Here is a 46,484-nt window from a genome sequence, read left to right as displayed (position 1 = left end):
CATGATAGAGCGCATCATCGAATTGTGTTCCGAGTACCTTCCATTGCAGCGCCATGGCTTATTTCTCCTCCGAAGATTGGTAGTGAAGCGAGCAAAAATCATGTGGTCCGGAACCTTCATCCCGACCTAACGTAACGACGGTTGGTCCCGCCCCAGCTCGAAAAACTATTTTTCCATCCAGCAACAACGGCTCACTCCCAACCAAAGTATCCGCTGTATAACCCAAGCGGGAATCGAGCCCACCCAAATCGTCGGTGACGAAAAAGAGATAACTGGGAGCATAAGGTGCCCGCGATAGTTCAGGGCACACTTTACGATTGGCCGTCTCTCTTATTTCATCGGGATAACGCAACTGAACGATGGTCTGCGGTCCCGGAGCAGCATAGATTTCATTGGTGATACCAAAATCTTCCACCAAACGGGTACGCCAAACCCTCAGGCGCCCGCCGCGCTCGATAAAGCGGTGAGTTTTTTCAAGTTGCATCCGATTGAAATTTTCCTGCTGTTCCTTGGTCATTTCTGTCCATAAATCGAGCGCTCCCAGCCGAGCGCGACCAAAATAAGCCACAGTATCCAGATTTAAAAAGCGGAACAGCTCATAGATCAGCGTCTCATGTTGCTTGGCATCCAACTCCTCCCAAGGCGGAATTTCAAACTCCGGATAACTCCGCACCGCAGTCGTTGCGCAGGAATTGGTAGGCGCTTCTTTCAAATCCCTAACCGTCAACTTATTCAAGTGTTCCCGCATGGCGATGCACAGTTCATCCTCTTCACCCGTATGGAACTCCCAACTTCCCGCAACGGCTTGAGTAGTGCATGCCAGACAGAACAAGGCGCCCAACTTCCATCCCGATAACTTCACAAGCATCTTCCCTTTTAGCGCCATGCTTACTTCTCCCCCAAGAAATTGAATACAGCCGGATCGACTTGGACCAGGAGCCCGTTCAGCCGATCGTTTTGCCGAGGCGCCTCCAACTTCAAAATCGCATGATAGAGTGCATCATCGAATTGTGTTCCGAGTACCTTCCATTGCAGCGCCATGCTTATTTCTCCTCTGATGATAAATAGTGAAGCTCACAAAAATCCGACGGCCCGGAACCTTCGTCCCGACCTAACGTAACAACGGTAGGCCCCGCCCCTGCCCGGAAAATTACCTTGCCATCCAGTAATAGCGGCTCACTACCGCGCAAAGTGTCCGCTGTATAACCCAATCGAGAATCGAGCCCACTCAAATCGTCGGTGACAAAAAAGAGATGACTGGGCGCATCCACTATCTTTGAAAGCTCCGGGCAGACCTTACGATTGGCCACCTCCCTTCTTTCATCGGGATAACGCAACTGAACAATGGTCTGCGGCCCCGGCGCAGCATAGATTCGGTAGGAAAACATGCGAAAATCCTCCACCAAACGGGTACGCCAGACACGCAAGCGCCCGCCGCGCTCGATAAAACGGTGCGCCTCCTCCCGCCGCCTTTGGTTAAAACTTTCCTGCTGTTCCTTGGTCATCTCCGTCCACTTATCGAGCGCGCCTGGCCGGGCGCGACCAAAATAAGCCACGGTACCCAGGTCCAAGAAACGGAACAGCTCATAAATCAACTTCTCATGTTGCTTGGCATCCAACTCCTGCCAGGGCGGCATTTCAAATTCCGGATAAGTTACCACCGCGAGAGGAGCGCAGGAGTTGGCGGGTGCCTCTTTCAAGTCTCTAATCGTCAACTTGTTCAAACGGTCCCGCATGGCGATGCACAGCTCATCCTCCTCACCCGTATGGAACTCCCAACTTCCCGCAACGGCTTGAGTGCTACATGCCAGGCAAAACAAGGCGCCCAACTTCCACTCCGACAATCGCCCAAACTCCCTCCCTTTTAGCGCCATGGCTTATTTCTCCTCTACAGAAATCAAATAAACGACTCTTTCCGTATAATCTTTTTTTGACAAGCCACGAAATTTAATTTCTTCTCACCTATAGCTCATCACAAACAAGACCAGCACCATCCAAGCCAAGAATATACAGCTTCCGCCTCCCAAACTTCTTATACTCAGGATCAACACTTTCACCCAAAATCAGATAATACTCATCACCTTTCCTAAACAAAAAGAATGTTTCGTCCGTAAATTCATACCCTCCCCCACTTGACTTATCCACAAACAAACTACACAGACCAAAACCACTCCCACTACAACTCTGCATCACCAAATCAGACTTCCCATCCTTATCTATATCCACTCCAAGATAATTTTTATCTCGTCCACTTCCAGGCTCCCAATCGACATTGCAAAACACGTCTTCTTCCGTGCAGTACAGTTGAGCGGTCCGGCCCTCGAGCAACCTTTTCACATCGGCGCAAACGTCATGCTCGCCGGAATTTCCGTTCGCTCGCTCATTGACATAGGGCACTTCGGAATCGGCCCAGCCGGTCGCAATTGATAGCAAAAGACCAGCACACAGAAATACGGAAATCGAATTTCGCATCAACGCTTTTACCCAAACATTAGGCCCTATCTACGCGCGGCGATGCTTCAGAAAAAACATGGGAAAAAATACGGGGCGCTTCACATAAAACGCTGGAATATCGAATCACTTACAGGCATGAGGAAATTCTTACTTTCTCGGGAAATGCCTATTAATTCACAGGTACTTATTCGACCCTGCTACAGATCGGAATCGAAAGGTCTATTGCTTGGCATAGTGGGGCGTCTGCCAGGAACCAGGCGTGGCTGTAGCCGACATCTATTGAATGGGCACTTGAGAGTTTCGAGAGGGATAGGAACGGGCGAAGGGCCAAAAAGGCTTCGCCAGCAGAGCTGGCTCCTACGAAAGCGATGCGGGTGGTACGGACGGTGGGAGCGGATTCATCCGCGAATCCGTCTTCCAGCCCATCGCGAATGAATTCGTTCCCACGCGAGGTCCGGTGCGCCCCGACCCAACCTAAGTTGGCGGCGCCGGGCTGTCCGGCCGCCCAATAATGACATCAACCAATGACACAGTTATCAGTGTCTTGGCGAGCCAAGAACAACATGGCCCCCGCCAGGGAGCGGCCGCACAAGAGGATTCGCCCAATGACAGCCAGCAGCACTGCCGCCCAGCCGCGCGCCAACTTTCCCGTCCGCCGCATGGATTTCAGCTTTACCAGCACGCCCAAGTACTGGTGGAGTGGCGACCCCTTCATGAGCCATTTCATGAACAACCTGTCGTCGCTGTTCCCCTACGGCGAGAAATTCTTCGTCGATAGTGTGCGCGCCGTCCGCCAGCAGGTGCAGGATCCGCAACTGCAGAAGGACATCAGCGCCTTCATCGGCCAGGAGGCGATGCACTCCAAGGAACACGCCACCTACAACGAATACGCTGCCGCCCACGGCATCGATCTGGAGCGCCTGGAGCTACGGATCAAGGTCCTGCTGGAATGGGTCACTCGCCTGAGCACCAAGAAGCATCGTCTGGCCGCCACCTGCGCCCTCGAGCACTTCACCGCGACCATGGCCGAGCAGTTGCTGCGGCGCGAGGACATCACCACGCAGATGGACGACCCGAAGATGTACAAGCTGTGGATGTGGCACGCCATCGAAGAGAACGAGCACAAGGCCGTGTGCTATGACGTCTACCAGGCGGTCGGCGGCGGCTATTTCACCCGGGTCATCGTGATGCTGCTGACTACGGTGATGTTCCTCGGCGTGATCGGCTGGTTCCAGCTCCACCTGTTGCGCAAGGATGGCCAGTTGTTCAACTGGCGCTCGTGGAAATATGGGCTGAAGACCTTGCTGAGCCCCCGCGACGGCTTCTTCACCCGCCTGATCGGCCCCTACCTGGACTATTACCGCCCGGGTTTCCATCCCAAGGACCACGACACCCAGACCCTGGAACGGCGCTGGAAGGATCGCCTCGCTTTCGAAGGTTGATTGCCCTGCGGCCGAAGGTCGCATCCGTTGCCCGATTCGGGCCCGGTCTGCCCTCCGCGGTCCGGGCCCGCTTTTTACAAGAAGGGTTGGGAGCCGCGTAAATCAAGGCGTCCAGCGGCGCAGCCGCGAACAGGCCAGCGCTGGACCTAGCAGAGAACCCTTTCGACCTGAGCTCTTCTGCGACAACCCGCCACAGCACATCACCGCTGCGTTTGTTGCTTCATATCAAGGACGGCGCTGCCGCTTTCAGGCAGCCCGGCCGTTGTCGTGGAGTGACTGCATGACCGACAAGCCCGCTTCGCCCTGGCGCATCCCCCTGGTTCGCGAACTCGCCGTGATCCTGGCGATCAAGCTGGCCCTGCTGCTGGCGATCAAAGCCCTCTGGTTCGATGCCCCCAGCGTCCCTGTCGATGGCAGCCAGCGCGTCGGCACGCACCTGTTCGGCGCTCCGCAAGCCCCATCCCCGCCCCGTACCGAGGAGATGCCGAGATGATCTCGGAAGAAGTCGTCGACCTTTCCCGCCTGCAGTTCGCCATGACGGCGATGTACCACTTCCTGTTCGTTCCGCTCACCTTGGGCCTGTCCTTCATCCTGGCGATCATGGAGTCGGTCTACGTGATGACCGGCAAGCAGGTCTACCAGGACATGGTGAAGTTCTGGGGCAAGCTGTTCGGCATCAACTTCGCCCTGGGCGTCACCACCGGGCTGACCATGGAATTCCAGTTCGGCACCAACTGGGCCTACTACAGCCACTACGTCGGCGACATCTTCGGCGCACCGCTGGCCATCGAAGGGCTGATGGCGTTCTTCCTCGAATCCACCTTCATCGGCCTGTTCTTCTTCGGCTGGGATCGCCTGAGCAGGGTGCAGCACCTGGCGGTGACCTGGCTGGTGGCGATCGGCTCGAATATGTCGGCGCTGTGGATTCTCATCGCCAACGGCTGGATGCAGAACCCGGTGGGTGCAGAGTTCAACTTCGAGACCATGCGCATGGAGCTGGTGGACTTCGGCGCCCTGCTGTTCAACCCGGTTGCCCAGGTGAAGTTCGTCCACACCGTGGCGGCCGGCTACGTCACCGGTGCCATCTTCGTCCTGGCCATCTCCAGCTGGTACCTGCTGAAGAAACGCGACCTCGGCTTCGCCCGACGCTCCTTCGCCATCGCCTCGGCCTTCGGCCTGGCTTCGATCCTCTCGGTGATCGTCCTCGGCGACGAATCCGGCTACGAGATAGGCGACGTGCAGAAAACCAAGCTGGCAGCCATCGAGGCCGAGTGGGAAACCCACCCGGCACCGGCCGGCTTCACCCTGTTCGGCCTGCCCAACCAGGAGGAGCAGCGCACCGATTACGCGGTGAAGGTTCCTTATGTCCTGGGCCTGATCGCCACCCGTTCGCTGGACAAGCAGGTCAAGGGCATCAAGGACCTAGTGATCGAGCACGAGGCGCGCATCCGCAACGGCATGCTCGCCTACGAACGCCTGGAAAAACTCCGTGCCGGCGACAAGAGCCCCGAAGCCATCGCCGCGTTCAAGGCCGTGCAGAACGACCTGGGCTACGGCCTGCTGCTGAAGAAATACACCGCCAACGTCACCGACGCCACGGAAGCGCAGATCAAGCAGGCCGCCCTGGACACCATTCCCAGCGTGTTCAGCCTGTTCTGGAGCTTCCGCGCCATGGTCGCTTCCGGCTTCCTGATGCTCGCCCTCTTCGCCTGCGCCTTCTGGGCCTCGGCGAAGAAGAACGAAGAGCGCAAGCCCTGGCTGCTGCGGTGGGCGCTGTGGAGCCTGCCACTGCCCTGGATCGCCGCCCAGACCGGCTGGTTCGTCGCCGAACACGGCCGCCAGCCCTGGTCCATCGGCGAGGTCCTGCCGACCCACCTCTCCGCTTCCAGTGTGTCCAGCGGCGATGTCTGGGGCTCGCTGGTGGCGTTGATCGCCTTCTACAGCCTGCTGCTGGTGATCGAGATGTACCTGATGATCCGGTTCGCCCGCCTGGGGCCGTCGAGCCTGCATACCGGCCGTTATCACTTCGAACGGACGGAGACGGGCAACGGAAACCACCAGCCCGCAGGTGCGGTATAGGGGCGAATTAATTCGCCCCTACGCCAAGGCTTCGCCAGCAGAGCTGGCTCCTACAACAGCCGGTCGGCCCTATTGGCCCCGACAGAGGAACGCAACATGTTCGATTACGAAACGCTGAAACTGGTCTGGTGGGTGCTGATCGGCGTCCTGCTGATCGGCTTCGCCCTCACCGATGGCTTCGACCTCGGCGCCGCGGCGCTGATGCCCTTCGTCGGGCGGAGCGACAATGAGCGGCGCGTGGTGATCAACACCATCGCGCCGCACTGGGACGGCAATCAGGTCTGGCTGATCACCGCCGGCGGTGCGCTCTTCGCCGCCTGGCCGATGGTCTACGCGGCGGCCTTCTCCGGCTTCTACTGGGCCATGCTGGTGGTGCTGTTCGCCTTGTTCGTGCGCCCGGTCGGCTTCGACTACCGCAGCAAGCTGAGCGACCCACGCTGGCGCCAGACCTGGGACTGGGGCCTGTTCGTCGGCGGCCTGGTGCCGGCGCTGGTGTTCGGCGTGGCTTTCGGCAACCTGCTGCTGGGCGTGCCCTTCCAGCTCGACGACACCCTGCGCAGCAGCTACCACGGCAGCTTCTGGCAACTGCTCAACCCCTTCGGCCTGCTCGCCGGGGTGGTCAGCCTGAGCATGCTGCTGATGCACGGCGGCACCTGGCTGATGATGCGCACCGAGGGCCCTGTGGCGCATCGGGCGCAACGCGCGGCGCAGGTGTTGTCGCTGGTCTACCTCGCCACCTTCATCGTTGCCGGACTCTGGCTGTGGTCGGGTATCCAGGGCTTCGCCATCACCTCGGCGTTCGAGCCGGGCGCCACGCTCAACCCGCTGGCGAAGAGCGTGACCCAGAGCAATGCCGGCTGGATGGCCAACTACGCGCAGTATCCGCTGACCAAGCTGGCACCGCTTGCCGGCATCCTCGGTGCCGTACTGACGTTCGCCGCGGCCAGCGCGGGACGAGGCGGCTTCGCCTTCCTCGGTTCCAGCCTGACGATCGCCGGCACCCTGTGCACCGCCGGCTTCGCGATGTTCCCCTTCGTCATGCCGTCCAGCCTCGATCCGGCTTCCAGCCTGACGCTATGGGATGCGGCTTCCAGCCGGAAGACCCTCGGCATCATGCTGGTGGCGGCCTGCATCTTCGTGCCGCTGATCCTCTGCTACACGCTGTGGGGCTACGTGAAGATGTGGGGCAAGGTCACCACCGGCCATATCGAAAGCAACAGCCATGGCCTGTACTGAGCCCTGAAGAATATAGGGGCGAATTCATTCGCCCGACTTAGCCTGGCCCAGCACATGAATACATCCGGACAGGCACTACGAATCGCGAGGTTTAACGCATGTGGTACTTCACCTGGATTCTCGGCGTCCTGCTCGCCTGCAGCTTCGGCATCATCAATGCCCTGTGGCTGGAAACCACCCAGAACCTCGACGAGGACCCGACGGGTGAGTGACGCCCTGCCCCGGCAGCGGAGCGGCGCCTGGCGAGTTCTGTCACTGCTGATGGCCACACCGCTGGCCTTGCTGCTGTTGATCCACCCCGCCGCCATGCTCGACGCCGAGGGTCGCTACAGCCACAGCCTGCTGATGCTGGTGATGTGGGGCGTGGCCGGTGGGTTCGTGCATGGCGTGGGTTTCACCCCTTACAGCCGGGTCTGGCGTGTCGCCTTCGGGCCGCTGCTGGCCTGGCCGCTGCTCGTCCTCGGCTACCTGATCCTGTACCGCGCCCGCATGGGCTGATCGCTGGCGATCACTCGCCCTCGTCGTCGAAATATTCCTGGAAGAACAGGTCCAGCTCGCCCTCGTACTGGTCCAGCGCATACAGCGTGTCGGCGGCCAGCAGATCGAGCAGGATCAAACCGTTCAGACTGGAATCCTCCTCCGCTGCGGCGCGCAGGCGCCGGCTCATACCCAGGTTGACCTGGCGCAGGTTGCGGTAGATCGCCCGCAACCCCTCCAGCGACCAGTCGCCGGACTGGCCGCGCTTCATCCGCAGGAACTGCCCCAACAGATAGGTACCCAGGGCCCGGTAGAGGGTCTCGTCGGAGGTGCTGAACGGCAGATGGAACCACGCCATGGCTTTCATCATGCGGGTATGCGGGCAACCCGAAGTGGCGCCCAGGGCGCCGAGCAAGGAGCCCAGCCCCCGCTGCAGGGTGGTGTGCTGGCGAATCTCCCGGCCGCGCCAGCGCACGATGACCTCCACCTCCTCGAAAGAGGTGTGCTTCGCCAGCATCTCCACCGGCCGCACCAGCGCCACCGCGAAGGGGCAGCGCGGCGCTTCCTCGGCCTTGAGCGGGCAATGACCGCACTGATGGAAGGACAAGCCGGTCCAATCCGGTAATGCGGTTGTCCGTTCGCCCTCGGCAGCGGCCGTCAGACTGACTTCATGCTGCCAGTTCCGGCCGTCTGCGAAGCGGAATTCGTAGCGGATGAGCGTGTCGCTCTTCGAGTCTGCAACCATGGTCTACCCTGACGAGCACCGGGTTATGAAATACAAAGATACTGGCAATAGGCTACTATTTGTCATAGAACCAGCGTCAGCGTTTTGTCGGACCGCCAACCGAGCGCGCAGCGGGCCCCGGCGTCATGGGAGGAGTCACTAATGGACAACCGCCAGCAGCTCTTGGCCTCCGCGCTCGTCGAACACATCAGCGTCGGCACCATCATCCTCGATACGCAGTTGCGTATCCAATATTGGAACGCCTTTCTCGAACGGTGCAGCGGCAAGCGCCTGGAGGACGTCCGCGACCGGCCCTTCACCCAAGTGTTCCCGGAAGCCGATACGCCGTACCTCCACCAGATCATCGAACAGGCCCGCAACGAAGGCCGGCACGTCTACACCCAATGGCGCGACACCCCCTCGCTGATCCGCCTGACGTTCGAGCGCGCCCAGCAGAACCCCTTGATGCTGCAGAGCACCCTGCTCTTTCCGTTCCGCGCCGCTCCGGACAACGCCTTGCATTTCGGCCTGGTGCTCTACGACACCACCGACCTGGCCAAGTCCAGCAACAAGCTGGAAGCGGCCCTGCAGGCCCTGAGCGTCAAGCAGACCGAACAGGAACAATTGATCAAGAAGCTGGAAAAAGCCAACGACCAATTGCTGCAATCGGAAAAACTCGCGGCCATCGGGCAACTGGCCGCCGGCGTCGCGCACGAGATCAACAACCCGATCGGCTACGTCTTCTCCAACCTGCAGACCCTCGCCGGCTATGTGCGCGACCTGCTGCGGATCATCGACGCGGTGGAATCCGCCGGCGGCCTGGAGGACCTCCGCCAGCTCAAGCGCAGCCTGGAGTACGACTACATCCGCAGCGACATCGAAGCGCTGATCGGTGAATCCGAAGACGGTATCGACCGGGTCAAGAAGATCATTACCTCCCTCAAGGATTTCTCCCACATCGAGGAAGAGGAGTTCCACCCGGCCGACCTGCATCGTGGCCTGAATACCACCCTCAACGTGGTCAACAACGAACTCAAGTACAAGGCCGAGGTGATCAAGGAATACGGCGACCTGCCCGAGGTGGAATGCATTCCCTCGCAAATCAACCAGGTGATCATGAACCTGCTGGTCAACGCCGCCCACGCCATCGAGCAATTCGGCCGCATCACCCTGCGTACCGCCCATGAGGGTGACTGGGTCTGGCTGGAGGTGGAGGACACCGGCAAGGGCATCGAGCCGCGCCTGCTCAACCGCATCTACGAGCCCTTCTTCACCACCAAGCCGGTCGGCAAGGGGACGGGCCTCGGGCTGTCGCTGTCCTACAACATCGTGCAGAAACACCATGGGCGTATCGAGGTCGACAGCGAGCTGGGCCGCGGTACGCGTTTCCGCGTCTGGCTGCCGGTAAGGCAACCGACACCCACGGAGGAGAATCCAACGTCTCATGAATGAGCCGAGCCCAGCCCCCCTCGCCACGCTGTTGCTGGTAGACGATGAGGAAAACATCCTTAGCAGCCTGCGCCGCCTGCTACGCAACCAAGGCTACGAGATCCTCACCGCCACCGGCGGCGAACAGGCGCTCGCCGTGCTCGAGGAACGCCCGGTCGACCTGGTGATTTCCGACGCGCGCATGCCGGGCATGGACGGCGCCACCCTGCTGGCCGAAGTGCAGCGGCGCTGGCCGGACTGCATGCGCATCCTGCTCACCGGCTATGCCGACATCAGCACCACCATCAAGGCGATCAACCAGGGGCAGATCTACCGCTACATCAGCAAGCCCTGGGACGACGACGAGCTGCGCATGGTGATCCGCCAGGCCCTGGCGTTCCATACCTCCGAACGCGAACGGCTGCGTCTGGAAAAGCTCACCCAGGACCAGAACCAGCATCTGCAAGAGCTCAATGCCACCCTGGAGCAACGGGTCAAGGCACGCACTGCCGAGCTGCAGCAGACCGCCGACATGCTCGACCTGGCCTACGAAGAGCTGCGGCGCAGCTACGTGACCGCCACCGAAGTGTTCGCCAGCCTGCTCAACCAGCGCCTGCCGCGGGAGAAACAGACCAACACCCAGGTCATCGCCCTGGTCCGTGCCTACGCCGAACACCACAAGCTCGGCGAAGGCCTGGCCCGTGACCTGACCATGGCCGCCGCGCTCTACAACATCGGCAAGCTGACCTGGGACGACCAGTTGCTGAGCAAACCGTCGGACACCCTCTACAAGCAGGATCGCGAGCGCTACCGGCAATACCCGGCGCAAGGCGAGAACCTGCTGATGACCCTGGAGCCCTTGCAGGATGCGGCGCGCATCATCCGCCATCACCAGGAGCGCTGGGACGGAGGCGGTTTTCCCGACCGCCTGAAGGAAGACGCCATCCCCTTCGGTTCGCGGCTGCTCAAGCTGGCGGTGGACTTCATCGAACTGCAACGCGGCATCATCCTCGAGCGCCGGCCGACCCGTCACGAAGCCCTGCAACTGATCAGGAAATACGCCGGCCGCCTCTACGACCCGGAACTCTGCGAGCAATTCGTCACGCTCTGTATCGAACTGGCGCCGGACATCACCCTCGACGACCCCAGCATCATCAGCCTGGACACCCGCCGCCTCGAACCGGGCATGGTGCTCGCGCGCAACCTGCACGCCGAGAACGGCATGCTGCTGCTCAACGAGGGCAAGCAACTGACGCGCATCCTGATCGACAAGTTGATCGCCTTCGAAAGCACCGAAGGCGCGCGCTACACCCTGTTCGTCCGCAAGCCGGAAAACTTCGACGCCACCGCCCCGCAGGAGACCGCCCCATGATCAAGATCCAACTGGTGGACGACGAGCCCCACGTGCTCAGCGCCCTGCAACGGGTGCTGCGGCCGCACCGCTGGGAGGTCCATGCCTTCGACGATGTGCAGGAAGCCCTGGAAGCCCTGACCCTCCACGACTACGCGGTGATCATCTCCGACTACAAGATGCCGCACCTGGACGGCGTCACCTACCTGCAATTCGCCAAGCAGCGCCAGCCCCATGCCATGCGCATGGTGCTCAGCGCCCATGGCGACCGCCAGTCGATGATGCAGGCCATCAACCAGGCGGAAATCTACCGTTTCCTGTCCAAACCCTGGGAAGACTACGAAATCGAAACGGCGATAAAGGCCGCCATCGATCTTTACCAGCTGCGCCACGAGAACCAGCGGCTGCTGGAACAGGTACGCCGGCAGAAGGACACCTTGCAGCGTCAGGAGGACGAACTGTTGCGCCTGGAACGCGAGAACCCCGGGTTGACCCGGGTCCTGCGCGATACCGACGGCGCCGTGCTGATCGACGAACTGGACGACCCGAGCGACCATGGCTGAATACCTCGACAGCGAGCGCAAGCTGAACCTCAAGGTGGTCTATTACGGGCCGGCGCTGAGCGGCAAGACCACTAACCTGATGCAGCTGCACACGCTGCTCAATCCCCAGCGCAAGGGCGAGCTGATGGTGCTCGAGACCCGCGACGACCGCACCCTGTTCTTCGACATGCTGCCAATCGGCCTGCGCAGCCAGGAAGGCCTCGACCTGCGCCTGAAGCTCTACACCGTGCCCGGCCAGGTGCAGCACGACAGCACGCGCAAGGCCGTGCTGTCACGGGCCGACGGGGTGATCTTCGTCGCCGACTCGCAGCTCTCGCAGCAAGACAACAACGCCACCGCCTTCGACAACCTCGCCGACAACCTGCAGAAGCTCGGCATGGACATCGAGAGCCTGCCGCTGGTGGTGCAGTTCAACAAACGCGACCTGCCGGACGCCATCGACGAGGCCACCCTCCAGGCACGCTGGGCGCAGACCCCCTGGAGCCCGCTGTCGCTGGCCAGCGCCCTCAATGGCGAGGGCGTGGTGGAGAGCTTCCGCCAGTTGCTGCGGCGGCTTTACCCGGTGCTCGACCGCGAGTACCAACTGGCCGGCCGGCATGGCATCGACGCCGATGCGTTCGTTCGCCAACTGAGCGCGGCCCACGAGGCGCCCCATGCGTAGTTTCGACGATGATCCACGCCTGACCGATCTCCTCTCGACCGACCAGGAGGCCCGGCTGTGCCAGCTGATCGGCGCACTGACCGGCGGCGATGTGAGCCTCGTCGAACAATCCCGCGGCGATGGCGAACCGCTGGAATTCAACCTGGAAACCATCGGCTGGCTGCGGGGCGATCTACCAGCCGAACGCCTGCATGCCGCCGCCCGGCTGGTCGAATTCGTCCTGATGTTCGTCGCCAAATACCGGCTGGCGGCCAACCTGCACAACGACACCACCGAGGCCAGCTTCGCCGAGCTGCAACGCCAGCATGCCGCCCTGCAAGCCTCGGAAGCGCGCTACAAGGCGCTGTCCGAACAGTTGCAGGAGCGTGTCGAGGACCAAGTCAAGGTCATCGAACAGGCCCAACAGCAGCTCTACGAAACCGCCCGCCTGCGCGCCGTCGGCCAGCTCGCCGCCGGGGTCGCCCACGAGATCAACAACCCCATCGGCTTCATCACCAGCAACCTGCGGGTGGCCGGGGACTACCTCGACGAGCTGGCGGAAAAAATCCCCGGCGGGCACTCGGCCAGCCTGCTGCTCGACGACTTCCGCGCCCTGCTGCGCGAATCGCTCAGCGGTACCCAGCGCATCGCGCGGATCGTCGCCGACCTGAAGACCTTCTCCAACATCGACCAGGCGGACTTTATCCCCTGCGATCTCAACGCCCTGCTCACCACCAGTTGCCACCTGCTGCAAGCGGAAAGCCAGCAGGCGATCGACGTCCAGCTCGACCTCGCCCCGCTGCCCAAGCTGGCCGGCTATCCGGCGAAGCTGTCCCAGGCCTTCTTCAACGTGCTGGACAACGCGGCCAAGGCGATCGACGCCGAGGGCGTCATCCGGGTCAGCAGCCGGCAGGTCGACGGTGTGATCGAAGTGACCATCGAAGACAACGGCCCGGGCATTCCCCCGGACGTTCAGGAACGCATCTTCGATCCCTTTTTCACCACCCGCGCGGTCGGTTCCGGCACCGGCCTGGGCCTGAGCGTGGCGCGGGACATCATGCGCGCCCACCGGGGCGAGATCCTGCTCGACAGCCAAGTTGGAGCCGGCACCCGGGTCACCCTGCGCTTCAACTGCCCGAACACGCCCTGAGGAACGTAAATGGCCAAGCGTTACGCTTCCCTGTTCGTCAGCGACACGCCCGATGAGAAGCCGGCCGAAACGCCGGCAGTGCCCTACAAACTGCTGCTCGTGGACGACGAGCCCGGCATCCTCGCCGCCTTGCGCCGGGTATTCCAGCGCGAGAACTACGAGCTGCATTTCGCCCGCAATGCCAACGAGGCCCTGAAAATCCTCGAAGCCAAGCCGGTGGAATTGATCATCAGCGACTTCATGATGCCGGGCATGAACGGCTCCGAGCTGCTCAGCCAGGTGCGCGAACGCTGGCCGGATACCATCCGCATCATGCTCACCGGCCACGCCAACACCGATGCGGTGCTGGGCTCGATCAAGGATGGCGCGGTCTACCGCTTCATCCTCAAGCCTTGGAACGACGACGACCTGCGCCTGACCATCGCCCTGGCCCTGGAACAGTACGAGCTGATGCGGCGCAACCGCGCCCTGGAGCAGGAGAACCGCAAGCAGCACCGCGACCTGGAGACCCTGGCCAAGCTCAGCGTCACCAACCGCAGCCAGTTGGCCATCCTGCTGCACAAGAAGGGCCTGCTCAATGCCCAGCAGATTCAGCAACTGCACAAGGAAATGCAGACCCACAAGACCTCGGTGCTGCGCCAGTTGATGACGCACGACTGGGTGTCGCCGCAGAAGATTTACCAACTGCTGCGCGAAGACATGATGTTCGAGGAGATCGACCTGCGCGAATTCCAGGTCGATCCGCCGTTGCTGGCGCTGATTCCCCAGGCCGTGTGCACGCGCCAACTGGTGCTGCCGCTGCGGGTGGTGGGCAAGCGCCTGCGCCTGGCCATGGCCGACCCGATGGACATGGGCCTGATCGAGGAACTGGGCTTCATGTCCGGCTACAGCATCCATCCCCTGCTCTGCGAAGTCGGGCAGATGCAGGACAAGCTCAAGGAAATCTTCGGCGAGACCGGCCCCCAACTGGACGAAATCGCCACCGTGGTGGGCAGCAGCGACCCCTATGAAGGCATCGAGATCGTCCTCGACGACGACGAAGCGCCGGAAAGCCTGGAGCAACTGCTCGGCAGCTCCGAAGAGCCGCCGGCGATCCGCCTGGTCAACGCGATTATCCTCGAAGCTCTGCGCCTGGGCGCCAGTGACATCCACATCCACCCACGGACCAAGAATGTCAGTGTGCGCTACCGCATCGACGGCGTGCTGCAGGACAAGATCCAGATTCCCAGCAACCTGTTGATGTCGGTGGTCTCGCGGATCAAGGTCATGGCCGAACTGGACATCACCGAACGGCGCCGCCCCCAAGACGGGCGCATCACCGTGAAGACGCCGATGCGCATCGTCGACCTGCGTATTTCCACCCTGCCCACCATCAACGGCGAAAAGATCGTCATGCGCGTGCTGGAGCGCCAGTCGGCGGCGCAATCGCTGGAAGACCTGGGGCTGTCGCCGCACAACCTGAACCGGCTGCTCTATGTGGTCAGCAAGCCGCAAGGCATCATCCTCGCCACCGGCCCCACCGGCAGCGGCAAGACCACCACCCTCTATGCCCTGCTGCAGCACGAGGCGTCCTCGGAAAAGAACTACGTCACCATCGAGGACCCAGTGGAATTCCACGTCGACCTCGCCGGCCAGGTGCCGGTGCGCGAGCGCATCGGCCTGAGCTTCGCCAGCATCCTGCGCGCCATCCTGCGGCAGGACCCGGACGTGATCCTGCTCGGCGAAATCCGCGACGAGGAGACCGCCGACGTCGCCTTCCACGCCGCGCTCACCGGCCACCTGGTGTTCTCTACCCTGCACACCAACTCGGCAGCGGCCACCGTCGCCCGCCTGCTCGACCTGGGCCTGAAGCCCTACGTGCTGGCCTCGGCCCTGGAAGCGATCATCGCCCAGCGCCTGGTGCGGCGCATCTGCCGTCACTGCCGGGAAGAAATCCCGCCGCCGGTGGCCCTGCTGGAACGCCTGGGGCCGAGCTTCCTCGCGCCGGACCTGCGTTTCTATCGCGGACGCGGCTGCAATCAATGCCATCAGGGTTACAAGGGGCGCATCGGCATCCACGAAGTACTGACCATGAACGACACGCTGCGCGACGCCATCACCCGCGGCGCCAGCGCCACCCAGTTGCAGGCCATCGCCCGCGAGCAAGGCATGACCACCCTCCTCGACGATGCCCACGACAAGCTTCAGCAGGGCCTGATCACCGCCGAGGAAGTCCTCCGCCTGCTCGGCCCCCAGGACCTCCAGGGCTGACCGATGAAAGCACGTCATCTGATCATCCAGGCCTACCTGCACTGCCTCGCCTTCGCCCTGATCGCCATGGGCGTGGTCAGCCTGCTCGGCTACCTGCAGATCGAGCACCCGACCCGCCACACCACCGTTCTGTTGCCGGACAGCGCCCTGGTGTCGCTGCTGCTCGGGCTGGTCCTGCTCACCAGCGCACGCGCCCTGCGCCCCTTGAGCCTGATCCTGGCCACGCCGCTGCTGGCGCTGGCGCTCTATTCCTTGGTGCACAACTACGTCGCCGGCGGCGCTGACAACGGGACCTCGCTGGTCACCGGCTTCCTGCGCGTGCGCAGCTCGCTGGCGGTGTCCACGCTGGCCATCACCCTGGCCATGCTGTGCAGCAGCAGCGGCGCGCCCGGCAAGCTGTTCTGCCGCAGTATCGGGTTGGTCATCGTCCTCGTTGGCCTGCTCTCGCAGCTGGCCATCTGGCTACCGGGGCTGGACATGGCCCGCCTCGGCTTCAAGCCCGGCACTGCCAGCGTGGCCAACCTGTTCTCGATCCTGCTCGGCATCGCCGCGCTGCTGCTGCCCGAACTGCCCGCCCAGCGGGAGCGTCTGCTGGACCGGCCGAGCTTGGTGGTCGGCATCGTCGGCGCCCTGCTGACCTGCCTGAGCTGGTACATGTTGAGCCTGCAGAGCATCGACTCGCTGACCCGCCAGAGCGACCTGCTGCTGTCGAAGGCCCGGCTGGGGATCGAACGCAGCCTGGACGCCCGCCTGTCGCTGATCCAGCGGCTGGTGGAGCGTTGGCAGGTGATTGGCGCGGTCCCCGCCGATCGCCTCTGGGAGCAGGAAGCCGACAGCTACCTGCGCGACTTCTCCAGCCTCCGCCTGATCGGCGTGCTCGACGACCGGCTGGAACCCCGCCTCATGCGCATGCGCGATGCCTCGGCACGAAGCTGGCTCGAACATTTCCTGGAGGACCCGGAGCACCGCGACTGGCTGATCGAATCCCAGCGCGGCTCGACTCCGGACATGAGCCATGTCGAGCAGATCGAAGGCAGCACCTCGGCCATGATCATCATGCCCCTGCACCTGCCCGACGGCGACGGCGTGGTGGTCGCCGGGCTGGATATCCCCGACCTGCTGGCCAACATCCTCGGCGGTGACCAGAGCGGCTTCGTCATCCGTGTCTATGAGGAAGACAGGCTGGTCATCGACACCCGTGCCGGCCGCCCGCAGCGCTTTTCCGTGGAAGTGGGCGAGCTGGACAGCCAGCTCGAACACGGCACGACCTGGCGCCTGGTCAGCTTCCTCGGCGATCCGCAGCAACAGGCCTCCATGACCTTCCTGCCGACCCTAGTGATGCTCTTCGGGCTCGGTTTCACCTTCTTCCTGGTGGTCAGCCAGCGCCTGGTCCGCCTCACCGTCGAACGCAACGAGCATCTGAGCCATATCAACCAAGAGCTGGAAGACAGCCTGCAGCGCCAGGCCAGCCTGCAAGCGCTGAACCAGCGCATCATGGCGTTCTCCATGGACGTGCTCTGTTCGATGGATGAACAGGGCCGTTTCACCCAGCTCAGCCCTTCCAGCGCGACGGTATTCGGCTACCTGCCGGAAGAGCTGATCGGCCACGCCTACCTGGACTACATCGTGCCCGAGGAACGCGAGCGGACCCAGGCCGAAGTCCGCGCCATCATTCACGGCAGCAGCAACCAACCGATTCGCAACCGCTTCTGCCGCAAGGACGGCAGCATCGTCCATGTGCTCTGGTCGGCCGACTGGTCGGCGAGCGACCGCACCCTGTTCGCCGTCGCCCACGACATCACCCGCCTGGTGCAGAACGAAGCCTACGCCGAGGACCAGCGCGACATCCTCAGCATGATCTCCACCAACCAGGGCCTGGCCGACATCCTCCAGGCCGTCTGCCAGATGGCCGAATCCCAGGACTCCGGCGCACTCTGCGTGCTGCAACTGATGGACAGGGAACAGCGCACCCTGCACCTGGGCGCAGCGCCCAGCCTGCCCGAAGCGTTCCGGCGCAGCCACGAGAGCCTGCCCAACGATCCCGACGACAACCCCTTCAGCAGCGCCGTCCAGAGCCGCCAACTGACCATCGTCGAGGACTTCGCCCACGAGTCGCGCTGGCGGGAACAGCGCAACCGGCTCCAGGAACACGGCCTGCACGCCTGCTGGGTGATCCCGCTGCTGTCCTACCACGGCGAGGTGCTCGGCACCTTCTCCCTCTACCACCACCCGCCCCGTGCGCCCGACTCGGAGCAGCTCCAACTGATGGCCACCGCGGCCCAGCTCGCCGCCATCGCCATCGAGCGCGAACGCGACCAGATACGCCTGCAGGAGAGCGAGGAGCGCTACCGCTCGCTGTTCACCTTCAACCCGGACCCGGTGTTCTCCTTCGACCTCAACGGCAATTTCGAGAGCATGAACCAGGCCGGCTGCCAGCTCACCGGCTACCGGGAGGAAAACCTCATCGGCCGGAACTTCTCCATGCTGGTCCTGGCCGAGGAAATGCCCCGGGTCAGCAACCATTTCCAGGCCGCGCGCAGCGGCGAGGCGCAACGCTACGAAGTGAAATGCCGCACCGAGAGCGGCGAACTGTTGGAGCTGTACGTCACCAACCTGCCGATGGTGGTCAAGGACCGCATCGTCGGCGTCTACGGCATCGCCAAGGATATCGGCGAGCGCAACCGGATGAACCGTGCCCTGCGCGAGGCGCTGATGCACTCCGAGCGCCAAGCCGAGCTGTTGCGCGGCCTGAGCCAGACCGCGGTGAACATGAGCGGCATCCTCGACATCCAGTCCCTGCTCGATTACCTGGCCGAACAGATGCGCCAACTGATCGGAACCCACCTGGCGATCATTCATCTGGAAGAAAATGCAGGCGTGCGAACTCAGCAGGCCAGCGCCATCTCGTTCTCCGACAAATACGCCGACTGGACGGGCGCCCGGCCGCTCTTCGACGGCGGCGGCATCTACGCCCTGATCAGCGAAGGCCAGCATCCGCAGATCATGACCCAGGCGGAACTCGACGCTTACCAGCAGTGGTACGGCGGTGACGATAAGTCCCTGCCCCTGCGCGGCAGCCTGAGCGTGCCGTTGAGAGACCCCGGCGGGAAGAAACTGGGGCGGCTGCTGCTGTCGGACAAATACGCCGGCGATTTCGACCAGGACGACCTGGCCATCGCCCAACAATTCGCCCAAATGACCGTCACCATGCTGGAAAACAACCGGCTGATGCGCGAGGTGCTGTCCGGGGAACAGCGCCTGCAGGCCCAGTTGGAATTCACTTCGGCAATCACCGACAGCATCGCCGAAGGCTTGATCGCCATCGATGCCCAGGGCCGGCTGACCTTCGTCAACCCGGCCGCGGCCTACCTGATCGGCCGGCCTGCCGAAACGCTGCTGGGCGAGCCCCTGGCCCAGCAACTGCCCCTGCCCGTCGCCGAGTGGAGCCATCCGGGCGAAGGACAGGGCAGCCTGCATGGCGAGTTCTGCCTGCGCGACGACCGGGGCGAGGAACTCTGCCTGGCCTACGACAGCGCACCGCTGCAGGGCAGCCGGGGGCCGAACGGCTGGGTGGTGGCCTTCCGCGACATCAGCGCCCAGCGCCGCGCCAGCCAGGCCATGCGCGAGCGCGACCAGTTCTTCACCCTGTCACTGGAAATGTTCTGCCTGATCAGCCTCCAGGGCCATTTCATCCAGGTCAACCCGGCCTTCGTCATGGTGCTCGGCTATCCGGTCGAACGCCTGATCGACCAGCCCTATCTCGACCTGATCCATGCCGAAGACCGGCCCGTGATCGAGACCGCCATCCGCCGCCTGCAGGAAGGCCACCTGGTACAGGACCTGGAGGCCCGCGTCACCGACAGCCAGGGCCGGCTGCGCTGGCTGCAACTCAGCGCGGCGCTGGGCGACGACCGGGTGATCTATTGCGCGGCCCGCGACGTCACCCAACGCAAGGCCGACGAGCAGGCCCTGCAGGACACTCTGCGCGAGCTGGAGCGCAGCAACCGCGAATTGCAGGAATTCGCCTTTGTCGCCTCCCACGACCTGCAGGAACCGCTGCGCAAGATCCAGGCCTTCTCCGAACGCCTGGAAAGCCAGGCGCAATCCCTCAGCGAGGAAGGCCGCGACTACCTGCAACGCATGAGCCAGGCAGCCAGCCGCATGCAATCGCTGATTCGCGACCTGCTCGCCTATTCGCGGGTCACCACCCGCGGCCAGCCGTTCGTGTCCGTGGAGCTGGACCAGATTCTCGACGGCGTGCTGCAGGACATGGAAACCAGCTTGGAGAGCAGCGGCGCCGAGATCCAGCGCTCGCCGCTGCCAACCCTGCAGGGCGACCCGACGCAACTGCGCCAGTTGTTGCAGAACTTGCTGAGCAACGCGGTCAAATTCCATCAGGAGGGGCAGCCGCCGCGCGTGCGTATCTATGCTGAAAGGCAGTCGCCCAAGGAATGGACCCTCTGCGTGGCGGACAACGGCATCGGTTTCGAGGAGAAATACCTGGACCGTATCTTCAACCCGTTCCAACGCCTGCATGGCCGCCAGGCCTACCCCGGCACCGGCATCGGCCTGGCCATCGTCAAGAAAATCGTCGAGCGCCACGGCGCCAGCATCACCGCCAACAGCCAGCCCGGCCAAGGCACCACTTTCAGAATCCGCTTCAGAACCTGAGAGACGCCCGCTGCATGGACAAGAATTCGATCCATATCCTCATTGCCGACGACGATCCCGACGATTGTCTGCTGACCCGCGAGGCGTTCCGGGAAAGCCGGATGACCAACGAGGTCCATTTCGTGCACAACGGCGAGGAACTCATGGACTACCTGCGCCACCGTCCGCCCTACCAGGACCGCCAGCGCTATCCCCGGCCGGGCCTGATCCTGCTGGACCTGAACATGCCATTGAAGGACGGCCGCGAGGCACTGAGCGAAATCAAGGCGGACGACAGTCTGCGCAGCATCCCGGTGGTGGTCCTGACCACCTCCTCCGCCGAGGAAGACATCATCCGCAGCTACGACTGCGGGGTGAACTCCTTCATCACCAAGCCGGTGAGCTTCCGCGGCCTGCTCGACGTCGTGCAGACCCTCGGCCGCTATTGGCTGCAGATCGTCGAACTACCAGAAGAACACATGAAGCCATGAGCCAGTCCGAATCCGCCCTGCGTCTCCTGCTGGTCGAGGACGACGAAGACGATTACCTGATCACCCGCGACCTGCTGCGCCAGGCCCGGCAACTGCGCTGTGAGCTGGACTGGCTGGACAACTACGACGAGGCGCTGGCCGCCATCCTGCGCCAGGAACACGACCTGATCCTGATCGACTACTACCTGGGCGCCGAGTCCGGCCTGGCGCTGATCGACCACGCCCTGAAAGCCGGCATCCGCACGCCGATCATCCTGCTCACCGGCCAGGGTGACGACGAACTGGACGCCAACGCGGTGAAACTGGGTGCCGCCGATTACCTGGTCAAAGGCCAGATCGACAGCCGCACCCTCGCCCGCAGCATCCGCTATGCGGTCGGCCGCGGGCAGATCACCGCCGAGCTGGCCGACAGCGAAGCCCGTTACCGCCTGCTGTTCGAAGCCAATCCGGAACCCATGTACGTGTTCCACCGCGAGACCCTGCGCTTCCTCGCCGTCAACCAGGCCGCCCTTGACCTCTACGGCTACAGCCGCGAGGAACTCCTCGGCATGCGGGTGCTCGACATCCGCTCGATCGAAGAGCAGGAGCGGTTCCTCGCCTACCACGAGCGCCACGGCGGCGGCACGCAGTATCCCAATGCCGGTCTCTGGACCCACAAAGACCGGGACGGCCAGGAAATCCAGGTGGAGATCATGGCCCACGACATCGACTTCAACGGCCAGCCGGCGCGGCTGACGCTGGCCATCGATGTCACCGAGAAGCTCAAGACCGACGCGGAGATCAAGCGCAAGGAAGAAGCCTTCCGCCAGTTGCTCACCGATAACCGCGACGCCCTGCTGGTGATCGACGCGGAAGGCCAGGTGCGCTACGCCAACCCGGCAGCGGAAGCTCTGCTGCGTACGCCCTCGGAATCGCTGCTGAACCGGCACTTCGAACTGCCGTTGCAGGAAGGCAATCTCTACGAACACAACCTGCCCATGGCCGACGGCGGCAGGCTGCCGGTGGAAATCCAGTCCGCCCATACCGAATGGGATGGCCAGGACATGCGCCTGCTGTCGCTGCGCGACATCAGCCAGCGCAAGGAGTCCGAGCGCCAGTTGCGCCTGCTCCAGCGCAGCCTGGAGGCCAGCTACAACGGAATGTTGATCTGCGATGCGCGTGGCGCGGACCTGCCGATCATCTACGTCAACCCGGCCTTCGAACGCATCACCGGCTATTCCGCCAAAGAAGCCTTGGGGCGCAACTGCCGCTTCCTCCAGGGCGATGAGCGCGACCAGCCCGGCGTCGAGGAAATCCGCCGCTGCCTGCGCGAAAAAAGCGACGTCAACGTGGTGCTGCGCAACTTCCGCAAGGACGGTTCGCCGTTCTGGAACAACCTCTACATCGCCCCGGTGCCGGACGAGCACGGCGAGATCACCCACTTCATCGGCGTGCAGAACGACATCTCCGAGCAGAAGCGCTACGAGACCGAACTGGCCTACAACGCCAGCCACGACGTGCTCACCGGCCTGCCCAACCGCGCGCTGCTGGAGGACCGCCTGATCCAGGGCTGCCGGATTTCCCAGCGCTACAACCGCAGCCTGGCGGTGATGTTCATCGACCTGGACGGTTTCAAGCCGATCAACGACACCATGGGCCACAGCGTCGGCGACCAGATTCTCATCGAAGTGGCGCGGCGCATGAGCCAGCAGGTGCGCCCCGGCGACACCGTGGCGCGCCTGGGCGGCGACGAGTTCATCGTGCTGTTGCCCGACCTGGCCCGCGACGAGGACGTGCTGCTGGTGGCCGAACGGCTGATCGACAGCCTCGCCCGCCCTTACCGGGCCCAGGGCATCGACCTGCACATCACCGCCAGCATCGGCATCACCCTCAGCGACGGCGAGGTCGAGCAGCCGATGCAGCTCATCCAGCAGGCCGACCTGGCGATGTACAAGGCCAAGCAGCAGGGACGCAATAACTACCAGTGGTACACCACCGACCTCAACCAGAAGGTCAGCGAGCGCGTCGCCCTACGCAACGAGTTGCAGAAGGCCATCGAAGGCAAGGATTTCGAGCTTTACTACCAGCCGCAGATCGACGGCCGCAGCGGCCGCATCACCGGCGTCGAAGCGCTGCTGCGCTGGCATCACGCCGAACAGGGCCTGATCCCGCCGGCCCAGTTCGTACCGGTGGCCGAGGACACCGGACAGATCATCCCGCTGAGCCTGTGGGTCCTTTCCACTGCCTGCCAGCAGATACGCCAGCTCAACGAACAGGGCCTCAACCTGGTGGTGGCGGTCAACGTCTCGCCATTGCAGTTCCAGCGCACCAACTTCGTTGATAGCGTCCAGGCCGCCCTGCAAGAGAGCCAGCTACCTCCCACGCAATTGGAATTGGAGATCACCGAAACCGTATTGCTGGACAACGCCGAGCGCGCCATCCACATCCTCCATGCCTTGAAGGGACTGGGCGTGCGGGTGTCCATCGACGATTTCGGCACCGGCTTCTCCAGCCTGAACTACCTCAAGCGCCTGCCCATCGACAAGGTGAAGATCGACCGTTCCTTCGTCCACGAGGTGATCAGCGACCGCCATGATGCCGCCATCACCCAGGGCATCATCTCCATGGCCCACCACCTCAACCTCAAGGTCACCGCCGAAGGGGTGGAAACCGAGCCGCAGTACGCCTTCCTGAAAAAGAGCCACTGCGATGAGTTCCAGGGGTATTTCTTCGCCAGACCGATGCCGTTCGCGCAGTTGCAGCAGTTCCTCCGCGAACGCCAGGCACCGGCACCGGAGCTGCCGAAAACCGACGACAACGTACAGACGCTGCTGCTGCTCGACGACGAAGAGAACATCCTCCGCGCCCTGACCCGCGTACTGCGTCGCGACGGCTACCGGATACTCACCGCCAACCAGGCCCAGGACGCCTTCGAGCTGCTGGCCAAGCACGATGTCCAGGTGGTCATCTCCGACCAGCGCATGCCGGAAATGAACGGCACCGAGTTCCTCAGCCGGGTCAAGGACCTCTATCCGGACACCATCCGCATCGTGCTCTCGGGCTACACCGACCTGAAGTCGGTGACCGATGCCATCAACCAGGGGGCGATCTACAAGTTCCTCACCAAACCCTGGGACGACGAGCAACTGCGCCAGAACATCAGCCAGGCCTTCCAGCACCACAGCCAGGCCAAGCAGAAAGAGGGAACGGGGATCGGCAATAGCTCCGGGTGACGCGCTCTGGTTTGGCTGAGGACTTCCTAGCAACGCTTACCGAGCCTCCGGCCCCTCCTGCGGCTGGCGCACCGGCAGCCAGACGGTGAAGGCCGTGCCCTTGCCCGGCTCGCTCTCCACCTCGATCCGCCCGTGATGCTTGCTGACGATGTTGTAGGACACCGACAACCCCAGGCCGGTCCCGGAGCCTACCGGCTTGGTGGTGAAGAACGGCTCGAACAGACGCTTCAGGTTCTCCGGCGGAATGCCGCAGCCGTCGTCGCGCACCCGGACGAACACCCAGTCGTCGCGCGTACCGGTTTCCAGCCAGATGGTGCCGCGGTTCGGAATGGCATGCGCGGCATTGACGATCAGGTTCATGAACACCTGGTTGAGCTGCGAGCCGATGCACTCCACGTCCGGCAGCTCGCCGTACTGCTTGACCACCTCGGCCTTGAACTTCACCTCGTTCCAGACCACGTTCAGCGTGCTGTCCAGGCCCTTGTGCAGGTCCACCACCTGCCAGTCCGCCGAGTCCACGTGGGAAAAGTCGCGCAGGTCCTGGACGATTCGCTTGACCCGCTCCAACCCCTCGCGGGACTCGCGGACCAGGTCGAAGATGTCGCTGCGCAGGAACTCGTAGTCCAGCTCGCGGTTGGCCTGTTCGATCCGTGCACGGAAGACGGCGTCCTGCAACGACGGCAGGTCGCGGTTGTAGGCTTCGATCAGGCTGAACAGGTCCTTCACGTAGGATTCCAGGCTGGCGAAGTTGGAATTCACGTAGCCGACCGGGTTGTTGATCTCATGGGCCACCCCGGCGGCGAGTTGGCCGATGGCGGCCATCTTCTCCGATTGCAGCAGTTGCGCCTGGGCCTCTTCCAACTTGCGGATCAGCCGGGCCTGCTCTTCCTTCTCGGCCTGCAGCAGCTCGTTCAGCCGTGCCAACTCCAAATGCTGCGCAGCCGTTTCGGTGGCATCGGCCACGGTCAGGCAGACGTACTTGATCGCCCCGGAAGTCTCCACCACCGGAAAGAAGGTGCAGTTCTGGTACATCGCCGCCACCTGCCCGGTAATGGGCCGGCTGTCGGAGAAGTTGAACAGGTGCGGGCGCTGCTGCCAGGAGGTGAACGCCAGGTTCTGCAGGGTGAAGACGCTGTCGATCTTCTTCTTGACCCACAGCCGCGGCAGTTCCGGGAACAGCTCGAACAGTGACTGGCCGACCACCTCGGTCGCGCTGCGCCCGCTGTTGATGCTCATGAAATCGTTCCAGTACATCACCCGGCAGTCGCGGTCGAGCAGCACGACGCCGAGATTGATCTGCTGCAGGACGGATTCCAGCTCCGTGTGCAACGGGGACTGCTGTGCCGGAAGGTCCATGGGCCGCCTCAGATGTCGTTCAGCAATTGGTCGATCGCCTCGATCACCGTAGCCACCGTGTCCTCGGCGATGCACACCAGCAGGTCGCAGATGAAGCTGTGGGTGGCCACTTCGAAATGGATTTCCAGCACCAGTGCCTGGTGGCCTTGCAGCACCTGGCTGTCCAGCACCTCCTTCAGCGAGCGGCCGCGCGACAGGATCGACGGCGCACCGTAGCTCACCTTGAGGTCGATCTGCTGGGCCAGGCCGTTGATGCAGGCGCCGGTGAGGATGTTGGTGACGTCCAGCATCAGTTCGTCCTGGCTGTTGGCTTCGCCTTCGTAGCCCATCAGCCCGGCCAACTGGTCGGCGCCGTTCTCGCCGAAGCAGACCACCACCTCGCCGCGCAACCGGCCGAGGAACGACTGGCGCGTGACGATGGCCGGCTGACCGGCGATGTCCAGGTTGTCGAGCAGGTTGGCGTGGGCGTCCTCCACCGGGTGGATGCGCGGCACGGACAAGGTGACGAAGGTTTCGGTCAGGCGCGCCAACCGATCGGCACCCTGCCCCATGGCGACGTTCATCAGCTCCTGCAGGGCATCGCGCCGGTCCTCGCTGAGGTTCGCCAGGCGGTTCATCAGATCAGCCCCACGTCATGGAGCGCCGCGTGCATGGCCTCCGGCGTGATCGGCTTCTTGACGAACCCCGCGGCCCCCAGTTCGCGCACCCGTTGCTGCGCCTGCGGCTGGATATCGGCGCTGATCACGATGACCACCGCGTTGGCGTCCTCACGCTTGAGCAGCTCCAGGGTGCGGAAGCCATCCATTACCGGCATGGTCAAATCGAGAAAGATCACCTCGGCCTGCCCCGCATGGTAGGCGGCCAGCGCCTCTTCGCCATTGGAGGCCTGGGTGATCTCCGCCTCGAACTCGGGCGGCAGTGCTTTCATCACCATCTTTCGGGACATGGCGGAATCGTCGACGATCAGTACTTTCAAGCAGAGTCTCCTTTCGGCCGGGCACGCGACGTTGTGAGTATAGACAGCCACCCGGCATCGCCAGGATGGCCGGCTCACCGCTTGAAATTTTGGACCCCATTCACCTCGGCCGATTCCCTGGGGCGGACGGGAAACAACCCGGTATCGCCTCTCGGCCACCGTAGCCTGGATAAGCCCGGCGCAATCCGGGCGACGATCAAGATCGCTGCAGGCCCCTGTAGGAGCGAGCTCTGCTCGCGAATGGGACTGTGCAGAAGCTTCTGCCAGCAGAGCTGGCTCCTACAAAGTACAAGCCCTTAGCCGATCCCGGACGCCTTCAAGCCCGGGGCATCTGTTCCAGGCTCTGGAGCACGCTGGCACCGGCGAACAGGGTGACGATCATCTCCTCCGCCTCGGCGCAGATGCGGGAACGTTGGTCCACCTGCTCCAGGTAATCCAGCGACATCTGGAACAGGTGCCGGCTGATCAGCGACGACAGACGCTTGATCCCCTCGCCGTCCAGCGCCACCAGTTGCAGGTTCTGGATGTCTTCGGCCATGTCCTGGGCGAAGCCGTCCATCACCTCGCGCAACTCGGCCCGCAACAGCGGCGAGGCGCCATGCAATTCGCGCATGCCGACGATGAAGGCTTCGGGGTTCTCTTCGACGAAGCGGAAGAACAACGCGACCGTCTCGTGACACACCAGGCGCCCCCGGCCGAGCTCCACGCCCAGCAGGCGGGGACCACCCCCACCACCCTCCGCCGCGCGCTGGGCCGCTTCCTGGCGCAGGTCGCGCAGCGGCTGGCGCAATTGGTCGGCGATGTGCCGGATCAGCGCCATGCCCAGCTCATCCACGCTCTGGAAATGCCGGTAGAAGGTATTGGGATTGAGCCCCGCCTCCCGCGCCAGCTCGCGCAGGCCCAGGCTGCTCAGGCTGCGGCTGTGGGCCATCAGGCGCAGGGCGGCGTCCATCAACAGGCGCTTGCCTTGCGCCACACCGGATCGAACCAGGGTCATGGGATTTCCTTTCGTCGCAACGGCGATCAAAACCGAGGGCGCTCAGCCACGCAACCCATCGGAGGATAGGGTGCCCCGACGGGTATACAAATGTCTACTTGGTACAGCGTCGTAACGCCAGCCAATGACAACAAGAGGACCCCTGGCCATGAATGCCCCTGCGGCTACCCTGCCTGTACAGCACTGCAAGATCGCCATCGTCGGCACCGGTTTTTCCGGTCTCGGCATGGCCATTCGCCTCAAGCAACGGGGCGAGGACGACTTCCTCCTGTTCGAGAAGGAAGGCGGCGTCGGCGGCACCTGGCGGGTCAATCACTACCCGGGCTGCGCCTGCGACGTGCAATCGCACCTGTATTCGTTCTCCTTCGAGCCGAACCCGGAGTGGACGCGCATGTTCGCCCGCCAGCCGGAGATCAAGAGCTACCTGGAAGGTTGCTGGGAGAAGTACCGGCTGCAGGAAAAAACCCTGCTGAACACCGAGATTCGCCGGATGCACTGGGACGAGGAGCAAGAGCTGTGGCACCTCGAGGATGCCGCCGGCAACCGCTACAGCGCCCGCTTCGTGGTGTCCGGGATGGGCGCCCTGTCCACTCCGTCGATTCCCAGGCTGAACGGCCTGGAGACCTTCACCGGCAAGATGTTCCACTCCCAACAGTGGGACCACAACTACGACCTCACCGGCAAGCGCGTGGCGGTGATCGGCACCGGCGCCTCGGCGATCCAGTTCGTCCCGCAGATCCAGCGCCAGGTCGCCCAGCTCGACCTCTACCAGCGCACGCCACCGTGGATCATGCCCAAGCCGGACCGTGCTATCGGCGAACGCGAACGCGAGCGCTTCAAGCGCTTCCCGCTGGTGCAGAAGCTCTGGCGCGGGCTGATCTACGGGCTGCTGGAAAGCCGGGTGATCGGTTTCGCCCTGCTACCGAGGGTGATGACGCTGGCGCAGAGGGTCAGCAAGGCCTACATCCGCCGGCAGATCAAGGACCCGGTCCTGCGCGCCAAGGTCACCCCGGACTACCTGATGGGCTGCAAGCGGGTGCTGATCTCCAACGATTACTACCCGGCGCTGACCCAGCCCAACGTCGACGTGATCACCGACGGCATCCGCGAAATCCGCGCCAACAGCATCGTCACCAACGACGGCACGGAACGCGAGATCGACGCCATCATCTTCGGCACCGGCTTCACCCCCAGCGACCCACTGCCGCGTGGGGCCATCTTCGGCCGGGGCGGCATCGACCTGCTCGACACCTGGCCGGAAGGCCCGGAAGCCTACAAGGGCACCCTGACCGCCGGCTTCCCCAACCTGTTCTTCCTGATGGGCCCGAACACCGGCCTGGGTCACAACTCGATGGTCTACATGATCGAGTCGCAAATCCACTACGTGCTCGGCGCCCTCGACCTGCTCGAACAGCGCAACCTGCGCAGCCTGGAGGTCAAGCGCGAAGAGCAGGACCGCTTCAACGGCAAGCTCCAGGGCAACCTCGGCGATACCGTGTGGAACGCCGGCGGCTGCATGAGCTGGTACTTGCATCCGGTCAGCGGCCGCAATTGCACGGTCTGGCCCGGCTTTACCTGGCGTTTCCGCCTGCTGACGCGCAACTTCGACGCCAGCGCCTACCACTTCAGCCGCGCGAACCCCGCGCACCCGGCACAGACGTTCGCCGCCACACCGGCACAGGAGGCCACCGCATGAAATCCTTCGAAAACAAGGTCGCCGCCATCACCGGCGCCGGCTCCGGCATCGGTCGCGCCCTCGCCTATGCCCTCGCCCGCCAGGGTTGCCACCTGGCGCTGAGCGACGTAAACGCCGAAGGCCTGGCGGAAACCGCCAGCCGCGCCCGCCAGCTCGGCGTACAGGTCACCGAAACGCGGGTCGACGTGGCCGACCGCGCGGCCATGCAAACCTGGGCCGATCAGGTGGCACTGGACCACGGCCGGGTCAATTTGATCTTCAACAACGCCGGCGTGGCCCATGCAGGCACCGTGGAAGGCAGCGAATTCGCCGAATACGAGTGGATCATGAACATCAATTTCTGGGGCGTGCTGAACGGCACCAAGGCCTTCCTGCCGCACCTGAAAGCGTCCGGCCAGGGGCACGTGGTCAACGTCTCCAGCGTCTTCGGCCTGTTCGCCCAGCCGGGCATGAGCGCCTACAACGCCACCAAGTTCGCCGTGCGCGGCTTCACCGAGTCGCTGCGCCAGGAGCTGGACATGGAAGGCTGCGGCGTGTCGGCCAGTTGCGTGCACCCGGGCGGGATCAAGACCAACATCGCCAAGACCGCGCGGATGAACGACAGTCTCGCCCGGGTCACCGGCCAGGCCGCCGACCAGTCGCGCCAGCAGTTCCACGATCAGTTGCTACGCACCACGCCGGAGAAAGCTGCCGAGGTGATCCTGCGCGGCGTGCTGCGCGACAAGCGGCGCATTCTGATCGGCTCCGACGCCGTTGCCCTCGACCTGATGCAGCGCCTGCTGCCGGGCTTCTACCAGCGGCTGGTCACCGCCAGCATGCGCCTCGCGGCCCGGTTCGCGCCCAAACCCAAGGGGCGGGCGTTATCCGCGGAGTGAGACCAAGCCCCGGCGCTCACCGCGCGGCTGCGTGCCGGGGCAAACCGATGGAAATCAGTGCAGCCAGCAGCACGAACGCCGAGGACACCCAGAGACACACCGACAGGCCATGAGCCTGGAACAACCAGCCGGACAGCAACGTACCGACCAGCCGTCCGAGGGCGTTGGACATGTAGTAGAAACCCACGTCCAGCGACACGCCGTCCTCCTGGGCGTAGGACACGATCAGGTAGCTGTGCAGCGACGAATTCACCGCGAACAGCGCCCCAAACACCAACAATCCTCCCAACAGTACCGGCTGCGCCGGCAGCGCGCTGCCCAGGCCGAGGGCAATCGCCCCCGGCAGGACAGCCAGCGGCAAGGCCCAGCCGAGGGCCGCACGCCCATCCGGCACGTGGCCGCTGCGCTTGCCGGTCAACACCGGGGCGAACGACTGGACGATGCCGTAGCCGATGATCCAGGCGGCAAGAAAGCCGCCCACCCGCCAGAAATCCCAACCGAACACCGTGCTCAAGTAGACCGGCAAGGCCACCACGAACCAGACGTCGCGGGCGCCGAACAGGAACAGCCGCGCCGCCGACAGGATATTGATCGCCCGGCTCTTCGACAGCAGGTCGCGGAATTTCGGCTTGGCCTTCGCCTTGCCCAGGTCCTTCTTCAACAGGAACAAGCTGGCCAGCCAGATCGCCGCCAGCACCGCCGCCATCGCCAGCACCGCACCGGCGAAGCCGAGCAGCACCAGCAACGCCCCGCCAAGGAAAAAGCCGACACCCTTGAGCGCATTCTTCGAGCCGGTCAGCAGCGCCACCCAGCGGTACAACGTGCCCTGTCGGTCGCCCGGCACCAGGAGCTTGATGGCGCTCTTCGCGCTCATCTTGTTCAGGTCCTTGGCGATGCCGGACAACGCCTGGGCCAGCATCACCCAAGGCACCGTCAGCCAGGCCGCCGGCACCGTGAGCATGAGCAGCGCCACCACCTGCATCGCCAGGCCAAGGTTCATGGTGCGGTTCAGCCCCAGGCGGGCGCCGAGATAGCCGCCCAGCAGGTTGGTCACCACGCCGAAGAGCTCATAGAACAAGAACAGCGCGGCGATCTGCAGCGGCGAATAGCCCAACGTATGAAAGTGCAGCACCACCAACATGCGCAGGGCGCCGTCGGTGAGGGTGAAAGCCCAGTAGTTGCCAGTCACCAGCAGGTATTGGCGGATTTCCGGGGCGAGTCGGGAAAGAAAAGGCATCGGATCGTCCGAAAGCATCAGTCATCTGCGACGGGAATCTGTGGGCGAATTCATTCGCGACAAAGCGTTCCGCTCATGAATGAGGCTCGCCCCCAGGCAACGGCTCAGCCGGCACGCCCCACCAGTCGCGCCAACTCCACGGTGCGGTTGGCGTAGCCCCACTCGTTGTCATACCAGGCGTAGACCTTCACCTGCGTACTGTTCACCACCAGGGTCGACAGCGCGTCGACGATGGAGGAACGCGGATCGGTGCGGTAGTCGATGGACACCAGCGGCCGCTCCTCGTAGCCGAGGATGCCGGCCAGCGGACCTTCGGCGGCGGCCTTGAGCAGGCGGTTGACCTCTTCCGCCGTGGTCGCTCGTTCCACCTCGAACACGCAGTCGGTGAGCGAGGCGTTGGCCAGCGGCACGCGTACCGCATGGCCGTTCAGGCGGCCGCGCAGCTCGGGGAAGATTTCGGCGATGGCGGTAGCCGAGCCGGTGGTGGTGGGAATCAGACTCATGCCCGAGGCGCGGGCGCGACGCAGGTCCTTGTGCGGCTGATCGAGAATGCTCTGGGTATTGGTCAGGTCATGGATAGTGGTGATCGAGCCGTGGCGGATGCCCAGGTTTTCATGAATCACCTTGACCACCGGCGCCAGGCAGTTGGTGGTGCAGGAGGCGGCGGTGACGATGCGGTGCCGGGCCGGATCGAACAGGTGCTGGTTCACCCCCATGACCACATTGAGCGCGCCCTCCTCCTTCACCGGCGCGCTCACCACCACGCGCTTCACGCCCTGGTCCAGATAGGCCTGGAGCACCGCGACAGTCTTCATCTTGCCGCTGGCCTCGATCACCAGATCGCAGCCGGACCAGTCGGTATCGGCAATCGCCTTGTTGGCGCTGACTGCGATGTGCTTGCCATCGATCACCACGGCGTCGCCCTCGGCACCCGCCTCGTGCTGCCAGCGTCCATGCACCGAATCGAAGTTCAACAGGTGCGCGTGGGTCGCCGCATCGCCGGCCGGGTCGTTGATCCGCACGAACTCCAGCTCGGGCCAACCCCAGGCCGCGCGCAGGGCCAGACGGCCAATACGGCCGAAGCCGTTGATACCTACCTTGATGGTCATGCTCACCTCTTCCAGATTCAGATAGCGCGCTGGCTGACGCGCGCGGACAGTTTCTCGGCGGACTCCTTGCGCTCGGAGTAGCGATCCACCAGGTAATCGGAGCGTTCGCGCAGCAACAGGGTGAATTTCACCAACTCCTCCATGACATCCACCACCCGGTCGTAGAACGGGGACGGCTTCATACGCCCGGCCTCGTCGAACTCCAGCCAAGCCTTCGGCACCGACGACTGATTGGGGATGGTGAACATGCGCATCCAGCGGCCGAGCACGCGCAATTGGTTAACCACATTGAACGATTGCGAACCGCCACAGACCTGCATCACCGCCAGGGTCTTGCCCTGGGTGGGGCGGATCGCGCCCATGGCCAGCGGCACCCAGTCGATCTGCGCCTTGAATACAGCGGTCATCGAGCCGTGACGCTCCGGCGAACACCAGACCTGGCCCTCCGACCACTGCATCAGTTCGCGCAGCTCACGGACCTTGGGGTGGCTATCCGGCACGTCGTCCGGCAGCGGCAGGCCACGGGGATCGAAGATGCGCGTTTCGGCACCGAAACGCTGCAACAGACGCGCGGCTTCCTCGGTCAGCAAGCGGCTGTAGGAGCGCTCCCGGGTCGAGCCATAAAGCAGGAGAATCCGCGGTTTGTGTGTAGCGGTCAGTTCGATGCCGAGCTTGTCCGGCGTCGGCAGATCGAACAATTCCGCGTCGAGGTTGGGGACCTGATCGTCGTACATGCTTCACTCCTGAGGGACAATGCCTTCGGGCCGGTCGAACCAGCGGCGCTTGAGCCACCAGGCCACGCTGACCAGCGAAATGAGTACCGGAACCTCGACCAACGGGCCGATCACCGTGGCGAAGGCCACCGGCGAGGCCAGACCGAAGGTGGCGATGGCCACGGCAATGGCCAGTTCGAAATTGTTGCTGGCGGCAGTGAAGGCCAGCGCAGTGGTACGCGGGTAATCAGCCTCCAGCAGCCTCCCCATGGCGAAGCTGACGAAGAACATCACCACGAAATACAGGCCCAGCGGGAGCGCGATGCGCAGCACGTCCAGCGGCAGTTGCAACACCGTGTCGCCTTTCAGGCTGAACATCGCGACGATGGTCAGTAGCAGCGCCACCAGGGTCAGCGGCCCGATGCGCGGCAGAAAACGTTCGGCGTACCAAGTGTCGCCCTTGCGTTCGATGAGCAGTTTGCGGGTCAGGAAACCGGCGAGGAACGGGATACCCAGGTAGATCAGCACCGACTCGGCGATGTCCAGGAATCCGGTTCGGATGACGCTGCCCTCCAGGCCGAACAGCGGCGGCAGCACACCGAGGAAGAACCAGGCGTAGACACTGAAGAAGACGATCTGGAACAGGCTATTGAACGCCACCAACCCGGCCACGTACTGATTGCTGCCGCCGGCGATCTGGTTCCAGACCAGCACCATGGCGATGCAACGGGCCAGGCCGATGAGAATCAGGCCGGTCATGTATTCCGGCCGGTCGTGGAGGAAGATCACCGCCAGGGCGAACATCAGCAATGGGCCGACGATCCAGTTCTGGATCAGCGACAGCGCGAGGATGCGCTTGTCCTTGAACACCTGCGGCAGCTCTTCGTATTTCACCCTGGCCAGGGGCGGATACATCATCACCATCAGACCGACGGCGATGGGCACATTGGTGGTACCGACGGACAGCCCGTCCAACCAGGCGGGCAGGCCCTCGATCAGGCTGCCGAGGGCGACGCCGAGCGCCATCGCCAGGAAGATCCAAAGCGTCAGGTAGCGGTCGAGAAAAGACAGGCGGCTTGATCGCACGTCGAAACTCCAAAGGGTTCAGAGGTTGCCGATTCGGGCCAGTTCGGTCTGCAGGCCGGCACGATCCAGCTGCGCGAAAGGCAAGACCAGAAATGCCTCGATTCGGCGGCGGATATGCGCCAGCGTGGCATCGAACGCGATGGCCATCGTCGACTCATCGGCTTCTCCTTCGGAAGGATCGGCCAGCCCCCAGTGAGCCCTGAGAGCGGTCCCGAAGTACACCGGGCAGGTCTCGCCGGCTGCCTTGTCGCAAACAGTGATGACCAAGTCCGGGTTCAGACTCTCGTGGACATCGCTGGACTTGCTGTACAGACCCTCCGTAGCGATGCCGGCCTTCCTCAAGGTTTCCAGGCTGAGCGGATGCACTTCGCCCCTGGGCTGGCTGCCAGCGCTCCAGGCCCGCATGCCGTTCGGCGCCAAATGATTGAACAGCGCTTCGCTCAAAATGCTGCGGCAACTATTGGCGGTACAAAGAAACAGAACCTTCATCGCAACCCCTCCCGGGCTTCAGCAGCAGGTGGCGGCCCGGGCCGGGCGATCACCCATCTGTGCAAGACGCGTCGAGTCGGAGGTCAGCCACTGGGCGTTGGCCTCCAGCACCGTCCTGAGGGTGGCACGTACCCAATCCGGCAGGTTCGGATGCAACCGGTAGTACACCCACTGCCCTTGCCGGCGGTCTGCCAACAATCCGCAACTGCGCAACTGGGCGAGGTGACGGGAAATCTTCGGCTGGCTCTCATCGAGGGCACAGGTGAGTTCGCAGACACACAGCTCCTCTTCGCGGGCGACCAGCAGCGTCAGGCGCAGCCGCGTCTCGTCCGCCAGGCATTTGAACAACTGAGTGGGGGTCAGGTGGTCGGCCATATCGATCCTCAACGCTTGGTCTTCACCAACACCAGCATCTTGATGCGCTCGTGGATTTCATGGAGGGCGTGACGGAAGGCATCCGGCTTGTCATTGGTCACCGGATCCTCGAAGTTCCAGGCCAACAGTTCTCCCAGGACCGGAAGCGTCTGGCACTCCTGCGCCGATTTGTCACAGAGGCTGATGACATAGTCGAACGACTGCCCGGCGTACTCGTCGATGGATTTGCTGCGCAAGCCGGAGGCATCGATAGCCAGATGCCGGAGCGCTTCCAGGGTACGCGGATCGACCTCGCCAGGCTCCATACCCGCACTGAACGCCTCAAACCTTTCGGAATCGATGTGGCGCAACAAGGCTTCGGCGAGTTGGGAGCGAGCGGCGTTATGCGTACAGACGAAGAGAACACGGATCTTGTAGGCCATTCGGGAGCGCCCCTGAATATATGGATTTCCGAATATACGGATATCCAGATAAAAAGAAAAGCCGAACCCGCTCCGCCGTAGAATGCTGAAAGGCCTAAAGGCCCATCTGCTTGGAGATGATCTCGTTCATGATTTCCCGCGAACCGCCACCGATGGAGAGGATGCGGTTGTCGCGGTACAGCCGCTCCACCAGGCTCTCACGCATGTAGCCCATGCCGCCGAGCATTTGCACCGCGTCGTAGGTCAGGCGATCGGCGATGTCGGTGGCGAAGTTTTTGGCCATAGAGATTTCCTTGACCACGCTCCTGCCCGCCGCCATTTTCGCCGCCTGCCGGTAGGTGAACTCGCGGGAGACTTCTAACTGGGTGGCCATCTCCGCCAAGCGATGCTTGAGCACCTGGAACTTGCCGATCGACCGGCCAAAGGCTTCGCGTTCGCGGGCCCACTTCAGAGACTCTTCCAGGGCGAGCTGCGCAGTCATGTTGGCCATGATCGCCAGGGCCAGCCGCTCGCTCTGGAAATTCGCCATGATGCAGGCGAACCCGGCATTCTCGACGCCGATCAGATTTTCCGTCGGCACCCGGCAATCGTCGAAGAACAGCTCGGCCGTATCCGAGGCCCACCACCCCATCTTCTTCAGCTTGCGCCCCACGCTGAAACCCGGCGCCCCCTTCTCCACCAGCAACAGGCTGACCCCGCCGAAGCCTTCGCCACCGGTGCGTACCGCCACCGTGTAGTAGTCGGCGCGCACGCCGCTGGTGATGAAAGTCTTGCTGCCGCTCACCCGGTAATGCTCGCCGTCCCGCACGGCGCGGGTCTTGAGGTTGGCCACGTCGGAGCCGCCGGAGGGTTCGGTCACCGCCAGGGCCATGATCTTCTCGCCGGCCAGCACCTGCGGCACGACGCGCTCGCGCAGCTCCGGCCGCGCCCACTTAAGCACCGGCGGCAGGCCGATATCCAGCGAACCGAGCCCCGCCACCAGTCCGCCCGAGCCACAGCGCATCAGCTCCTCGCTGGCCGCCACCTTGGCGAACAGGTCGCCCTCGTGACTGCCGCCGTAGGCTTCGGGATAACCGATACCGAGGATGCCTGTCGCCCCGGCCTTGCGATACAGCTCGCGGGGAAACTCCTCCGCTTCCTCCCATTCATCGATGTGCGGCAGGATCTCCCGCTCGACGAAACGGCGTACCGCATCGCGGACGAGTCGGTGGGAGTCGTCGAAGTATTCCTGAAAGGCGGACATGGCTGCGCTCCTGGTAGGTCTCGATGACCATACCGAGCGCTTGCTTGGTTTTCAATCCGGCAATCGGGCCAGTTGCCGGGGCATTCGTGCCGTCAGAGCCTTTGAGCAGGCGTTCAGAGATGGATCGGCTTACGCCCCGCCAGGGCATGGGCCAGCGTACCGCCATCCACCAGGTCAAGTTCGCCACCCAGCGGTACGCCATGAGCGATGCGTGAAACGACCAACCCCTTGGGCATCAGCAACTGGGCGATGTAATGGGCGGTGGCCTCGCCCTCCACCGTGGGATTGGTCGCCAGGATGATTTCGCTGAAGCCGCTCTGCTCGATACGCGCCATCAGGTCTGGAATGCCGATGGCTTCCGGCCCCAGCCCATCCAGCGGCGAGAGATGGCCCTTGAGCACGAAATAGCGGCCGCGGAAGCCGGTCTGCTCCACGGCGAACACGTCCATCGGCCCCTGCACGACGCAGAGCAGACTGTCGTCGCGGCGCGGGTCGGCGCACTGCGGGCAGAGTTCATCCTCGCTCAGGGTGTGGCACTGCTTGCAGTGACCCACGCCTTCCATCGCCCGGGTCAATGCCTGGGCCAGGCGCAGACCGCCACTGCGGTCACGCTCCAGCAGTTGCAAGGCCATGCGTTGCGCGGTTTTCTGCCCCACGCCGGGAAGAATGCGCAAGGCGTCGATCAGTTGGCGAATCAGCGGGCTGAAGCTCATGGAAACGGACCGAATGTTCAGGAGACGCGGGTTATACCCGCGCCCCCGGCGAGCGTCAAATGGTCATCCTGCGTAGCGCGGATAAGCGAAGCACCATTCGGAAACCGCTGCCCCGGATTGCGCCAAGGCTTATCCGGGCTATATCCGCCACGAGACAGAGCCTGACCCGCCGGGCGAATAAATTCGGCCCCCTACAGCAGACCTTGTAGGAGCCAGCTCTGCTGGCGAAGCTCTTGCTCCTGCATGGCCCATTTCGCGAACAAAGCCAACCCAGGGCGAATTCATTCGCGATAGCGGTTAATTGCAATCCTCAGGACAACGCCTCCACCACCAACTGCGCAGTCTTGGCACTGGACGGCGGGTTCTGTCCGGTAATCAGATTGCGGTCACGGATGGCGTAGGCCGAAAAGTCCGGTGCCGTTTTCATGATCGCGCCCAATTCGCGCAACGTGCTTTCCAGCAGGAACGGCACCGCTTTCTCCAGCCCCACCGCGTGCTCCTCGCTGTCGGTGAAGGCGGTCATCTCGCGCCCCTCCACCAGCGGCAGGCTATCGGCCCGCTTGGGGCCGACGAAGCCGGCCGGGCCGTGGCACACCGCCGCCCAGACCTTGCCTTGCGCGTCTAACTCCGCCAGCAGGCGCCCCAGCTCTGGATGCCCCGGCAGATCGAACATCGTTCCATGGCCACCCGGCAGGAAGATCGCATCGAAGTCGGCGGCCTTCAGGCGCGAATCCAGCATGCCGGTGTGCTTCAACATTTCCGCCGCTTCGGTCCACTCGGGATGGTCCTGAAGCTCGTCGCGGCTACGCGGGTCGATGGGCGTCTCACCGCCTTTCGGGCTGGCCACGGTGATGCGGTAGCCGGCCTCCTTGAACACGTGGTAAGGCACGGCGAACTCTTCCAGCCAGAGGCCGGTGGCTTCGCCATTGGGCATGCGGTCGGCGCTGGTGACGACAATCAGGACATGGCGGGACATGGGGTTCTCCTCGAAAATCAAAGCATCGGGTTTTAGAGAACACGCACCGCGAAAGATTCGCAGCCTGCCTGGCAACCATAGACCACCCGGTCGCGATATCAGCGGCAAACGGCAGCCGGAAAGAAACAGCCCCGGCGAAGCCAGGGCTGGGGGAGATCAGAACGGCATCTTGAAGCCGGGCGGAAGCTGCAGGCCGGCGGTCATGCCCGCCATCTTCTCCTGGCTGTTCTGCTCGATCTTGCGTACCGCGTCGTTCACCGCGGCGGCGATCAGGTCTTCGAGGATTTCCTTGTCTTCCTGCATCAGGCTGTCGTCCAGCGTGACGCGCTTGACGTCGTGGCGACCGTTCATCACCACGCTCACCAGACCGGCGCCGGATTGGCCGGTCACTTCGGCGTTGGCCAGCTCTTCCTGCATCTTCTGCATCTTTTCCTGCATCTGCTGGGCCTGCTTCATCAGGCCGGCCATGCCACCTTTCATCATGGGGATCACCTCGGGATATTCAGGGGTTCACACGCTTTCAACGGGTTCGATGGTGCCGTCGCGGATCACCGCGGCGAACTGCTGGATCATCTGCTGCACCAGCGGATCGGACTGGATGGAAAGCTCGGCGGCACGCTGGCGCTCGGCACGCTTGCGCGCCGCCGCCTGGGCCGGGGTTTCCTGTTCCGGCCGGATCAGTTCGATTTCCAGCTTGAGCGGACGCCCGTGGTACTGGTTCAAGGCGTCGTTCAAGCGGCGCTGCTGGTTGGCATTGAACAACGCACTCTGGGCCGGGTCCAGGTGCAACCGCCAGGTATCACCCTCGATCGCCACCAGGGTGCAGTTGGCGGCGATACTGCCGGTCAGGCCGCCCAGGCCCAGACGTGGGAACAGGTCCAGCCACTCCGCCGCCAGACCGGTGGCCGGTTGTACCGCGGGCAAGGGCTCCGGCTCGACCACGGCGCTGTCTTCGGCCGGCTCGAGGGCATCCAGATAGGCATAGGCCTCGCTGTCCGTCTCGTAGTAATCGTCGGCCATCGGCGGCTCGTCATCGTCCTCCGCCTCCGGCGCGGGCGCCTCGGCGACCGGCGGCACATCCACGGGCGCGGGGATATCTGCCAGCGGCGGCTCGGCAGAAACCACGGGCTCGACGACTTCCTGCTCGACCAGCGGGGCGCTCGGTGCTTCGGCTATGGCGGGCGCCGGAGCCTCTTCGACAGGCGCAGGAGCGATTTCCGGCGGGACCTCGCTGGCGGCAGCCTCTTCCCAGGGAAGGTCGATCCTCCCCGCTTCCGCCACCGCAGACACGGGGGTCGGCGACGACGGCACCGCAGACGCCGCTTCGACAACAGGCTGTGCGACTACCGTTTCCGGAGCCGCAGCGACCTGCGGTGCACTGGGAGCCGGTGTCGGCGCGGGCGCGGGCATCACGCTGGCAGGTGCAGCAGACGAGACGGCCGGTACGGCAGCCGGCGCAACGACCGGCGCCGCAGCAGCGGCACCGGCCACGGGGTTCGAGCTGGAATCAGCTGTGGCCTTGCTGATTCCCAGGTCCTTTAGCGGCGATCTCGGCGCGCCGTCCATATCCGCGGGCCGGAAGGCCAGCATGCGCAGCAGCACCATTTCGAAGCCGCTGCACGGGTCCGGCGCCAACGGCAGGTCGCGACGGCCTATCAGGCCCATCTGGTAGTAGAACTGCACGTCTTCGGCCGGCAGCGCCCGGGCCAGCGCCAGGACCCGCTCGCGGTCGCCCTGGCCGTTGTCCACCGCTTCCGGCAGCGCCTGGGCGATGGCCACCCGGTGCAGCACATTGAGGATTTCAGCCAGCACACCGTTCCAGTCCGGTCCCTGTTCGGCCAAGTGGCGCACGGCTTCCAGCAGGGCCCGGGCATCACCTTCGAGCAGGGCATGGAGCACACCGTAGACCTGGCCATGATCGAGGCTGCCGAGCATGGCGCGCACGTCGGCAGCCAGTACCTTGCCTTCGCCAAAGGCGATGGCCTGGTCGGTCAGGCTCATGGCATCGCGCATCGAACCGTCGGCGGCACGGCCGAGCAGCCAGAGGGCGTCCTCTTCGAAAGGAACGTTCTCGGCGCCGAGCACGTGGGTCAGGTGCTCGACCACCCGCTCCGGCGGCATGTTCTTCAGGGAGAACTGCAGGCAACGCGACAGGATGGTCACCGGCAGCTTCTGCGGGTCGGTGGTAGCCAGCAGGAACTTGACGTGGGGCGGCGGCTCTTCGAGGGTCTTCAGCAACGCGTTGAACGAGTGCGTGGACAGCATGTGCACTTCGTCGATCAGGTAGACCTTGTAGCGCCCACGGCTCGGCGCGTATTGCACGTTGTCGAGCAGCTCGCGGGTGTCTTCCACCTTGGTGCGGCTGGCGGCGTCGACTTCGATCAGGTCGACGAAACGACCCTCGTCGATTTCCCGGCACACCGAGCACTGCCCGCAGGGCGTCGAGCTGATGCCGGTCTCGCAGTTGAGGCACTTGGCCAGGATACGCGCGATAGTGGTCTTACCCACCCCGCGGGTACCAGTGAACAGATAGGCGTGATGCAGACGCTGGTTGTCCAGCGCGTTGATCAGGGCCTTGAGCACATGTGTCTGGCCGACCATTTCGCGGAACGAGCGCGGGCGCCATTTACGTGCAAGAACCTGATAACTCATGGGAATCCGTCGCGGCAGTGAAGCAGAAGCGCTAATGCTAGCGGAGCAGGCCACAAATTGCATCCGATGGGCGGAGCAAGTCTGGCCAAGGTGTGCGACGAGCGTCATTGTAATAGTGAAGACGTAGCCAGTCCTGCCGGGGTTTCCATGCGCCAAATCGCGCTGCTGTTGTTGTTCTGTTCATGCGCTCTGTGCCAGGCCGCGCCGGAGCCGCTGCGCTTTTCGGTCATGGAAAGCTGGGCCATGCCCATGGCCAGCATCGATAACGGCCAACTGACCGGCGGCATCATGCGTGACCTGATGCTCGAACTGGCCGAGCGCGTCGGTCGGGAGGCGGAATTCCTGGTCATGCCGCGCATGCGCGTCCTCCTCGCCCAACAGAATCGCGAATTCGACGTGCGCTGCTACGTCGCCCGCTCCTGGGTACCCGACGCAGACGACGGCTACGCCTGGAGCCCGCCCTACATGGAACAACGCGATCTGTTGGTCGCCCGCCAGGACACCCCGATGGAATTGACGCCGAGCAACAGCAGGGCCCAGCTCATCGGTACCGTACTGGGCTACAGCTATCCGAAGCTCCAAGCCTATTTCGACCAGGGCAGCCTGCTGCGGGACGATGCGCGCAGCCAGGACCTGGTCCTGCAGAAACTCCTTGCCCGCCGCTACGACCTGGCCGTCAGCAGCGACCTCGCCCTGGCCTGGTTCAACCTCCAGCACGAGAGCGACGATCGCCTGGTGGCCATCGACGTGCTCGAGCGCACGCCCCTCAGCTGCATGGTGCGCAAGGCTGCGGACATACCAACGGAACGCATCCTGCAGGCGCTGGAGGAAATGAAGACATCGGGAGAGATCGAAAGGATCGTGGCGCGCTATCGCTGACGCCCGGAGAACTGGAGGTGACCCCACCAGCCACACCCCGGCACACGATGTTCCCGCTATGGCTGCTTCCTTCCGGACCTGACCAGGTTGACGGGTAATCGTTGCGAGGGGAGCTGAAAGCCCCGCCATTCCTGACTTCTAGCGTTTTCTGCTCGTTGCACGACTATCAATCGGAGACCACATTCTATAGCGCTGGCATGAGCCTTTGGGAGCGCTTTGGATCACCGTTTCGGATCACTTCTGGATCCCTTTTGGATCACTTGGCCACACCCCACCGGCCTTTTTTGCCAAAAATACGAGCCCCTATCTATCGAGCCGCCCCACTCGATTCCCCCCGGTGCCCACCCCTCCCCGCCTAAAAAATCAGGGCACCCCCCCTCCCCCATCAAAAACGATGCTCAAGCTGCCCTTTCGGTAGAGACGGTGAGCCTAGGCGCGACAATCAAGCATGGGGCTCAACCTCACTCATATATAAAGGAGTAGCGCGCTCTGCAAAGGCGACTAGGCGGAAGGTGTGGTCATCCAGCTCGACCCCAAGTTGGACTACATGCGGGCTCATGGGGAAATGGATCAGAATGTGTGAACCTGTAACCAAGCAAACTGCCTTCAAAGAGCAACGAGAGAATGCGGCCTCCGCATGGATCGATTCTGTTGAAAATCACAGATCCACCATGCATCATTCAGATCCTAGATTGCGATCCACCTGGAGGCCGGAGTATCCATTCATGACTGCAGTACTTGCCTACGTCCGCGTCAGTACTTCTGAACAGAACAACGAAGCCCAGCGCCACGCCATCAGCCAGCGCTACAACATCCATGAGTGGTTCTCCGATGAGGCCACCAGCGGTGCCACTAAGGCAATGCAGCGGGAAGGCTTCAAGGCACTCCATGCCTACGCCAGGAAGGGAGACACGGTTGTCGTGGCCGCCATCGACCGCCTAGGCAGAGACACCATCGACGTGCTGGAGACAGTGGAAGCCCTTAAAGCCAAGGGCGTGACCGTGGTCTCGATGCGCGAAGGATTCGACCTATCCAGCGCAATCGGCAAGGCAATGCTAACTATGCTGGCTGCGGTAGCTGAGCTGGAACGAGCCAACATCAAGGCGCGACAGATGGCCGGGATCGAGCGAGCCAGGGCGCAGGGCAAGAAGCTGGGGGCACCGAAGGTGATCGATGATCAGGCCGTGGCTATCTGGAGGAAAGAGAACGAGGCCAGCATTGCAGATACGGCCAAGCACTGGGGGATCTCAACGGCTGCCGTGAAGCGGGCTTGCAGGGTGCTGCGAGTGCCAGAGGCGGCCACCTGATAGACGAGGTTGTGTGCTTGGGGGTGCATTATTTTTTGCTCCCCCAAACCACCGTTACCGCATAGCCGAGTACACGCTCTCACCAGCCCCGTAGTAGCTCGTGAAGATGTGGTGGAAGGCCAGCTCGCACTTCTCGTTGTAGATCCCTTCGTCGTAGCTCTCAGGCAAGCCCCGGTCGAAGACGATCTCCAGAGTGCGCCGCACATCACTTCTAGCCCTGTCTTTCTTGCGCCAGTCGAGCACCAGTTTCTCAGCCTTCAGGGTCTCCAGAAGCTCCTTGCAGACCTTCTTCACTTGCGCCTTTTCCTTCTCCGCAAGCTCCGGCACTGGCTTGGTCAGGATGTCGAACAGAGCCAGCTCTTCCTCCGAGAGGTTCTCGCGGATAGCTCGTTGATCCTCGACCTGCAGATCAGCAGTGAGATCCACCAGCTCCTTGAAGAACACCTCGATGTTCAAACTGCCAGAGTTGTAGGCGTCGATCAGCTTCTGGAACTTCTCCATGAAGTCCTTGCGAGTGGGATTCTCGGTCAGCATGGTTTCCAGTTTCATGCTCAGCAAAGCCCGGAGCTTCTCGGCCTCGGTGCGCTTGCGTCCCTTATCGAACTTCTCCTTGAGCTTCTCGAAGTCGATCTGGCTGAGATCATGCAGTGGCTGATCGTCGTCATCTTTGATGATGTACGGCACAGGAGCGATAGAGCGATCCAGCAATTCCTCGACCTGCTGCATTACCTCGGAGATGTCGACAGGAGGGGCCAGTGCCTTGATCTTCTGAGCAATCACGGAGATCAGCACAGCATCAGCAGCAAGCTCATTGGCATCAGGATCGGGAAGAATCGCTCTGTAGACCCGAGACACAATCCGGGCCTGACTCATAAAGCTGTTCTTGGTTTCCTCATTGGCAATGAGTTGCTCAACAGCATCATCCAGCTTGGCCACCTTCTCGAAGCCTTGAGCATCCTTGATGGCCTGGGCATTCACACCATGCTCGGACAGGAACGAGATCCCCCTGGCAAGCAGGTGCTTCAAGTACTCGACCAGCTCGGCCTTGTTCTTGATTGGCTCACCCTCACCGCCTTCACCAGAAGAAGCCCCACCGTAGATCGCCAAGGCTTCCTGCAGCTTACGGAAGACTCCCACATAGTCGACGATCAATCCCGCTTCCTTGCCCGGATACTTCCGGTTAGCCCGAGCAATGGTCTGCATCAGGGTGTGGTTCTTCATCGGCTTATCGAGGTAGATGGTCGAGCAAGACGGCACGTCAAAGCCGGTGATCCACATGGCGCACACGAAGACCAACCGCAGCGGATCCTTGGAATCCTTGAACTTCTCGCCCAGGTTCTCCTCATTCATGCGCTTACGGTGCGGGATGATGTCCAGCCCTTTGTCGGCTAGTTCCTTCACCTCGTTCTGACCTTGGGAGACAACCACCGCCATGTCGGTCGATGTCATCACCTGGATCTTGTGCTGCAACTCCTCCTGCTGCTCCTTGGGAGCCTTTGCGAGTTGAGCTTTCAGGTCAGCCAGATACGTCTTCCAGTGATCCTGAACCTTGTTGTACATGCGGACAGCGGTGGCCTTGTCGATGCACACCAGCATGGCCTTGCCCTGGTAACCACGACCAACGAAGTGGTTCACCAGATCCTTGGCGATGGCCTCAAGGCGATCTTCTCGGGTGATCAGGTGGTACTCACGGGCGAAGACCTGCTCGACTTTGCGCTCCTGCTCCTCGTCCAGCTCGGCCTCTTCGAGTAACGCCGCCATGTCCTCGTTGAGGTTGTCGTTGATGAGCTGCATCTCGGGAATGCGGTTCTCGTAGTACAGCGGAACCGTGGCTCCATCAGCGATGGACTGGCCGAAGTCATAGACGGAGATGTAGTCACCGAAGACCTCTTTGGTCTTCTCCTCGCCAGCCATCAGTGGCGTCCCGGTGAAACCCAGGAAGGCGGCATTAGGGAGTGCCGTCCTCATGTTCATGGCCAGGGTGTCGTACTGGGAACGGTGAGCTTCGTCAGTGATGACAATGATGTCCTGGCGGTCAGAGAGCTGCGGGTAGACCTCGCCCTTCTTCGTGCCGAACTTCTGGATCAAGGTGAAGACGTAGCGGTGATCCTCACTGAGCAACTGCTTGAGATGAGCACCGCTGGTGGCATGGGCTTCGACCTCACCCACCGCGCCTGTGGCCGCGAAGGTCTTGTAGATTTGCTCGTCCAGCTCGTTGCGGTCAGTGACGATCACGAACGTCCAGTTGCCTGGGATCTTGCGCAGGATCTTCTGAGCGAAGAAGACCATCGACAGAGACTTGCCTGACCCTTGGGTGTGCCAGAAGACGCCAAGCCTCCCGGCCTGATCCTTGGGGCGATCCTTGGTACGCCAGACTTCAGCGATGGCCTTATTGACCCCCAAGTACTGGTGATTCTTGGCGATCTTTTTGATCACGCCACCAGCTACGTCCTCGAAAACGGTGAAGTTCTCGATGATGTCCAGCAGCCTGGAAGGCTCACCGATGCCTCGGATCGCCGTTTCCAGCGACACAACGCCCTTCTCACCTTCATCGTTGATCCGCTTCCACTCGAACAGATGCTCCCAGGGTGAGAAGGTGCTACCCACCACCGTCTGGGATCCGTTCGATAGCATCAGTGCGGCGTTGTAGGTGAACAGCTGCGGGATGACAGTGCGGTAGTCAGTGAGGTTGTCGTCGTAGGCAGCTTTGAGTGTCTTGTGCGTTGCCTTCAGCTCAACGAACAGCAGCGGGATACCGTTCACGAAACCCAGCAGATCGGTGCGCCGGGTGTGGTAATCCCCTTTGACCCAGAACTGGGAGGCGAGGAAGAAGTCGTTCTCCTCAACCTTGCCCCAATCGATGACCTTGGCCACCTTGAGCGTGTTGTGTCCATGCTCATCGGTAACCGAGACGGGCACTCCATCCTTCAGCAGCCGGTAGACTTCCTGATTCGCGTTGACTGGCAGCAGCTTGGAGCGATCTCGGGCCAATTCCTCGACCACCAGATCGATGGCATCGCTGGGCAAGTCAGGATTGAGCTTGCTGAGTGCAGCACGCAGACGCCCCTCCAGAACCACATCCTGCTGGGTATGTCGACCTTCGCTGGAGGAACTACCTGTCCACTCCGCGTAGAGGTTGTAAGCGTCTGGCGAACACGCCTCCTCGATCCCTCCTGGCTTCGGCATGGTGTCCACCTGTTTTTGGTGGACACCATTTCAAGCCCCTTGCGGAGGAT

At 62.9% G+C, this 46,484-nt stretch carries 41 protein-coding genes and 1 other RNA gene; 19 read left to right on the top strand and 23 right to left on the bottom strand.

Going from position 1 to position 46,484, the window contains the following annotated elements; translation table 11 throughout:
- Positions 1 to 58: 58 nt before the first annotated feature.
- From BZL41_RS05230 to BZL41_RS27745, 4 genes are all read right to left on the bottom strand, one after another.
- On the bottom strand, positions 59 to 886 hold the full coding sequence (locus tag BZL41_RS05230) for a hypothetical protein (RefSeq protein WP_095598311.1): 828 nt from the start codon (positions 884 to 886) through the stop codon (positions 59 to 61).
- Between the two features lie 2 nt (positions 887 to 888).
- Positions 889 to 1,041 carry a hypothetical protein gene (locus BZL41_RS28360; protein ID WP_168190951.1) on the bottom strand — a complete coding sequence of 51 codons (153 nt, stop codon included), beginning with the start codon at positions 1,039 to 1,041 and terminating at the stop codon, positions 889 to 891.
- 2 nt (positions 1,042 to 1,043) lie between these two features.
- Positions 1,044 to 1,874, bottom strand: coding sequence for a hypothetical protein (locus BZL41_RS05225; RefSeq protein WP_095598310.1), 831 nt, complete (start codon positions 1,872 to 1,874; stop codon positions 1,044 to 1,046).
- Positions 1,875 to 1,962: 88 nt separating this feature from the next.
- Positions 1,963 to 2,472, bottom strand: a complete 510-nt coding sequence (locus BZL41_RS27745; protein ID WP_143518024.1) for a hypothetical protein — start codon at positions 2,470 to 2,472, stop codon at positions 1,963 to 1,965.
- Positions 2,473 to 3,059: 587 nt separating this feature from the next.
- On the opposite strand from BZL41_RS27745, the gene BZL41_RS05220 reads away from it, so the two are divergent.
- The 6 genes from BZL41_RS05220 (at position 3,060) to BZL41_RS05195 (ending at position 7,709) form a co-directional block, all read left to right on the top strand.
- Positions 3,060 to 3,896, top strand: coding sequence for a metal-dependent hydrolase (locus BZL41_RS05220; protein WP_095598309.1), 837 nt, complete (start codon positions 3,060 to 3,062; stop codon positions 3,894 to 3,896).
- 280 nt (positions 3,897 to 4,176) lie between these two features.
- A complete protein-coding gene (gene cydP, locus BZL41_RS05215) occupies positions 4,177 to 4,389 on the top strand; it encodes a cytochrome oxidase putative small subunit CydP (protein ID WP_095598308.1) in 213 nt (70 codons plus the stop codon).
- Complete coding sequence (locus tag BZL41_RS05210; protein ID WP_095598307.1) at positions 4,386 to 5,975, top strand: cytochrome ubiquinol oxidase subunit I; 1,590 nt, start codon at positions 4,386 to 4,388, stop codon at positions 5,973 to 5,975. The genes cydP and BZL41_RS05210 overlap by 4 nt, the downstream gene beginning before the upstream one ends.
- A 96-nt stretch (positions 5,976 to 6,071) precedes the next feature.
- Complete coding sequence (gene cydB / locus BZL41_RS05205) at positions 6,072 to 7,211, top strand: cytochrome d ubiquinol oxidase subunit II (protein WP_095598306.1); 1,140 nt, start codon at positions 6,072 to 6,074, stop codon at positions 7,209 to 7,211.
- 98 nt (positions 7,212 to 7,309) lie between these two features.
- The gene (gene cydX / locus BZL41_RS05200; RefSeq protein WP_084333980.1) at positions 7,310 to 7,423 is read left to right on the top strand and encodes a cytochrome bd-I oxidase subunit CydX; all 114 of its coding nucleotides are present in this window, start codon (positions 7,310 to 7,312) and stop codon (positions 7,421 to 7,423) included.
- Positions 7,416 to 7,709, top strand: a complete 294-nt coding sequence (locus BZL41_RS05195; protein ID WP_256578078.1) for a cyd operon YbgE family protein — start codon at positions 7,416 to 7,418, stop codon at positions 7,707 to 7,709. Before cydX ends, BZL41_RS05195 begins: the two co-directional genes overlap by 8 nt.
- Positions 7,710 to 7,719: 10 nt before the next feature.
- Here BZL41_RS05195 and BZL41_RS05190 read toward each other — a convergent pair whose 3' ends face one another.
- On the bottom strand, positions 7,720 to 8,433 hold the full coding sequence (locus BZL41_RS05190) for a hypothetical protein (RefSeq protein WP_256578077.1): 714 nt from the start codon (positions 8,431 to 8,433) through the stop codon (positions 7,720 to 7,722).
- 141 nt (positions 8,434 to 8,574) lie between these two features.
- Between BZL41_RS05190 and BZL41_RS05185 the strand changes: the two genes are divergently transcribed.
- The 9 genes from BZL41_RS05185 to BZL41_RS05145 are packed head-to-tail and all read left to right on the top strand — an operon-like array spanning position 8,575 to position 24,147.
- Positions 8,575 to 9,864, top strand: a complete 1,290-nt coding sequence (locus BZL41_RS05185) for an ATP-binding protein (RefSeq protein ID WP_095598304.1) — start codon at positions 8,575 to 8,577, stop codon at positions 9,862 to 9,864.
- Positions 9,857 to 11,212, top strand: coding sequence for an HD domain-containing phosphohydrolase (locus tag BZL41_RS05180; protein WP_095598303.1), 1,356 nt, complete (start codon positions 9,857 to 9,859; stop codon positions 11,210 to 11,212). The genes BZL41_RS05185 and BZL41_RS05180 overlap by 8 nt, the downstream gene beginning before the upstream one ends.
- Positions 11,209 to 11,754, top strand: a complete 546-nt coding sequence (locus BZL41_RS05175) for a response regulator (RefSeq protein WP_095598302.1) — start codon at positions 11,209 to 11,211, stop codon at positions 11,752 to 11,754. The genes BZL41_RS05180 and BZL41_RS05175 overlap by 4 nt, the downstream gene beginning before the upstream one ends.
- The gene (locus BZL41_RS05170; protein WP_095598301.1) at positions 11,747 to 12,415 is read left to right on the top strand and encodes an ATP/GTP-binding protein; all 669 of its coding nucleotides are present in this window, start codon (positions 11,747 to 11,749) and stop codon (positions 12,413 to 12,415) included. Before BZL41_RS05175 ends, BZL41_RS05170 begins: the two co-directional genes overlap by 8 nt.
- Positions 12,408 to 13,544, top strand: a complete 1,137-nt coding sequence (locus BZL41_RS05165; RefSeq protein WP_095598300.1) for a sensor histidine kinase — start codon at positions 12,408 to 12,410, stop codon at positions 13,542 to 13,544. The genes BZL41_RS05170 and BZL41_RS05165 overlap by 8 nt, the downstream gene beginning before the upstream one ends.
- Before the next feature lie 9 nt (positions 13,545 to 13,553).
- Entirely contained in the window at positions 13,554 to 15,794 is a 2,241-nt protein-coding gene (locus tag BZL41_RS05160) for an ATPase, T2SS/T4P/T4SS family (protein WP_095598299.1), read from the top strand.
- Positions 15,795 to 15,797: 3 nt separating this feature from the next.
- Positions 15,798 to 20,465 (top strand): PAS domain S-box protein, encoded by a 4,668-nt coding sequence (locus BZL41_RS05155; protein WP_256578076.1) that lies wholly within the window; start codon positions 15,798 to 15,800, stop codon positions 20,463 to 20,465.
- A 14-nt stretch (positions 20,466 to 20,479) separates the two neighbouring features.
- Positions 20,480 to 20,935 carry a response regulator gene (locus BZL41_RS05150; RefSeq protein WP_095598298.1) on the top strand — a complete coding sequence of 152 codons (456 nt, stop codon included), beginning with the start codon at positions 20,480 to 20,482 and terminating at the stop codon, positions 20,933 to 20,935.
- Entirely contained in the window at positions 20,932 to 24,147 is a 3,216-nt protein-coding gene (locus BZL41_RS05145) for an EAL domain-containing protein (protein WP_095598297.1), read from the top strand. Before BZL41_RS05150 ends, BZL41_RS05145 begins: the two co-directional genes overlap by 4 nt.
- Positions 24,148 to 24,183: 36 nt before the next feature.
- On the opposite strand, the gene BZL41_RS05140 is transcribed toward BZL41_RS05145, so the two are convergent.
- From BZL41_RS05140 to BZL41_RS05125, 4 genes are all read right to left on the bottom strand, one after another.
- Positions 24,184 to 25,503 (bottom strand): ATP-binding protein, encoded by a 1,320-nt coding sequence (locus tag BZL41_RS05140; RefSeq protein WP_095598296.1) that lies wholly within the window; start codon positions 25,501 to 25,503, stop codon positions 24,184 to 24,186.
- Between the two features lie 8 nt (positions 25,504 to 25,511).
- Positions 25,512 to 26,120 (bottom strand): chemotaxis protein CheC, encoded by a 609-nt coding sequence (locus BZL41_RS05135; protein ID WP_095598295.1) that lies wholly within the window; start codon positions 26,118 to 26,120, stop codon positions 25,512 to 25,514.
- The gene (locus BZL41_RS05130; RefSeq protein ID WP_168190950.1) at positions 26,120 to 26,479 is read right to left on the bottom strand and encodes a response regulator; all 360 of its coding nucleotides are present in this window, start codon (positions 26,477 to 26,479) and stop codon (positions 26,120 to 26,122) included. The genes BZL41_RS05135 and BZL41_RS05130 overlap by 1 nt, the downstream gene beginning before the upstream one ends.
- Before the next feature lie 316 nt (positions 26,480 to 26,795).
- The gene (locus tag BZL41_RS05125) at positions 26,796 to 27,476 is read right to left on the bottom strand and encodes a TetR family transcriptional regulator (RefSeq protein ID WP_095598294.1); all 681 of its coding nucleotides are present in this window, start codon (positions 27,474 to 27,476) and stop codon (positions 26,796 to 26,798) included.
- A 148-nt stretch (positions 27,477 to 27,624) separates the two neighbouring features.
- Between BZL41_RS05125 and BZL41_RS05120 the strand changes: the two genes are divergently transcribed.
- Both BZL41_RS05120 and BZL41_RS05115 read left to right on the top strand, forming a co-directional pair.
- Positions 27,625 to 29,172 carry an NAD(P)/FAD-dependent oxidoreductase gene (locus BZL41_RS05120; RefSeq protein WP_095598293.1) on the top strand — a complete coding sequence of 516 codons (1,548 nt, stop codon included), beginning with the start codon at positions 27,625 to 27,627 and terminating at the stop codon, positions 29,170 to 29,172.
- Positions 29,169 to 30,047, top strand: a complete 879-nt coding sequence (locus tag BZL41_RS05115; RefSeq protein ID WP_095598292.1) for an SDR family oxidoreductase — start codon at positions 29,169 to 29,171, stop codon at positions 30,045 to 30,047. The genes BZL41_RS05120 and BZL41_RS05115 overlap by 4 nt, the downstream gene beginning before the upstream one ends.
- A 16-nt stretch (positions 30,048 to 30,063) precedes the next feature.
- Here BZL41_RS05115 and arsJ read toward each other — a convergent pair whose 3' ends face one another.
- The 12 genes from arsJ to dnaX all read right to left on the bottom strand — a co-directional run bounded on the left by arsJ (position 30,064) and on the right by dnaX (position 41,062).
- Positions 30,064 to 31,284: an organoarsenical effux MFS transporter ArsJ gene (gene arsJ / locus BZL41_RS05110; RefSeq protein ID WP_095598312.1), complete on the bottom strand. Its 1,221-nt coding sequence runs from the start codon at positions 31,282 to 31,284 to the stop codon at positions 30,064 to 30,066.
- A gap of 104 nt (positions 31,285 to 31,388) precedes the next feature.
- Positions 31,389 to 32,393: an ArsJ-associated glyceraldehyde-3-phosphate dehydrogenase gene (locus BZL41_RS05105; RefSeq protein ID WP_095598291.1), complete on the bottom strand. Its 1,005-nt coding sequence runs from the start codon at positions 32,391 to 32,393 to the stop codon at positions 31,389 to 31,391.
- Positions 32,394 to 32,410: 17 nt separating this feature from the next.
- Entirely contained in the window at positions 32,411 to 33,127 is a 717-nt protein-coding gene (gene arsH / locus BZL41_RS05100; RefSeq protein WP_095598290.1) for an arsenical resistance protein ArsH, read from the bottom strand.
- A gap of 3 nt (positions 33,128 to 33,130) precedes the next feature.
- Complete coding sequence (arsB, locus tag BZL41_RS05095; protein WP_095598289.1) at positions 33,131 to 34,192, bottom strand: ACR3 family arsenite efflux transporter; 1,062 nt, start codon at positions 34,190 to 34,192, stop codon at positions 33,131 to 33,133.
- Between the two features lie 18 nt (positions 34,193 to 34,210).
- Complete coding sequence (locus BZL41_RS05090) at positions 34,211 to 34,681, bottom strand: arsenate reductase ArsC (RefSeq protein ID WP_095598288.1); 471 nt, start codon at positions 34,679 to 34,681, stop codon at positions 34,211 to 34,213.
- An 18-nt stretch (positions 34,682 to 34,699) separates the two neighbouring features.
- Positions 34,700 to 35,056 carry a metalloregulator ArsR/SmtB family transcription factor gene (locus BZL41_RS05085; RefSeq protein WP_095598287.1) on the bottom strand — a complete coding sequence of 119 codons (357 nt, stop codon included), beginning with the start codon at positions 35,054 to 35,056 and terminating at the stop codon, positions 34,700 to 34,702.
- A gap of 8 nt (positions 35,057 to 35,064) precedes the next feature.
- Complete coding sequence (locus tag BZL41_RS05080; protein ID WP_095598286.1) at positions 35,065 to 35,478, bottom strand: arsenate reductase ArsC; 414 nt, start codon at positions 35,476 to 35,478, stop codon at positions 35,065 to 35,067.
- 94 nt (positions 35,479 to 35,572) lie between these two features.
- Positions 35,573 to 36,721 carry an acyl-CoA dehydrogenase family protein gene (locus BZL41_RS05075; protein ID WP_095598285.1) on the bottom strand — a complete coding sequence of 383 codons (1,149 nt, stop codon included), beginning with the start codon at positions 36,719 to 36,721 and terminating at the stop codon, positions 35,573 to 35,575.
- Between the two features lie 113 nt (positions 36,722 to 36,834).
- Positions 36,835 to 37,434 (bottom strand): recombination mediator RecR, encoded by a 600-nt coding sequence (gene recR, locus BZL41_RS05070; RefSeq protein ID WP_095598284.1) that lies wholly within the window; start codon positions 37,432 to 37,434, stop codon positions 36,835 to 36,837.
- 310 nt (positions 37,435 to 37,744) lie between these two features.
- A complete protein-coding gene (locus tag BZL41_RS05065) occupies positions 37,745 to 38,410 on the bottom strand; it encodes a type 1 glutamine amidotransferase domain-containing protein (RefSeq protein WP_095598283.1) in 666 nt (221 codons plus the stop codon).
- Positions 38,411 to 38,566: 156 nt separating this feature from the next.
- On the bottom strand, positions 38,567 to 38,893 hold the full coding sequence (locus BZL41_RS05060) for a YbaB/EbfC family nucleoid-associated protein (RefSeq protein ID WP_084333893.1): 327 nt from the start codon (positions 38,891 to 38,893) through the stop codon (positions 38,567 to 38,569).
- A gap of 27 nt (positions 38,894 to 38,920) precedes the next feature.
- The gene (dnaX, locus tag BZL41_RS05055; protein ID WP_095598282.1) at positions 38,921 to 41,062 is read right to left on the bottom strand and encodes a DNA polymerase III subunit gamma/tau; all 2,142 of its coding nucleotides are present in this window, start codon (positions 41,060 to 41,062) and stop codon (positions 38,921 to 38,923) included.
- 147 nt (positions 41,063 to 41,209) lie between these two features.
- Between dnaX and BZL41_RS05050 the strand changes: the two genes are divergently transcribed.
- Positions 41,210 to 41,941, top strand: coding sequence for an ABC transporter substrate-binding protein (locus tag BZL41_RS05050; RefSeq protein ID WP_095598281.1), 732 nt, complete (start codon positions 41,210 to 41,212; stop codon positions 41,939 to 41,941).
- A 21-nt stretch (positions 41,942 to 41,962) separates the two neighbouring features.
- Here BZL41_RS05050 and ffs read toward each other — a convergent pair.
- Positions 41,963 to 42,060, bottom strand: an RNA gene (gene ffs, locus BZL41_RS05045) — signal recognition particle sRNA small type.
- Between the two features lie 606 nt (positions 42,061 to 42,666).
- On the opposite strand from ffs, the gene BZL41_RS05040 reads away from it, so the two are divergent.
- On the top strand, positions 42,667 to 43,248 hold the full coding sequence (locus BZL41_RS05040) for a recombinase family protein (protein WP_095598280.1): 582 nt from the start codon (positions 42,667 to 42,669) through the stop codon (positions 43,246 to 43,248).
- A gap of 54 nt (positions 43,249 to 43,302) precedes the next feature.
- On the opposite strand, the gene BZL41_RS05035 is transcribed toward BZL41_RS05040, so the two are convergent.
- Entirely contained in the window at positions 43,303 to 46,434 is a 3,132-nt protein-coding gene (locus BZL41_RS05035) for a type I restriction endonuclease subunit R (protein ID WP_256578074.1), read from the bottom strand.
- Positions 46,435 to 46,484 lie beyond the last annotated feature (50 nt).

Source organism: Pseudomonas sp. PIC25 (assembly GCF_002286785.1).
GTDB lineage: Bacteria > Pseudomonadota > Gammaproteobacteria > Pseudomonadales > Pseudomonadaceae > Pseudomonas_M.
Note: the sequence above shows the minus strand (reverse complement) of the source record. Positions and strands in the feature narration are given on the sequence as shown.

What these genes read in the sequence shown, in the direction of transcription:
- BZL41_RS05150 (WP_095598298.1), top strand. Translation starts at nt 20,480, where the DNA reads ATGGACAAGAATTCGATCCATATCCTCATTGCCGACGACGATCCCGAC.
- BZL41_RS05035 (WP_256578074.1), bottom strand. Translation starts at nt 46,434, where the DNA reads ATGCCGAAGCCAGGAGGGATCGAGGAGGCGTGTTCGCCAGACGCTTAC.
- BZL41_RS05155 (WP_256578076.1), top strand. Translation starts at nt 15,798, where the DNA reads ATGAAAGCACGTCATCTGATCATCCAGGCCTACCTGCACTGCCTCGCC.
- BZL41_RS05145 (WP_095598297.1), top strand. Translation starts at nt 20,932, where the DNA reads ATGAGCCAGTCCGAATCCGCCCTGCGTCTCCTGCTGGTCGAGGACGAC.
- BZL41_RS05180 (WP_095598303.1), top strand. Translation starts at nt 9,857, where the DNA reads ATGAATGAGCCGAGCCCAGCCCCCCTCGCCACGCTGTTGCTGGTAGAC.
- BZL41_RS05190 (WP_256578077.1), bottom strand. Translation starts at nt 8,433, where the DNA reads ATGGTTGCAGACTCGAAGAGCGACACGCTCATCCGCTACGAATTCCGC.
- BZL41_RS05075 (WP_095598285.1), bottom strand. Translation starts at nt 36,721, where the DNA reads ATGTCCGCCTTTCAGGAATACTTCGACGACTCCCACCGACTCGTCCGC.
- BZL41_RS05120 (WP_095598293.1), top strand. Translation starts at nt 27,625, where the DNA reads ATGAATGCCCCTGCGGCTACCCTGCCTGTACAGCACTGCAAGATCGCC.
- BZL41_RS05080 (WP_095598286.1), bottom strand. Translation starts at nt 35,478, where the DNA reads ATGGCCTACAAGATCCGTGTTCTCTTCGTCTGTACGCATAACGCCGCT.
- cydX (WP_084333980.1), top strand. Translation starts at nt 7,310, where the DNA reads ATGTGGTACTTCACCTGGATTCTCGGCGTCCTGCTCGCCTGCAGCTTC.
- arsJ (WP_095598312.1), bottom strand. Translation starts at nt 31,284, where the DNA reads ATGCCTTTTCTTTCCCGACTCGCCCCGGAAATCCGCCAATACCTGCTG.
- BZL41_RS05225 (WP_095598310.1), bottom strand. Translation starts at nt 1,874, where the DNA reads ATGGCGCTAAAAGGGAGGGAGTTTGGGCGATTGTCGGAGTGGAAGTTG.
- cydB (WP_095598306.1), top strand. Translation starts at nt 6,072, where the DNA reads ATGTTCGATTACGAAACGCTGAAACTGGTCTGGTGGGTGCTGATCGGC.
- arsH (WP_095598290.1), bottom strand. Translation starts at nt 33,127, where the DNA reads ATGTACGACGATCAGGTCCCCAACCTCGACGCGGAATTGTTCGATCTG.
- BZL41_RS05160 (WP_095598299.1), top strand. Translation starts at nt 13,554, where the DNA reads ATGGCCAAGCGTTACGCTTCCCTGTTCGTCAGCGACACGCCCGATGAG.
- BZL41_RS05140 (WP_095598296.1), bottom strand. Translation starts at nt 25,503, where the DNA reads ATGGACCTTCCGGCACAGCAGTCCCCGTTGCACACGGAGCTGGAATCC.
- BZL41_RS05060 (WP_084333893.1), bottom strand. Translation starts at nt 38,893, where the DNA reads ATGATGAAAGGTGGCATGGCCGGCCTGATGAAGCAGGCCCAGCAGATG.
- BZL41_RS05125 (WP_095598294.1), bottom strand. Translation starts at nt 27,476, where the DNA reads ATGACCCTGGTTCGATCCGGTGTGGCGCAAGGCAAGCGCCTGTTGATG.
- dnaX (WP_095598282.1), bottom strand. Translation starts at nt 41,062, where the DNA reads ATGAGTTATCAGGTTCTTGCACGTAAATGGCGCCCGCGCTCGTTCCGC.
- BZL41_RS27745 (WP_143518024.1), bottom strand. Translation starts at nt 2,472, where the DNA reads ATGCGAAATTCGATTTCCGTATTTCTGTGTGCTGGTCTTTTGCTATCA.
- BZL41_RS05170 (WP_095598301.1), top strand. Translation starts at nt 11,747, where the DNA reads ATGGCTGAATACCTCGACAGCGAGCGCAAGCTGAACCTCAAGGTGGTC.
- cydP (WP_095598308.1), top strand. Translation starts at nt 4,177, where the DNA reads ATGACCGACAAGCCCGCTTCGCCCTGGCGCATCCCCCTGGTTCGCGAA.
- BZL41_RS05050 (WP_095598281.1), top strand. Translation starts at nt 41,210, where the DNA reads ATGCGCCAAATCGCGCTGCTGTTGTTGTTCTGTTCATGCGCTCTGTGC.
- BZL41_RS05065 (WP_095598283.1), bottom strand. Translation starts at nt 38,410, where the DNA reads ATGTCCCGCCATGTCCTGATTGTCGTCACCAGCGCCGACCGCATGCCC.
- BZL41_RS05220 (WP_095598309.1), top strand. Translation starts at nt 3,060, where the DNA reads ATGACAGCCAGCAGCACTGCCGCCCAGCCGCGCGCCAACTTTCCCGTC.
- BZL41_RS05090 (WP_095598288.1), bottom strand. Translation starts at nt 34,681, where the DNA reads ATGAAGGTTCTGTTTCTTTGTACCGCCAATAGTTGCCGCAGCATTTTG.
- BZL41_RS05135 (WP_095598295.1), bottom strand. Translation starts at nt 26,120, where the DNA reads ATGAACCGCCTGGCGAACCTCAGCGAGGACCGGCGCGATGCCCTGCAG.
- BZL41_RS05185 (WP_095598304.1), top strand. Translation starts at nt 8,575, where the DNA reads ATGGACAACCGCCAGCAGCTCTTGGCCTCCGCGCTCGTCGAACACATC.
- BZL41_RS05230 (WP_095598311.1), bottom strand. Translation starts at nt 886, where the DNA reads ATGGCGCTAAAAGGGAAGATGCTTGTGAAGTTATCGGGATGGAAGTTG.
- BZL41_RS05210 (WP_095598307.1), top strand. Translation starts at nt 4,386, where the DNA reads ATGATCTCGGAAGAAGTCGTCGACCTTTCCCGCCTGCAGTTCGCCATG.
- recR (WP_095598284.1), bottom strand. Translation starts at nt 37,434, where the DNA reads ATGAGCTTCAGCCCGCTGATTCGCCAACTGATCGACGCCTTGCGCATT.
- BZL41_RS05165 (WP_095598300.1), top strand. Translation starts at nt 12,408, where the DNA reads ATGCGTAGTTTCGACGATGATCCACGCCTGACCGATCTCCTCTCGACC.
- BZL41_RS05175 (WP_095598302.1), top strand. Translation starts at nt 11,209, where the DNA reads ATGATCAAGATCCAACTGGTGGACGACGAGCCCCACGTGCTCAGCGCC.
- BZL41_RS05105 (WP_095598291.1), bottom strand. Translation starts at nt 32,393, where the DNA reads ATGACCATCAAGGTAGGTATCAACGGCTTCGGCCGTATTGGCCGTCTG.
- BZL41_RS05085 (WP_095598287.1), bottom strand. Translation starts at nt 35,056, where the DNA reads ATGGCCGACCACCTGACCCCCACTCAGTTGTTCAAATGCCTGGCGGAC.
- BZL41_RS05040 (WP_095598280.1), top strand. Translation starts at nt 42,667, where the DNA reads ATGACTGCAGTACTTGCCTACGTCCGCGTCAGTACTTCTGAACAGAAC.
- BZL41_RS28360 (WP_168190951.1), bottom strand. Translation starts at nt 1,041, where the DNA reads ATGGCGCTGCAATGGAAGGTACTCGGAACACAATTCGATGATGCACTC.
- BZL41_RS05115 (WP_095598292.1), top strand. Translation starts at nt 29,169, where the DNA reads ATGAAATCCTTCGAAAACAAGGTCGCCGCCATCACCGGCGCCGGCTCC.